This is a genomic window from Salinibacillus aidingensis (genome assembly GCF_039522525.1).
Lineage (GTDB): Bacteria > Bacillota > Bacilli > Bacillales > Alkalibacillaceae > Salinibacillus > Salinibacillus aidingensis.
The window spans coordinates 1-42,076 of record NZ_BAAADO010000012.1; the positions used below are offsets into that span (position 1 = coordinate 1).

The window sequence follows — 42,076 nt, forward strand, 5'->3', positions numbered from 1 at the left end:
GGACTTGTCAAGAAAAGTGTGTAAGTTCAGATATATTTAAGAACCCGATCCTTTAATCGGTCATCAACTAATAACTGATTCATTGCTAAAGACCAATTCTGGATATGGCCACCTTCCCATTTGGCCTCTAATTCTTTCACACGTAAAAATAGAACTTTTAAGAGAGCGTTCTCGTTTGGGAATGCTCCTTTTTTTGTGACTTTGCGGAAACTGGAGTGTATACTTTCTACCGCATTGGTGGTGTACATAATTTTGCGTACTGCACTTCCGTAATCAAAGAGCTGCTCAACATGATTAAAGTTTCGAATCCATACATCAACAGCACCAGGATAGGCAGACCATTGCTGTTTAAATGATTCAAAGGCACTTTGACAAGCTTTAAGACTCTGCGCTCCATACACTTTCCTAAGCGATTTTGTAAATGCTTTATAGTCCTTACTTGGTACATATTTTACAGAATTCCGTATTAAATGAACGATGCATCGCTGAACAATAATATCCGGGAAGATTGCTCGTGCTCCTTCTTCCAGGCCGGATACTCCATCTATAGACAGAAAGAAAATATCTTCAACACCTCTTGCCTTGATTTCGTCAAAAATTTGCATCCATTTATGCTTACTTTCCGTCTCATTCAGCCATAGACCTAGGATTTCTTTATTTCCTTCCATGGTGTAGCCTAAGATCGTATAGACAGCATACTTTTTCGTTTCATATTGATTTCTTATGGTTGTAAACATACAGTCTACAAATACAAAGGCATAACAACTTTTTAATGGGCGGCTTTGCCAGTCTTCTAATTCTGGTAATGCATGATCCGTAATATCAGATATCATGTCATGAGATACAGAGAACCCATAAATATCCTCAATGGTTGATGAAATATCCCGTTGAGACATCCCTTTCGCATACATAGAGATCACTTTATCCTCAATCGCTGAAACGTCTTTTTGACGTTTAGGAATGAGTTGAGGTTCGAATGATCCGTCACGATCACGCGGAACTTCTATATCAACCTCTCCAGTGCTTGTTTTGACGGTTTTTCCTCCGTACCCATTTCTTCTATTAACTGTTTCTTTTTCTCCTTTATCATTGGATTCATAACCCAAATGGTGATTCATTTCTCCTTTTAACATCGCTTCAAACATAGGACCAAATATATCCTTTAATGCATTTTGCATATCCTCAACGGATTGAGGCTGATACTGTTCAATAATCTTGTTAGCTAATTCTACGGAGTTAGGATCTCTTTTTGATTTCCCCATTAAAACCACTCCTTTAGCTTTAACTTTATTCTACCAAATAAAAAAACTGTGTGAGTAAGAAACCGTACGCATTTCTTACTTACACAGTTTATATTACACTCCCGATATGGTTCTGCGATATTCCGCTCCAACTTCTGAAGATAAATTAAAAGCAGTAGATAAACTCTAATATAAACCCCACAATGATAATCATTGTGGGGGCAGCCTATTTAATCCCAAGATCATCAAAAACAATATCTAAATATGATCTACCATCAAATAACATACTTCTATTTCCGTTCTCATCATATTTATGCCAATTTAACCTTAAGATATTTTTAGTGACCAAGTTATTGTAGACCCATTGAGAATCTTCATTTCTTGTACTTCTTGACTTCTCTTTCCCAAAGTCTGAACTATCTCTTAATATTATATATGAGTGAACTTCAATCTCTTTTTTGTATTTATTTTGTAGTAATTCTTCCAATTTTACTAATTGGTTTTCTGGTAATGATTTAATTCCTAAATTAACCTTATCGTTTTCTGATAAAGTATCTTCATTAATTATTCCCTTTTGGCCTTTTGGGTCAAAAAATACTATCTGTATTTTATCTTCTTCTTTATCTTCTACCCATAAAACAAAGTCTGGATAATATACTCCTTCATCATTTTCCAAATATATGCCTATTGATTTCAATGATTGTACATTTCTTAATAAATAGAAATCATAATTATCTTTTCCATCAAAATTTGTACTAATATATTGATTAATGTCTCTAAAAAATTTGACCTCTCCTTGATTCAAGAAATCTGGTGATATAGTTAGGCCATGATCATCTTTAAACAATGGTTCATAAATATGGTAACTTGAGTTTATTTCTAGATTATTCTTTATTTGCTTTTTTTGATTATCTAGATCATTTATAAATTCTAATTTTTGCTCATAACTATCAAATGTTTTTGTCACTCTGTATTCATAAATAATATCACCATCTGATTGTTTATCACTAGATTGTTGTTCAATGGATGATTTTAGAGTATAGTTTCTTGAATTAATATTATAATTAATTTTATTCTTTAATTTATTTATTACATCAGTTATCACTGAAAAGGCGATTTTTTCAATTGCTTCGATTGTAAATTTTATATCCTTTTTATTAAACCTTAATTCAGCAACTAATCCTAAAATATCATTTAAGTTACACTTTCTAAACTTATTGTCATTTGGCGAATATAGTTGCAATTCATTATCTTTAGAGGTTTCATCTATTAAATTTTGTATTTCACTTTTATTTATAAAGTCATTATAATTAAGCAAATATTCACGAAAATCGATAACGACATCTTGTTCTTCTCTATCTTTATTATTTCTATAGTCCAATGAAAATTTAACTCTGTTTAATTCATGTATATATTCTATGAATTCGTCATAATAACTATAAGTAATTTTACCGTTATCGATAATCACTTTTTTTGTATCTATGTCCTTCTTGGATAGGTTAAATATAGGAAGTCTATTAGCGTATTTACTAAATTCGACTTTGGTTCCACTTCCTAACTTTACTACTTTTGGATCCACTTCGATAGATATTGTATGAGTATGTTCGATTTCCTTAGAAACATCCTCAATAAAAGTCTCTAAGTAATTTTTTTTAAGAGAAAATACATTAAGAGTCTCTAATTTTCTAACTACATATCTGTCATCGGAATTATCCAATTCTTCTTGATCATGGAATGCTCTTTTCCCGTCATTGTAAATTCCTTTAAGCCGTACTCCTCTACCAAATATTTGTATAATTTTGTTACCCTTTGATGACCCTAGGTTAATTAACCCTATTACCGATACTCTAAAACTGTTCCAACCCTCTGCAAATTTCCTACTACCTATTAATACGGTAATAGGACTTTCTACAAAATCGATATTTTGAAATAAATACTTACTATCAATAATTTGAATGTTTCTTTTTTCAACTTTGGGATGTTCAATGTCATTAAAAAATTGATCTCCATTTCCTACATTTATTATCCCCCAAAATTCACCATCACCATAAGATAGAAGAATTTCATCATCAACACTATTACATCTTGTAAGTCGCAAATTACCTTGAATATCATTATTAAAAACATTTAAATATTTTTTGCGCTCATCATTAGATAAATTAGCAAGATAACTAATAACTTTAGAGATATCAGAAACTTCATCGTTTTTACCTTCATCGCTGACATTATTTACAGTATTACCCATAAAGGCTAATAAAGGTTTGTCAGGGAATTTACTTCCAAATAGGGTTGAAGAATATTGATCAAAATTATTAAAAAGACCTAATTTTTCTTCAAAGACATTAAAAGTTGCGTCAAGGTTATCCTTTTCACCTACTACAACATCAGGATTTATCTCCTGAAATGAGTATGCTTTGCCATATCCATCCTTATAAAACAATTTGTAGTTATAATCATATACTATAGTATTTTCATAGTCTTTCTGAATATCATTATTAAGATTATGATATGTGGCTGAATACTCAAAAAGGAAACTTTCATTTGAGTTCATTTCATTTCTCAATTGTTTAAATTTACCTTCTTTACTAGCACTTAAACCTATATGCCCTTCATCAACTAAAATTAACCTTTTAGTCGTACTATTTTCGGATAAATAAAAGTAGTTTTTGGGTTTCTGTAATAGTGCACCGGTAGTTTCAATTACCAGATCAATTTTATTATTATATTCTTTATTTAATTCATTTATAAAAGGAATTAATTCTCTCTTATGCTGCTCAATTAAATTAACACCGGGCGTTGTCAATATAATCTGAACCTTATCAAACCTCTTTAACTTTGTAAGGTATTGAAGTATATTAATGTGCATTAATATTGTTTTTCCACTTCCAGTTGCCATCCAATATGCAAGCATTTTTTCAAAATGCTTTTTATTATAGTATTCTCTAAAATACTTTTCGGTAAAATACAACGCCATAATTTGATAATACCTTAAAGAAATATCATTTTTAGTTAGACGATTATAATGTTTTACAAGTTGTTTAATTTCTTTGAATATTTTATTACTTAAGCCCAAATCCTTACTATATTCCTCAATTAACCTTTGATTGTCCGGTTGCCTTGTATCTATTCCTACTTCTCCGAAAATATCTTCTTTAATTTGATTATATAACCTTAATTCCATAATAATCCCTCATCAAAATCAGAATTAGTAATTACTTTTGTTTCAATATCCAATTTTCTTTGATCAATATCATAGTTAACTTCGATTTGATCAATATTATCATAATCCGAGATTATCTTTTTTATGTTATTCGTATCATCTTCTCCTAACGCTATTTCCCTAAAAATGATTAATTTATTACTAGTCTTTAATATCGCATATAATTTACCAGATATATTTTTATAACTTAGACTTTCAATTATATAGCCTTTTAAATAACAATAAGTTTCAACAAAATCAATCTTTTTGTCATTGTTACCTTTTCCATGAGTATAAACATTACTAAATGGCTTGGATATATCGAAATTACTTCTTACATAATTTTCTTCAGGACGGAATAAATACTTTTTAGGTATACTTGCTGGCACTTCCACTTCCTTATACAACCGTAGGTTATCTAATATATCTTCATATTGTTCTAATTCATGGTATTTTACAATACCACTCCCGTTCCAACCAACTTTTGAGGAAATCCCCGTACTGTCCCCTGATAAAACACTTTTCATTCTTTTTAATGTTTTATCTTCAAAATATTCACCCATCTCAATTGCAATTGACTTTCGTTTCATTTTAACAGCAGTTGCTGCAGTTGTTGCTGAGCCTGCGAAGAAATCTAGAACAGTATCACCTTCATTGGTTGCTAACTTTATTAATCTATACAAGAGATGTTCAGGCTTTTTACCTCTCGGTAAAGTAACATTGCCTTCGTTAAATAAATCGGCTTTAGGTATATCTGAATGTGCCCATAAATCGGTAATCTTATTAGTTTTTATTACCTTGCCTCCATCAACAAATGCTGATTCTTTTAGCCAAGCAAATAGTTCATTGTTAAAATAATAATTTTGTACTTCTTTTCCAGCATATTTCCCCCTACTAGGGATATACTCAACAGAATACAAATGATCTTTATCCATGTTTGATATCAGGTAATGTTGAAATTCATTTTCCTTCTGCACAAGGAATGTTCTGAATACATTTTCAAAGTTATCAACATATTCTTTTTCTATCTCATCTTTTCGATTTTTAAAGTCTCTTAAAGAAATTGTTTCAAACTTATGGTTTGTATGTTTATATATTTTAACTGGAAGATTATTAGACTTTGCATTGAATTCCTTTACTAACTCTTTTTGACCTTCATCGATAAGAATCTTATTATACCTTTTCATTGTGTCTTTTTCTAATGGTCTGTCGTGACCAACAAAGTTTAAATTTGATTTATTTAAAGAGTAGAACAATACATATTCTTTTGTATTTACAATAGAGCCACCCTGACCTAGCCCTGCACTTCCTGACCTTTCATATGCAATAGAACCTACAAATGCTTCTTCACCAAACATCTCATCCATTAGTAACTTTAGATTAAATGCTTCTTCATCATCGATACTTACAAAGATAGAACCATCTTTGTGCAAGAGGTCTTTTGCTATTGCAAGTCGTGATTCCATAAAGGTTAACCAAGTTGAATGTTTGAAGTCATCTTTGTATAAAAAGTCTCCACCAGTGTTATAAGGAGGATCAATATTTATATATAGTTAAGTAAAATAAATCAATATAAAATAATAACTTTATCTTTGAACACAGTGTTTAAAGTGTAAGAAATAACCACCTTCATTTGTTTTAAAGGCGGTTAAAATAATCAATATTTATATGCTTGTTGAAGCTGAATTTTAAGTTGCTTATTTTCTTCATCCAGCTTTTCAAATTTGTCTTTCCACAATTCATCCTTCTGATATTGCTTGATCTCTTTTTCTAATTCTTTGATTTTACGTTTTTGCGATTCAATTATTACGTCTTTCGCATCCTTTGTTTGTGTCTTTTTAATTGATGATTTTCGATGCTGTTCGATTACTTCTCTGATTTCCTCGTTATTATAAACAAAAGATTTAGATACGCCTGCTTTTTGATAGACACTATAAAAAGTAATTTTTTCATCACATTCAATCATTTTATTAATTGTTTCAATCACCATTTGCTTTTTTTCTTCTGTCTTTTCCTTTGCCATAGAAACAATCTTACTTGTGTTTTTCACTTTTAAGCACCTCGCTTTTCAATTGAGGTAATAATCTTTTCTAATGCTTCAACTAAGTCCTCATTCACTTGGAGAACACGTTCGAAACCATTTATTTTAGCCATTTCAACATTGCTTTTTGCTTCTGAAAGTTGGTACTTAAATAGGTCAATGTTCTTCGGATCAGGTTTAAACATCGCACACGTATAACAGGCGTTTGCGTGGGTACATTTCCCTGATGATATAGGCTTTGCACATCGACCATTTGGAAGTGGGATTTCAGCTTTATCCTCCTCATTCACCTGTATAACAGCTTCTTTTTTGCCTATGTTTTGAATCATTTGATCTTGGTAGTTTAGGAGGTCTTGCATGGCATCTGTCATTGTTTCTTCAAGAATTTCGATATAGTGACGGATAGCTCCCAAAGATTTTTGTCCCAAAAGAATCCTTATAACATTTGGTGACATTCCCAGATTAGCGTATTTAGTTGCTAAAGTACCTCGGAAGTGGTGAGATTTTATTCTTACTAAGTTGCCATTGCTATCACATATATCATGTTTTTTAACCAATTGATTCAAATGATAAGAAAAAGTATCTTTGCTAATTGGTCTAATGGCATCTTGCATGAAAACATACTTTACCTTATCTCCATATTGCTCTTGACTATATTTAATCGCTTTCTGAATTGCCATTGCTATGTCTTTCTTTATTGGGACTCGATTCCAGTCCTGTGTTTTCTCTTGAAGATATTCAAGTAGAAAATCTTTATCCGTATCCTGTTTCAAACAGTCCTTTTTAAGATTACAAAGCTCGCTAATCCGCATTCCAACGTTTTGTAAAACGAAAACCATTCTGGCAATCTGAACGGGTAGATGCTCTAAGTTTTTATTTATTTGAGTAAGTACATTATCATCATAAAACCTCGGTAATACTTTATATTTCTTTTTAACATCATCGGAAAGAAGTAAGGTCTGTTTAGGTGCTTCATCCCAACCAAAAAGAGTACACGTTTCAAAGAATGTCTTTACAGCTCCGATTCTTGACGATTGCGTTCTTGGCTTTAAGTTGCTATTCAAATTAATAAATGCAAGATAGTCTTCAATTACAGCTCGATTTAATTGTGCAACCGATTGGATGTCAGGATGAAACTCATTAAGGTGTTCGCAAAGTAGATTGATGCCTTTCAAATCATCCACGCAGGTAGAATACCTCTTAGTCTTTAACCTCTCTAACGTGTATTTCTTTGCTATTTCTCTTATTTTTTCTTGAACAATTTTTTCAAAGGAAAGGCTATATCTTGGTCTTGAAGGATCAAACCCTTGAATTTTAAATGGTAGTTCACGTATATCCCATTTGTCTTTAACGAAAAAATCCTTTGATTGACTGGATTCTTTATATTGTTCGTGTATGAATTGATGCAAGTTCTTAAAGAAACGTAAATATGTTGTGGGAGTTTTATAATTCCTGTATTCCATGTCCTCTGTCAAAGCATTGTTCGTTTCTGTATGTGTTTTATATCCGTTGCTGATTAGGAATTGAGAGAAAGACTTTAATGTTTCCTCTTTTTCTAACTCAATAAAACTACCTACCTCTTTCAATTGCTCATTTATATACTTAATGGTTAAATTAACCCCACCCACATCTGTCACAAAGGAAGTTATTAACCTTTTCATGTTTTCAATGTAGTGTTGACAATAATATTTTATTTCATTTGCAAATACGTCTTTTTTCATAGCCGTAAAATCAATTATATGCTTTCTATTTGCTATGAATTTCTTTTGATTTTCATTTAATTGATTAAATTGTGGATGCTCTGTTAAGTCCCATAGATCTTGCTTGTAAAAGTCAAACAGGGGATACCTTTTAATATTCGCTTTTTGGTCAAGTGAATTATTTATAATCATGATGTAAGCACCTCATTATCGTCTTGCAGTTTTTCAATAATTGTTTCAAGATTATCTTTTACCTCTTCATTCGTTTCTACTTGCCTTTGCCAACCTTGTTGTTTCGCATAGTCAATAAGGCTACAAACACTTTCGTAATGCTTTTTATGAATAGGGAGAAATTCCTTGCTCGTTCTAAATTCCCCACAAGTTAAGCATGAATTGGCATGAGGACATTTGCCCATTGCAACAGGTAATGAACACATACCGTTAGGGAGCATTTGAGCATTTATGGACTTTTTTAGCCACTCAATTCTTGCAAGATCATCAATATCTATAGATGTATCAATATGAATTGGCATTGATTCACCTTTAATGTTAATGAAATCTTTATGCTTCTTGATTTTTTGCTGATCCAGTATATCAATATAGGAAGCCGACATTTCAATACTATCATGATGCAAAACCTTCTGAACAACGGATGAAGGTATGTCATTTAATATCATTGTCGTTGCTAATGTATGGCGATAATCATGCGGTTTGAACAGATATAACGATCCATTTGGCTTTCTAATTTCTAATTCTTTAAACCACCCTTGCATTCTTTCTCGAAATGTACCTGAAACATATGATTCGAGGTTCGAATTTGGAAAAAGGTATTTTATTTTTGCACCATGCTTTTTTCTTACTGTTTGCTGTTGTTTGGATAACAGTTCATAGAGTGACTTGGGGATAGGATTAACTGCTTCCTTTCTCATTTTTTGGGAATAAAAACGAACAAAAAATCCTTCTTCATTCTTGAATAAAGAACTGACTTTTATGGAACACACCTCACTCACTCGCAATCCTGTTGAATACAGAAGTAGATACATACATGATTCCTGAAAAGGTATCTGGTCTAAAACGCTAAATATTTGTTTGATTACACTATCATCTACTGCCTTATAATTGTGATCTCTACTTGCACTTTTTATATCCTTTGAATAAAATGGGTTACTTGATAAATAACCATTCACAATTAAATACTCAACGAATTTAGTATTTAAAAAGATAAATTGATTAAATGTTTCATTCTTCAATTCCCTTTTATTTAGATTTTCTATAAACCCCTCAACATGGTTGCGTTTTATTTCCGTAAGTTCTTTATCATCCAAGAAGATTAGGAACGCTTTAATGTTATTGTATTTGGTATAAACGGTAGAGATGGCTTTATCTGTTGTTGAGATTAAATATTTCAAATACTTTTTCGCAACTTTTCTATTAAAAGCATTAGGGATTGTATGGAAAGTAATAGTTTGCCTTTTGTTACTCTCAACATTCCTTGAAGCATCAATTCCCATTTCATCAAGTTTCCAAATGTCCTTATCAAATGGATTGTCTCCATTGTATAAATCATTTACATACAAATATGCTCTTTCATAGATTTTCAAATGCACCGATTTGCCATGTATTGAGTGTTCTACCGAAACACCTTTTTTCAGCAAATAATTTCTATATTCATTTTCTACCTCGACAGAAAAGGAGTGAAGGGAGCTTCCTTTTGAAATCTGACTAAAAAAATCAATTAAATGGAATAAGGGTGTTAAATAAGTACCAGATAAGGCTGTTCTTGAAATTTGTTTTAATAAAACTTCTTGAAGGTAATATTTTAGCTCTAATTTTAATGGTTCATTGAGCTTGCTCAAATCAATTAATGACTGTTTTCTCTTTTGGACTTTCTCCCTTACCGCACTGCTTGGATGTTCCTTTAAATCAAATATATCCTTATTATAAAATGGATCTAAGTTTGGCTTATTCATTATTATTACTGTCATTTGCTATCCCCTTTTTCTCGTATAATTCTTGAATTTTCTTTTTCTTATGCTTGTCTGATAAATGAGTATATACGGTTGTGGATTGCACGTTTGTATGTCGTAATCTATCTTTTATTTCAACAACATCCCAACCAGATTCTATTAATTCAGTTCCATGCCCATGCCTACACATATGAGGATGAACGTTAAAGCCAACTTTTTTACTTAACCGATTAAAGAGCTTTTGTATCGTAATTGATTTCATTGGATGACCTTTGTTTTTACCTCGCAAGTTTACAAATAAAAAATTCGTGTCCACGTCAACAAGCTCTTCCACAATGTAATCCGTAATATATTTCATAACATAAGGCGGTACATATAATTCACCTTTAGCTTTATTTTTTACCGTAGCTCCGTTTTCAAGGTTCTCTCTTGGCTGTATTTTGATTTTATTGTTAAATGGCTCTATGTCCTCAATGAATAGCCCAAGTGCTTCACTTAATCGTAGTCCACCTTCAAACAAAACAGCCAGTAAAGCCTTGTCCCTTATCGTGTTGCAGTGTTCTAAAAGTTGATTATATTGTTCTCTTGTGATCGCTTCTACTTCCTTTTGCTCGGTTTTACGGTGAAGTATATTTTTCCTTATCATGTTGGAATTAGGAATTAGTTCATGTAAGAAACTTTTAAACTGCGGGTTCATTCTTTGTTCTTTGTAAACGTCTAATTCAGGAAGTTCATTTCCTTTCGACAAAAACTCATAAAAGCCGAGTACAGCAATAATTATAAGATTGATAGTTTGATTGCTTCGCTTTGCTTCTGGCGGTGACAAATATGATAATTTGTCATTTATTATGGTTGGGTTTTCTAACCAACTTGCAAAGTTTCCCAATATTTCTATTGGATTATTTCCTTCGGAACTGATTTCGTTATAAGAAAGTCCAATCTCATATAGATATTCAAAGTATGCTTTAAGATGATAAGCATAGTTTTTTAACGTGTTTTCTGCCTTATCCGTATTGTCAAGGAATTTTAAGTACCGCTTGATTGGCTCAATCACATTAAATTCATTGTCTAAAAGAAGGTAGCGATATTGATTATTTCCTATGTCGATTTTTTGAACTTTCATGTATTCACCCTCTTAGAATATGTAGTTTAGGTATTTTAAGTATCTAACAATATTCTAACACATATAAAACAAAAAAGGACAGGCATTTTCGCCTATCCTTTAAAAGATTTATGTTTCTATTTATTTATCTTTAACAATATTATTTTCGACCTCGTTTATTGTTTTCCAAACGGTGTTCACTTTCTCTACAGTACGGTGCTGCTCGGCAATAAGAGGGAGTCCAATTACACGACCAGCAGTAAATGTGTATTTTTCTCTTATTTATCTATAAAAAACCACTTGTTGGATTGTTGCTTTAAAATAGAGTTTGATTATAAATACCCCCCAAACCCACATTTTACAATAAATTAAAAGAATCCATTTTGAAAAAAGATTGATTATTTCAGAAAACGGATCTTCCACTAAAGCACTCCTTATTTTAATAACCAATTATTTTCTTTTAATCCGTTCGCATAATTTACTTATCCCAAAAGCAAGTCCGAATAACCCCAAACCAAATAAAAGTCCACCAACTAGAAAAGGAGCGAACATTAAAATTACAAAAGCTGAATTACCAGGCATTATATAAGGTAATAAAAAATAAGATAATACCCCAAAAATAATAAATATCATAGTAAATACCAATGACTTCAGGACAATATTTATTTTATTAAAACATCTACAGGTCGGACATATAAAGATCAACTGAATCTCCTCCCCGATATCAACTGTTTTTATTAACTTCTTTATTAATAGCTTAGCATCTTTACTAAGAAAAACCAAGCAAAATTCTAATCTCCTATTTAGAATAAAATATGTTCCACTTGGAACTACATAACATCGAAAAAAAAACTACGCAACACATTAGATAATTAATTTTTTTATTAGAAAGTTGATTTTTTACATTATTAAAACACTTTTTATAGTAAGAACAGCTAATAAGGCAAACTGGTTAGAGGTGGACCTTTTGCCTTTCATCTCCTGTTCAAATAATATAATGGAGGTTGGTTAGTATGTCAGTACGTTTAAGGTTTCAAACATTTATTCCAGATGATTGGGTAAAATCACCATTCCAGCCATTCCCATATGATTATGTAACTTATGGTGAAGGAGACAATAGAACTTACTTCGATCCATACGGTAGTTACAGAACAAGGTTTAATCTCTATCTTTATTTTGATTCTCACACAATTAATTCGTATAAATACGCAAGCCCGACTAGATTAAAACACGTTCCACTAGATCCCTCAGTGAATGACACATGGTATGAAGAGGGGGAAGCTGATTTAAGCCAATTGGGAATATATAATGTAACATGGAATGGATACGACAGTGTTTCATTCAAGGTTGAACACGATGTTAGTAACGGAATTTTCAATATGTGGTATATGCCAAGTATCAATTATTATGCCGATGTTACTGTCTATAGCGATGGTCGAGTTGTGATGGATAATGGAAGACATGATGGTTTCCCTAGTTACGAATTTTATAAAGACATTGGCAATGGATGGGAAAGAATATTTGAACACGTAGCAAGTGGAGATATTAGTGATTTATATCCACCGGCAGGCCAACCTATTAACGTTGATGATTAATTTATATTCCCACCTCTTTAGAGGTGGGAATATTTATTTAATGCGCTCGACATGGATGTAGACTTTAGGGTGAAAGTCCCGAACAGTGAAGGTAATTGAAGTAGGTAACTTAAGACAAGGCTTTGAAGGGTCACTTCTATAAGATATGGAATAGGTGGGGTTCTGGTGAAGTGTATTGGACCTCCCCCTAGATATGGATACCATGTCGTTACAACTATTAATGGTTTCTGAGCTTGAAGGTTGATTACAGCCACAAAAATGTACCATCTCTGCCAAGTTTTTTACCAGCAGTTTCCACGAAATTTACCATTTACTGTCAATGCATTTACCAATAGTAAAATGTCAAGGATTTTGAAGTGAAAAAGCCTAATCCTCCTTTACCGAGGAATTAGGCTTATGGTCTTCCGCAATCTGCGCCCGATTGTGAAAGACCATTTTCTGTTGAATAGTATATTTTTACTGCGCAGCATATGACTTTGGTTTTTTATATAAAAAGTCTAACGCACCTATTAATGAGTAATAAGTTTATGTAATCGTTTCTCCAAAAACTCTTGCCATTCCTGAGCCAGTTCCGGGACATCTAACACTCTTTGTATTCCTTCAATGTCTTTTGTTTTATGAAAATAGACCTCATTGGCGTATAGAATAGATACTTGTTTTGTACTAGGCTCTAATAATGTAAATTTAGAATCTTTTCTGACCACACCTTCTTCTAAAACACGGAATAAATAGCCTGTGAAACCCGTTTTTATCATCATTTTTAGGAGTAAAGGGTGACCAGTTCTCTTTGTAATTGTACTGCATGGAACCCTACCTTGAGAAACTTGTACAACTGCTTCTCCCAAAAGATAAACGTCTCCTAGGTTAACACTTCCTTCCAACATATTGGTTACTGTTAGATTTTCTCCGAAAGTAGAGGGTGATAAGGTTCTATTAAACTCTTTTTCCCAGAATAGATAATGCTCATATGGATATAGACATACAGCACGGTCAGAACCTCCATGGTTTCTTAAATCGGCGACGCCATCACCCCGAAATCCATCTTTAGTTAAGAAAGCCTCCTCAACAGTTTGCTTGCAAATTCCGGTAGTAATTTCTTTATTAGTCGCATATTTCATTTGCTTGGGTAATCCGATAGAAAAATTTTTAAGTTCTATAACATTATTTCTCATTAATTTTTCACTCACTTTCTGACTTGACTATATTATTATATTACTATATAGTCCTTGGTTAAGGAAATCGGCTTGTCTTTACGTAAGGTTTTGAAAGGTTTGCTGAAATAGTCATCAAGTTAATTTTATTGATAGCACAAACCATCAACTTTAATAATTTTTAAAAAGGCGAACCATCTCAGATGATTCGCCTAGATTGTTCAAGACATTTCTTTAACTAATTTACCTATATTTTTAATCGCCCCAAAATGCATACCTTCATGATACAAACAAAAACTAACAAACTCTTTCACAATTCTTAATTCAAATCCCGTTGATGTAGTGTAGGCCTCCTTAACTTTCTCATCCATCCTTCCTGACAAAGCCAAATTCATCCTGTTTATTTGTTCGCTCAAAACATCAATTAACTCCTTCAGAGACGGTGGCTTCATTTCCCAGTCAGCTGGACTAGTTCCAGTATTAAAAAATGTGGGATAGTTAGATGGAATTTTTGTTTCCTCTCCAGTGAAATGAAACAAGAATTTTTCACCAACTACATATATATGTCCCAAATTCCACTTAATATTATTATTCAATTTATCAGGTACAAGCTCACTCGTAGCTTCTCCCATATCTTTTACAAAATTAATCGTACTTTCTCTTACAAACAATAACTGTTTCAATAGATAGTTTTCCACCACAATCACCCCTCTTTTATTGTGCTTGAACCGTTTTGGTTTGTAAGGTTACTTCTTCCCTCTTCATAAAAAGTGTAATAACAGTACCCAGCGCTAATATTGCTGCTCCCATCCAAAACGCGTTATTATAACTTCCAGAAATAGAACGAAGATACCCACCTAGAAACACACCTAATGCCGCAAAAACTTGATGTAATAACCAACTAAAACCTAGGATACTTCCCATCGCATTTTTACCAAATCGATCACCAATAATACCAGTCACAAGTGGGATAATTGGCATAGAAGCCGTACCGTAAACAATGGCAAATAGATACAATTGCCAGATACCCGGTGCAATTGCTAACCAAATAAATGCAGCTAATCGAATAACATATAGTGCTACTAATAAATTCTTCTTTCCAAATTTATTACTTAATTGTCCCGTCAGCCACATTGAGATGGCGCTTGCTAAAGCTGCGATGCCCAGTAACTGACCTCCTAGTGATGTAGATCCACCTAAGTCAACAGCAAACTTTGGAAGATGCATCGTTACAAAGTATAAAGTGAAACCACATGATGCAAAACCTAAACTTGCAATCCAGAAATGACTGCTTCGTAATGCCTCAGATAACAATGCGCTTTTTGTTGATGAAACAGAAGACGTCTCATCTCCATCAGGAAACTGACCGACATCTTGTGGATTATTTTTAACCAAAGACAATACTAAAGGTACCACCACTACAAGAATTATTAATCCTAGTACTACAAATGCAGTACGAAAGCCAGTATTAGCAATTAAGAAACCAGTCAGCGGTAATAGAACAAGTTGACCAATATTCATTCCCATCGAACTTCTGGAGAGCATTTTTGCTCTTTTTTTCATATACCAACGCGATACTAATACTGAATTAGCCATCGACCCACACCCAGCAAAACCAATAGCCGTCAACACACCGTAATAGACAAAAAATTGCCACACTTGTGTGATCGTTGCAGACAGTAAAAATGCTATACCCATCAACGCTACACTACTAGAAATAACAGACTTAGGTCCAAACCGATCAATTAACCTCCCCGCAATCGGTTGAAAAACTCCCCAAGTAATCATATTTAGAGACACCGCCAAACTTAGGATCGTTAAATCCCAACCAAAGGCAGTATGTAAAGGCTCAAAAAATTGGCCAGCTGTTAAATTTAAACCAAAAGCCCCCATCAGTGTAATGAATGCAACCAGAACAACACGGTTACCTAAAAAAGATTGTTGCATTAGAATCCCTCCCGTTTTTCATTAACCATTAATTAATGGTTTTAATGGTTAATAATATACCCATTTAAACTTAACCTGTCAAGTGTGTTATAATAGGTTAACTATAATTTTTATTAAGGGAGTCGTTTTGATGGGAAGTAATACAAAATTTCCACTTTTCTCTGGTCATCTATCATTAGATCTAGTAAATACTGAAGTAGTACGGAATGGGACCCGTATTGACTTACTTACTTCGCCCGAAGATTTGATTACGTGGATCCACACCATGGACAAGAAAGGTATTTTATCGCACAAACAAATTTCAGGAAACATGGAAGAATGGGCTATTGATGCTTTACCGTTGATTAAAAACATTCGCTTGTCCTTACGAAAGGTATATGAAGGTTTCGCGGATGGAAAAAAACCTAAAGAAAATTGGATTAATAATCTAGAATCCCTAATTGAAAAAGCTCCATTTACTTACCAATTAGAAGAAAATGTTTTGATAGCAAAACCGATTGGTAAGCCAGAAGATGCTCTGATTGCACTATTAGCTTATGATGCTATAAAGCTTTTTGCTGAAAATAAATTATCCAACATGCATCGTTGTGCAAATCCGGATTGTGTTCTATTATTTATGGATACAAGAGGAAGGCGAAAATGGTGTTCAATGAAAATATGTGGTAATCGAAAAAAAGTTACCCGCCATCAAAAACGTAAAAACTTACAAGAGTAACCTCATTTAAAGTCAAATGGTATTTTCAAATAGAAATGGTATGAGTAAAAGAAAGGATTGTCGATAAGGACAATCTTTTCTTGCCAACGTATAGAATTTCTTTCAAATCTGTATATCTTAATATCTATATAACCTACTTCGCATATATTAAAAACGTCAGCTACATAAGAATGTAGAACTTACTGTAAAATACTCAAAGTTAAATAAGTAGTTTTACTCAACAATCTGCCCCCAAGTAGAAATCGATCACTTATAAATAAAAAACTATTCCCTTTAAGTACATTCTGTCACAAAAGAAGTTTTTTATTAGTCTACTACGTAATACAAGAGTTAGTTTGTCCCGTTTGCGAGACTGACCTTATTGAAAATCAATCAAATTTTTAAAACATTTTTGATTCTCAAAAATACGTTTTATATCTTTTATACCAGAAGGATTGAAGTGGTAAACAGTCTGTCATTCTTTGGTACATTTTTTTTATCATTTGCTGGTAAATGCCATGTCAGAGGTGGTACATTTCAATGGCTGTAATCAAAGGTCGTCCTTAAAATTCACTTTAGTACTAGTACTTTATCAAACTAATAAGTTATACACACACCAAACCATAATGGGTTTGGTGTGTGATAATATTAAAAATAAAATAAAAATAAATAACGCCCAAAGATACTTGGTAAAGTGACTTAGGGTATACATAATACTCCACAGAGACTTTGAAGTTAAATAACTGAATTCTAATGTTATTTTTGCCAAGTGTTAACCAGCCACTCGTCTCATTTTAAATATCTAAAATGAATGACTTATTTTGGTTATCGGCAAAAATCGTAAAAAAACAGCGTGAAAGAAGTTGTAATATCTCTCACACTGTTTCTATCCTTCATTTATTTTTCTATAATAAAGCATCAAATTTTCCCTCAAACAATCTGTTTCAAATTTCTCGGATTAAATTGCCTGGACAAAATCCCAAAAACCTGGGCTGTCTTTTCGTTCAAACAACCGAATTTTTTCAATGATTTTTATTATTATCTCCTGTTCCAGATCTTCGCGTTCTTGATATGCCGTGTTCCTAATGCTACTTTTTATTCTCGGGGTTAATTCCTCAATTACTTGCTTAACTTCCTCATTTTTCAAGTAATCCCCAGAGTTTTGCATCCGGCATTCGGAAGACATTCTATCACCCTTTCTATTATTTCATGTTTCTCTTTTTCCACTATTTTTCGACTCTAAACCTAAATGTTTGCGAAGTTTTTTAAGTGCTTGTTGATGGAGTTTCGATATGTTCTGAGGTGATTCATTATATAAATGGGCAATTTCCTTATTAGAAAGGTTGTCTACATAAAAGTGTTTGAGTACTGATCTTTGTTTTTCTGTTAGTGTATCGATTGCATTGTATAGCGCTGAGGATGTAACGAAATCTTTTAAATCCTGCGCATTATGCTTTACAAATAATTCCTCAAAATCAGGATGTTCCATCGTTAATAGGCTTCCAACTGTCTCACCATCTTCTTCATCGCATAATGGCTTGTCAACAATCAAAGGAAACCGTTCACTTAGCTTTCGGCGCTTTTTATCATAGTCAATAGATTGGTAACGAATTAAGGTGATTAAATATTTCATCATCCTGGCTTTCTGATAATATTGCTAAAATACCTCGTCAAGTTTATTACAATTTAGATCTGTTGGAAATTCGATAGCATTATTAAGAAGTTCTATATTGGTTGGTTCATCTAAAAAAGCCTTCATTACTGGTTCATCTAAGACTTTGTGGATCTGCCGACTAATATCACTATTTACATGGTCATAGGAGTTCCTTACTGTTCTACTAGCTTCTTTTTTAGTTTTCAAAACAATCCCTCCTATATTTTAAAGTGAAATGAATATCGCTTTTATCAACTATATTAAGATTTTTTGAAATTTTTGTCAGAATGTCGTGAAGTGGTTGATAAAAGTAGTATCTATTTCACTGTTATTAGTAACACGATCCATAAGGAGGTGTCTTCAAATGAAAAAAATTTATCCAAGTGGTTGACAAGCAGGAAAACGAATTCACTTTACAATATAAGAAAGCAGAAAGGAGGTAGAAATAAAGTACAATTGATTACGGTTGATTTTTCATCAAGGCTGAGTTTTTCAAGTTGTCAAGGAAGTCGATTCAAACGTTTAACTTTAATAAATTAAAGCTTATAAGGAGGAACATTAATGGATAAGTCTAAAAGCAGATTCATGACTCTGCAACAAGCAAAGAATATTGCAGGTGATCTGAAGCAAAGTGATCTAGTGAAGGACAGGATTGGTGAAAGCAGTTCGGTATCACCAACGGTTGCTGTTACCGAACTGGTTGTAGATGGAGAGTTATACTTCAAGTTAGTAACAGCGTATTACTATGTTAATGAAGAATTACAGTTGCTAGTAGCAGAAGCAAAGGACCATAATAACAATACTGTTGAATTTACAGAAAAGATTTGGGAATATGATCGTAAAAGTGATTTGTATAATCATAAAAAATATGTCAACAATGAGCTAACTGTTCGAGACCTTCTAGAAGGAGGTTATGGGAAACCAAACGAGATTGCAGAATTTGAAGACGCAAAACGTTTTGAGGGAAATATAGAACCACTAGATAACGATACCGCTGCGGGGGCTTGCGTTTTTGAGGACCCTCCATTTGGTGTAGAGCCTTGTTGCTTATTCGGAGGAGTTCAATACAACTATTGTGGTAAGTATTGTGGTGTTGGTCATGATGCCGGCGGTGGTGGTGCTGTAAACGCATGCGATGTTTGTTGCTACTTCCATGATACTTGTCTAATTGAAAATTCGGATCCTTGTCCTTGCCATGCAAACCTGCTCGATTGCTATGGACGTAACTCTTGCCCAGGTGATACAACAATGGGTCTCGGAATCAGAGTTCAGGCCACACTTGATGGATGTTATTTTTAATAAAAACAGTTTAGTTTAGATTTGATATAATTACTTAGGTCAGAAAGCTCTCTTCGCTTTCTGGCCTTTCAAAGATTAGTTAATACAGGTTAAATTAAGCCATTTGAGACATCATTAAGAGAAAACCTATTACCAATCCGCTACCAATAGATAGTATTGTTCTATTTTCCTTCCGAAACGAAAAACAATTGTAAAATTAAAGTCCTATGATGGTGATTATATTTTATTCTGTGTTTTTACATATAGCAACCAAACCAAATACGATAGATAATGCCAAAAAGAAGTATACCAATGAAACTATAATCGCAAAGTTAATTCTAATGGAACCGGATATAGCTCCGAAGATTTCAGCGTTAGCATTAGCAGTAGGTTCATGTCCTTACATCATATAAGTTCAGACCTATGAACATCTAGTAGTAGTAGTGGGGAGTTCTTATATCTCCTCATAATCCTTTTATGTAGGCGTTAAAAAGACACACTATTTTGGAGTAAAAAATTCACCGAATATTTTTTATTGTGGTGGTGTAGCCAAGTGGTTAAGGCAGAGGTCTGCAAAACCTTTATCCTCGGTTCGAATCCGAGTACCACCTTAAAAACTAATATTGACATGCTATTTAATATATGGCGTTAATATCGATATGAAAAGGCTGAACGTAACCACGGTTCGGCCTTTTATAGTGAATCAAAATTATATATGTATAAGTTATTCCAGATATTACAAATGTACATAAGAGAACAACTATCCCTATTTAATCTTACTAGCAAACTTCTGAATACTTAAACAACTTCTTTCGTCAATATCAAAATATTTTTTATATTTTCAGCATTGGAAAATAATATTCATCTACATGTATTCTTTTTGTTTAATACTAATAAAAAATAAAGAAGATAGAGGTTAGTTATCAAATTTTTAATAAAAATAAGTATTAGAACAGCTGTGATAATACATTGAATGAAAGAAAAAAATAATGATATTTAGAAACACCGGGTACCCAAAAATTATCAACAAAACTGGAATTCTACATTTGTGATAAAGACTGCAACTTTTAATGACCTAAAACCGTTGTATATATGAAAGGGGGAGAATGATTGGATATCCAACAACTGTATAAACTTTATATCCATGATGTGTATAGATATACTCTCTCTCTTTGCAAGGATAGAAGTTTAGCAGAAGATTTAACCCAAGATACGTTTATGAAAGCCTATCAAGCGTTAGATAAAAGCCCACCAAAAGCGTTAAAGTCTTGGCTCATTAAAATCGCTTACCATACCTTTATTGACTATACGAGGCGAAGTAAAAAGGTAAGTTACGAAGAACCAGAATACTTTACTGGATATTCATCTGGTGATTCAGTCGAAGAGGTATTTCAAAAAAATGTTGAGAAGGAAGAGTTATATAACAAATTAGATCAATTAAAGCCAATGCAGAAAAAGGCAATTGTCATGTGTGATTTAGAAGGGTTTTCCTATAAAGAAGCAGCTTCAATCCTTTCTATAAAAGAAAACACATTAAAAACCCATATTTTCCGTGGGAGAGGTAAACTTAGGCAGCTCTACAAGAAAGGGAGTGTTGAGGAATGAGCGAGGAATGGAAACAAAAGTTACAAAAGTATTATGGTGGGCACCTCTCGGATGAAGAAGCAGAAGAAATTGAAAGGGATTTGGAAAAGTTAGATGCCTATCAAGAATTAATATCAGAAGAGCTTGGCTCTGAAAAAGACGTTCAAGATGAAGATCTTCCACCTGAGAAAGTAAATAAAATTTTAAAAAACAGTATTCGCAATGCTAGGTTTTCATCCGTAGCGTATGTAATCATGATTATTTTACTGATTTATCCTATTATGACGATGGCTAGTTATATATACTATGGCTGGGGTGGCAAGGCAGAAGACCTCATTTATGTGGCGATTGAAACGGTCTATGTCACAGAACCAAATGTAAGCTTAGAAGAAATGCAAATTAAGGAGAATGTTGGGTTATTTACGTTAGATGTCAATATGGATTTATACAAAAGAGTAGGTAAAGAGGACATCAAACTAGGCGACTGGAAAGTTACTTACGAAATGGATAAAGCAGAATTAATAAAAAGAAACTACATTTCTGAAAATGCACCAATGGAAATCCCTTATTACGATACAAAAAAGCTTTATCACCCAAAAGCTGAAATAACTAACAAAGATCCTGATGCGTGGGATTCCCTAGAGAAGCTTCCTGAAGGTACAGTTGCTGAAGTATATGTATCATTAAACGAGTTAAAAAAGCCAGAGGATATGATTGGGGTTACGGAAGGTCTTGATGTGGAATGGCGTTGGTATGCTATTGATACAGGTCTGGAAGCATCAGGTAAAAGTTTAGAAGGTGGATATTTAACACCTATCGGGTATCCTGCTCAACCTGATCCAGATGGATGGTCACCATACCACAATAGAAAGCCAAATGATCAACAGTTTATGGAAAGTCTCCGCTTTCTCGAAAAATATGAACAACAAGCTGTGGATATTGCACATGCCAAATGGTTAGACCTTGACCATCGTATAGAATACATTGAAGATCATGGGCTTAAGTCTTATGGTGGTGTAATCACTGGTCCTACAAAAGAGATTTTAAAATTAAGGAATAGTGAATCGATTCGGACCATTCATATTGGGGAGGTGCGCTTATGGAATTGGTAAAACGATTAGAAGAAAAAAGAAAAAAACCTAAGCTAAGAGAAACAAGGTTAGGGATATTTTCCTTTATATGTGCACTATTGTCATTAGCCTACATGAATGTCTATTTGATTACGCTCGGCGGTTTAGATGGGCTTTCAAATTTCTTTTTCCAATTTACACCAACAATTGGTGTTGTTTTAGCTTTAGTGAGTTTTACAAGGTTTAACTACAAAAAAACATTTACTTGGTGGGCTTTAGGTTTGTTTCTATTTATGTTAGTTTGTGTTTTTGTAATTGGCTTTTTTGAATTTACCATTTATCCAAAACCTTAACCAAAATAGGGTAAACATTCACTACTTTACTAAAGTGGTAGCAGCTATGTTTAAGACGCAAATTTGTGGAAAATTGAAAAAAAGATGATGTCATTCTATGTTAGAGTAACGATGTAATTAGATTTTTCCACAACTAGAGGGCAAGAATTTCGAAGGAACTTCAAGAATTATGGATAAATATGAACTGTTGAATTTAGGAGGATGTTAAATGACTAAGAAATTATGGAAAAGCTATACTTTCTTGATATTAAGTATGCTGGTAACACTAACACTTATCGAATTTTTCTTTATTGGGTTTGGTTCTGATAATCAATCATTGTTAAAGTTTATGTATTATCAAATCTTTGTATTAGGGATAGCTTCTTTAATAATGGGGTTTTGGAGTTTCATATCTAAATTAGCATTGCAAGTATCAACTGTTATTGCTTCAGTCTTAACAGTAGCAAATATTTCACTATTTTTATTCTTTTTTTAACTTTTGCGCTGTTGAAAGTGATTGTGCGTATTTTATAAAATAAAAAGTTTAACAATATAGTCTTGGATATGGCTAATGAAAGAGTTGTAGCAAATTTCATTGGCTACTTTTAAACAATACGGTCCGATAATAAAAATATTTCAGGGGTGACTAAAATGAGAGAATTCTCTTGGTTAAGTTACTGGTCTTTATTATTAAGTATATTTCCAATACCATTTTTATTTGCAATGATGTATGCCCTAATAAGAATTCATCCTTATCTCGGTTTTTTTCTTATTTCGTTGTCCATAATTCTATCTTTGGTTTTTGGGTTTATAGCTATTTTTAAAGATACGGAAAAAAATGCACTTGCAGTTATGGCAATTATCATCTCATTTGGGAGTGGGGTATTTTTCGCATTTCTCTTAATGATGGCCCAAATGGGTACAACTGGGTAATTGCCCAGATTGTTCAGGATAAACTATTCAACTAAAGGGCAGTTACTTTAATAAGCTCCATGATTAAAAGATCTTCAATATACACCATTTATATAATGGCAGTATGTTGAAGGTCTTTTGATATAACGGAAAAAAATCTTTAACAATTAACCAATTAACTCCATGTGAAGAAGAGGTTTTTCCTTTCTCATTATTAACTTATACCCATCTACGATTGGTTCGTTTGCGACACCAAGTTATAATGTTGCAATCGCATTAGATAGAAGTCATGTAAATATGTATTACCCTGTTGGTAAAGGATAAGGCTTATAACCAATAAACAAAAAAAACCGAGTGAAGTTTATTTTCCTCACACGGTTTTTTTATCCTGTACCTATTTTATTGTTATTGTAAAAGACTCTATTTCTCACTAAACAACTGCTCCTACTTTCCCGTATTAAATTGCTTGGACAAACTCCCAAAAACCGGGGCTATCATTACGTTCAAATAGCCTAATTTTTTCAATAATTTTTATTATAATCTCCTGTTCTAAATCTTCGCGTTCTTGAAATGCCGTGTTTCTAATGCTACTTTTTATTCTTGGGGTTAATTCCTCAATTACTTGTTCAACTTTTTCATTTTCCAGCCGATCCCCAGAAGATTGCACTCGGCACGCGGAAGACATTCTATCACCCTTTCTATTATTTTATGTTTCTCTTTTCCCACTATTTTCAGCTTCTAAACCTAGATTCCCACGAAGTTTATTTAATGCTTGTTGGTGAACTTTCGATATGTTTTGAGGGGATTCATCAAAGAGGTCAGCAATTTCCTTGTTAGAAAGGTGTAACCGTCAAGTAGAAATAAACAATTTTTCACAAATAACTTTAAACAGGTTTTCACAATTAAGACTCAACAGGTGATGCATCAAAAATAGCCTTGCGATACTTCATCCGTATGCTATCTGCCTCCTCATCAAACGTTAGGACCTCACTACGGTGCAATAATCTGTCGAGAATGGCGGTGGTGAGAGTGGGATCACCAAGAAATTTTCCCCACTCACCAGGTCCTTTGTTAGAAGTTAGAATAAAAGCTGCTTTATCATATAAATCATATACAAACTGGAAAAATAAATGAGCTTCTTCGGCATCATAGGTCATATACATCACATCATCAATAATGACGAGATCAGAAGAGACAATGCGTTTATATTTTGTCTTGGATTTACTGATATAGTCTTTTGTCTTCAGTATGTACATTAACTGGCTCATTGAGGTAAAGGATACCTGGTATCCACGTTCTACGGCATGTATACCTAGAGCTACGGACAAGTGTGTCTTGCCCGCGCCAGTTGGCCCCATCATGATTAAAGTGAAATGCTCATCTATCCAATGAAGTTCCTGTAAAACGTGAAGTTGCTTTTCTCCAATCGCATTTTGCTCCTTTAAATCATACATTTCAAAGGTAAGATGCTCCGGGAAATCTGCCCATTTCATCATCTTTTCCATGTTCTTTTGCTCTCTGCACCTGATTTCATAACTTAATACTTCATGAATCAACTCGTGGTACGTCCAATTTTTAGCCTCGGCGTTTCTCAATATTTCCGGCAGTTTCTTTGCCGTCTCGGCGAGACGGAGGGTTCGGCACTTTTCCTGTAAGTGGTCATAAACCTGTTCCATTTTCACTTCCCTCCTGATAAAACTTCAAGATAAACATCTGTTGATCGTTCCGGTGCAACTATGGATTTGTATTTTTCATTTGGTTGCACGTTTTGCGGAGAAGACCGCAGCCGTTTTTCTTTCTCAATGGCTAAGGACTTGATCACATCTCGATAGTCATTCGCGCTTGTCATATTCATTTGCTTAATCTTCTCAATTGCTTCCTCGGCCTCTTTTGGATAGCTTTTTATGGAATGCTGAATTACTTTAAGCTGATCTACTAAGTGCCGCGGATAACGATCCTTTAACACACCAATAAACCATTTAATAGATGTCTTGTCAGGAAAATAATCTTCAATCTCATGAATTAATAAGTCTCTTTTTCCCGTATTCTTATTACGGTGTTCTGGATCCGTTATTATTTTTCCTTTCTTAGGGGATATTTCATGTTGAGCTATAATTTTCCCAGCTTCTTTAAATCGTATATACAGGCACCCCTCTTTTTCTATGACGTATACTTTATTCTCAGAACCGGACCGGTAGGTACCTTTCGGGACACTATAGCGGTTGCCACCATATCGAATGATATTGTTCTTATCAACAGTTCTTGTTATACTTGGCTTATGAATATTATCGAAAAGATAATAGGTATTTGAGATCTGACGTAAGTGCGGCTTTTCCAGGGCGTGCACCTCGACGGGTCTCTTTTTTATATTGTGATGGACTTTATAGTTCCCTGTGCGTGTTAGCCAGGCGAGACAGGAAGCATTCCAGTCATCAATATTATGAAAGGTACGATGGTTGCTGAAGTTGTTTTTGACGAATTTGACAACTTGTTCGACTTTTCCTTTCGATTCCGGATCACTTTTCTTACATAAGTAAATGCGGAATTGCCTGGCCTGGTGGTATTTCGTGAATTCTGCCGTCATAATTAGATCACCGGCATTTTCGTTTACTGCCAAAAGGGCATCTTGGTCGTAGACCATTTCTTGTGGTATTCCCCCAAAATATTGGAATGCATTTTCATGCATATGAATGACATCGGTTGTTCGAAATGGTCGGTCCAGCCATTCTACATATTTGTATCTCGAATGCGATAATATGAAAGCGATGAAATATAAGCGATGCTTAACCTTCTGGCTGCCTTCCACAACCGTCTGGCCGAAATCAACCTGGGCTTGAAGTCCCATCGGTAATTCCGGGACTGCACTGTAAATTCGCTGAGTCTTCACTTTGGGAATGTAATACTTATCACGTAATTCATTCACATAATTCCTTACTGTATTCTCACTCACACCTTTCACTTCTAATTTCTCTTCTAGCCAGTCATGAATTTGAGCTGCTGTTAAATCAGGGTGTTCTTGCAGCCATGCTATTATATGTGCTTGGTAAGGATCTAACTTTTTCCCTCTAACCCTTAGCGAATTTACAAATTCCTCAAATTCATCAGGATTCATTCTCAAATAATCTATCACCCTATTTCTGGATATCCCTAACTTCTTCGCAATCTTACTCTTTGAAAAGCCCTCCGAGTATAAACGATGAATTTCAACATAAGACATGTATTTCTCCACTCCTGGATCCCCACTTTCAATAAACTAACTCTAGTATATTGAAAGAAGGGGGAAATTTGGAATAACTGTTTAATCTGACTTGTGAAATTCTGTTGATTCTTATTTGTGGAAAACTGTTGAGTCTAGTTTATCGTTTACAAAAGGTTATCCACATAAAATAATTTAATCACTGATCTTTGTTTTTCCGTTAATACGTCTATCGCATAGTATAGCATTGTTGATGTAACGTAATCTCCTAAATCATGTGCATTGTGATTTACGTACATTTCCTCGAAATTGGGATGTTCCACAGCTAATAGGCTTCCGAGAGTCTCGCCTTCTTCTTCATCACCCAATGGCTTGTCAACAATCAATGGAAAGCGTTCGCTTAATTTTCGGTGCTTTTTATCATAGTCAATAGAGTAGATACGAATTAAAGTGATTAAATATTTCATCATCCTTGCTTTTTGGTAATAGTACCTAAACGCCTCATCAAGTTCATTACAATTTAACTCTGTCGGAAATTCGATAACGTTGTTAAGAAGCTTTACATTGTCTGGTTCCTCTAAAAACGCTTTCATTATTGGTTCTTCTAAAACCTTTTGGATTTGCTCACCGAGTTCACTATATACCTCGTCATAGGAGTTCCTTACCGTTCTACTAGAACTATTCTCAGTTTTCACAAACTATCCCTCCTATATTCTAAAGTGAAATAAATAGGGTTTTTATCAACTATAACAACATTTTTTCGAAATTTTTGTCAGAATGCCGCGAAGTGGTTGATAAAAATAGTTTCTATTTCACTTTGTTTAGTAACGGTAATTCATAAGGAGGTATTTCAAATGAAAAAAATATTTTTATTACCCACGGAGTTTGATGAGATTGTAAAAGAACCCGAAAAAATCCCATATGGAGTGAAAACGATCGACGCACCACAAGTATGGGGAGAAACAAACGGAGGGGCTGGAAATGTTGTTGCTGTTATTGATTCAGGCTGCCAAGTAGACCATCCAGATTTAAGAGGCAATATAATTGGTGGCTACAATTTCACGAATGACGATCAGGGAGACACTAGTAACTATTATGACTATGCAGGTCATGGGACACATGTTGCTGGTACTATTGGGGCTATTGATAATGAAACAGGAGTTGTTGGAGTTGCTCCAAACGTGAATCTCTTAATATTAAAGGTTGTTGATAAAAATGGTGTTGGTTCTTATGAGAACTTAATTAACGCAATAGAGTATGCTACTAACTGGCGTGGTCCCATGGGTGAGAAAGTATCAGCTATGAATATTTCTCTTGGAGGTCCGGAAGATGATCCAAATTTATATTCTGCTATTTTAAAAGCATTAAGGAAAGGAATCATTACGGTTGCTGCGGCAGGTAACTATGGTGATAACAGAGCGACAACTGATGAAATTTTATATCCTGCGGCATATAAAGAAGTCATTCAAGTTGGAGCTGTTGATCCAAATTTAGCTATTGGCCCTTTCTCTAATTCAAATATAGAGGTTGACTTCGTAGCACCAGGTAGCAATATTTTATCAACATTCCCAATTAGTACTTATGCTAGATTAACGGGAACCTCAATGGCGGCACCACATGTTACTGGGGCTGTAGCGCTATTATATAACGCTTTTAATGCCTGTGATCAATCTAAAATACCTGGTAAAGTTTTTGACTATTTATCAAGGCATGCTAGGCCGTTGGGATTCCGTAGTACGTTAGAAGGCAACGGATTAGTTCAATTGAGTTAAATAGTTTTCCTATTATTTATTAAATTACTTATTACAAAAGGAAGGTGGGAATATGGAAACCCAGGAAAAGTTGTATAAATGTTTTATAGAAGCTCGTTGTTGCCAACTCTTTTATGCAAGTTGTATAGATGAAACTTGTACAGAGGAAGAACGATCCTTTTTTCAAGAACTAGCTATACAATCTACGTGTCAGGTAAATGCAATAAATGATTTCATAAGTGAAAAATATAACCATTCATTTTTACCTAAGTATAAAAGTTGGAAATTTATATTAAATGGTTGATAGACATCGTTAAAGAATCACTTTATATAACAAGATAGCAGATAGGAGGTGTTCAAAATCAGCGGAGATGTGACTGTCTATACTAATCCGAATTGTGGTTTTTGTCACAAGCAAATTAACTGGATGAAAAACAATGGTATAGAGTTCAACGAAAAAAACATTAAAGAGAATGAACAATACCGTTCTGAATTTTTTAATCTAGGTGGTCGGGGAACGCCTTTTTCAATCATTAAAACTGATTCTGGATATGAACATATCCGAGGATTTAATATTCAAATGTTAACTGATTTGCTTCTTTAGAAATTATTTAAAAAAAGAAAGGAGATGTCTTATGTTTACAGCAGGTAAAAGGTTGAATAGTGCAGAAGCTCAAGAACTGAATTTTGAACTGAAGAACAAAATGGGAGAAACATTGGATAATATTCTAGAAGCATCTAAAAATTATGTCGAATTTGATGCAAACAAATCTTTAGAAGAAAGGGGTGTTAAGGTATTTAACATCTCTGAAAAAGATATGAATAAAGATGTAATCAATTTTCAACAATTGGATGCTAAAGGCAAAGGTCTCCTTATAAAGTACAATGAGCGATTCCAAGTAGAACTCGCCGAGATTATAAATTCTAACACTCAAGACTCCAACTTAATTATCTTTGTCAACCTTGTAAAGAACAAAAATGGAAGAATGTGAAGAAAGACAGAGGTTAGATCCACCTTTGCCATCTTTTTGACCCACTTCGGACAAGAAATTGATCCACTCGTGCCATAAGTGAGCCACTATCAAATCTGATAGTGGCGTGAGTAAATGAATTATTGATGTAATCCGTTGCGCTGTCTCATGGACATCTTCCCATCAATAAATATATTATAAGAGTCATGTACAATCCGGTCGAGAATGGCATCTGCGAGTGTATCTTCGCCAATCTTCTCATGCCATCCCCGTGGGTCGAACTGCGAACAGAAAATGGTGGAGGCTTCTTGATGGCGTGCTTCTACTATTTCAAGAAGATCTCGGGACTCCGTTTCATTTAACGGAGTTAATAGCCATTCATCTAAAATAAGTAAATTAACTTTCTTGTATTTTTTCATTACCTTTCTGTAAGTACCTTCACCTCTAGCGATCGTCAATTCATCTAATAAATCCGGTAATCTAATATACTTCACTTTATAGAATTGCCGGCATGCAGCTATCCCGAAAGCGCATGCTAAATATGTTTTTCCATTACCTGAAGCTCCCATTAAAATAATGTTGTGATGCTCTTCAATGTAATTTCCCGTTGCCAGTCTTAGAATCTGAGTTTTATCCAGTTTTCGGTCAGGATGATATTCTATATTCTCAATGCAAGCCTGTGTATCACGTAATTCAGCCGACTTAATTAGACGGTCAAGCTTGCTATTTTGTCTTCGGGACCATTCAATATCCACGAGTAAACCAAACCTATCTTCAAAAGATAATTCCTGATATTCAGGGTTCCTTAGTTGCTCTCTGAATGTTTCCGCCATCGCATTCATTCTCATCTCATTTAACTTCGTTAATGTATTATCTGTTGTCATTATTATTTCCTCCATAGTATTCCGCACCACGGGTGAATCCATAATTGTTGCTGCTGTTTTGTGTGCTGGTTCGTTTGGTTTTATTTTCTACTGGCAATTTGTCTTGTCCTGTTTTTAAGATTGTTTGTATGCTCTTCAGCTTAGGCCTTGGTGTATAAGACATAACTCTTTCACAAGCTGTTTCGATTCGCTCAATGGAGTATTTGTCGGCAAGTTTCATCAGGCCGTATGTGGATTTTAAGCCTTGCTTTTCATTTGAGTAAGATTCCAGAATCCTTTCAACTGTCAATAAAGTGGCTGGACCAGCGGTCTCTCCCCACTTAAGAATGGACTCTCTATCAAACTCTACGTACTTTCTATGATCTCTGGGCATATGGTCAGGCAAGGAACTATTCTCTCCTTTTTGACCAATAATCCTCTTATGCGATGCTATCCTTATATTTTTATAAAATATCTCGATTATATTTCTAGTCACTCGAATGTCTACGGTACATTTGATATAATCATAGGGAACAGAATAATAATTGTTATCTATATCAATGTGATAGTTGTATGGAACAATCGTTGTTGTCCAACCTGCTATCTCATATGGCGAATTAGGCAGGGGTAATAAGGCAAACTTTTCTTCTTCTAAGAATGCTTCCTGCCTACTTCCACTTTTTTTCTGGAATGGCTTAGTGTTCACTTCTTTCAGCTTGTCTTTAATTGCGTTGTTTAGCTCGGAAAGAGAAAAGAACTTTTCATTCCGGAGAGAGGCGATAATCCATGTTGATATATGCCCAACATTCCCTTCTACACTTGCCTTGTCTTTGGGGTGCCGCACCCGTGCCGGAATAATCGTTGTGTGATAATGTTCCGCCATTTCCTGATAACTAAGATTGATAACTGGGTCAGTTTTAGACGACTTGGTTACCCCAGTCTTTAAATTATCTGGTGTAACGATTCTCGTTACTCCCCCATAAAATTCAAAAGCATGAATATGGGCTGTAATCCAACTCTCCACATTCATGGACAAAAAACCTTCCACGTACGCATACTGACTACATGGCAACGCAGAGACAAAGATATAAACAGGGATTTCTTCTCCTGTTAAATTATTTGTAAGGTGCATTGTTTGTCCTGCCCAGTCTACTTCCATTTGTTCTCCAGGTTTTCTCTTAATCCGCATTGTTGCCTTAGTCTTCCTTGCATAATCATTGTAAAATCTACAGAACTGGCGATAGCTGTACGGAACTTCGTTACTCGCCCTGCATTTTAAAGAATACTCGTCCCATAATAGAGAGAGTGTTACCCCTGACTTAGCCAGCTCTTTGTGAATATAATCTCCATCAGGCCTCCTGCGATGGTCGGAAGGGGATTGTTTCTCAGGAAATAAAAGCATTTGAAGATCTACATCGGTCAAGTCCTTCTCAAAGGGCCACTCGACACCTTTCTCCCCCGCCCTCCGAATCACTTCCCTAACGGTGTTCCGGGAGTGTCCACAGCTTGCTGCTATCCCCCTTTGTGTGACTTCCTGCGCGTGAAGTCTTAGAATTTCTCGATACTTTACCACACAAAAACCTCCTATATAATAAGATTGCACCAATGTGCCTCTTTATTATATAGGAGGGTGGGTCAGTTATGTCCTTAATGGATCAGTTTTATGGCAGAGGTGGATCAAAAAGATGGCATAACTGGGTCAATTCAATGGCTGTAATCAAATGTTCAAACAAAAAATGAAATATGTTAATGGTAAATTGATTTATTCTAATGACTTCCCGTATCAAGGTGAAGAGCTGCCTTTCTTACATGAAATGTATGAATCAAATATTTCCGATGATGTTATCTCCACACAAGCAATAGATGTTCCTTGTTTGGAAGATGGCGGTGGAGAATGTTGTGCTTTTGAAAAATATGCATTAAATATTATGCCTACAGTATATTATGAACACTGTGGAGAAAATTGCGGTGTTCGTGGAGATGATGGTGGTGGACCACCCGTTAATGAACTAGATGAATGTTGTGCCCAACATGATGCATGTTACTACACTTTTGGAGCAGATGACTGCGAATGTGACCAACAGTTAATTGATTGTGCACAAACAACAGATGATGCAGGTGCTGATCGCCTTGCTTTAGCAATAGATTATAAAATGGCACAAAACGATTGTCCGCAAGCAACTTATTAATAAAGGAGTTGAGCTAAAATGAGTAAAAAGTTTAATGAATCGGAACAAAATATAACAATTCAAAGTCTTTTGTGTGTACAGGCAAGAGATTGCTGCGGTTATTACAATCAAGAATGTTGGGGACAAGAAGACCCCTTCACAGGTGAAATCACATGTGTAGATCCTTACTTTTGCCAAATTCCAAACGCTTAAAAACCAAAAAAGTCACAGCATAAATTGTGTATAAAACGCTCAGATATCATTCATATCTGAGCGTTTTTCAATGTATTATTTTTTTAGCTATTTGCATAACTTAATTCAACAAAAGCAATTTTTTCTAATAAACCTAACCAAATAAAAGCCCAAGAAATACCATAGGAGCTTTGCAAATTGGTTATGGATTAAATATACACTTACTTTAATGTGTTAGAAAAAGGTAGAATAATATTAATTCAATAAACAATAAAATAACAAAACTTTTTACAGTTTTAAGTTTTATTTGTAAGAGATAGGTTATTAACCAAACCACCATTACAGAAATCGGGAACACATAAACACCTTCAAGTTCTCCAGATGAAAAAGCTAATATTCCCCACGTGAAAAACAGACTAAAGCCAATACTGATAATTCCCAACAAAATATTTATAATGTGTATTGTTTTTGTACTCATTAAAACACCACCTAAAATAATTATAACATCGATAATTCAACATTTCTTCCAATTACTTTTTAAAAGGGTAATCTTAATTGGCTTATTCAAGAATCGCACCCTTTAGTCGTATCCATTTGTCTTATAGTATATTATAGTATTTGAGTTTTATAATTTTCCGCCTCATTTCAGGTACTTGTTTTATAATGTGCATTGCTTTTGTACTCATTAAAAATAGCCCAATAAAAAAATCATTAACTATTCATCTCAACTCGTTAGTGCTATTACGTTTTTTACCAAAGATAAGTGAAACATGGTAGAAAATTAAAGATGCTAATAGTCCCAAAGTCATAAAATTGAGCAAGCTATTGGTTATTAAATATGCTTCACCTTCTGAAATAGTAAGAACCATTAAAAAGATAAAGGCTACTACAACTCCAAAGATTCCATATATAATAAATTCTGTTAAATATCGTTTCCATTTAGAATCAAAAGTTTTTTGCCCTACTAGTTTATCGATTAAATATGAACTTGAAATCCCACCTATCAAATAAACAGGAAGAGAATACATGGCAAAAATCATCGCTGTTGACCATAAAGGACTGTAATAGACATTTGGTTCTCGCTCAGAAACGGGAACATGGTTCAAATAAGCCATTAAGAAACTAAATAAAATCGTTGATAATAAGGCAATTATAATTTTTTTAATCATCTATAAAACCTCCTTTATGTACTTTTTAATATAAGAATTAAGCAATAGCCAAACAATAATGAGTACTCCAAACACAATGAATAAAGCAAAAGGAATTAAGTATATCCAAAAGCTTTTCTGTTCATTTTGCTGCATTTGGACGAACCATTTATCGTTCAGTTTATAACCTCTAGTAATTACATCTTCAGAATTTGCAGGTTCCATTCCTAAATAAGTATATTCAGCGTCTTGTACGTTCACTGGAAAAACTTCTTCCATTCCTTCTTCAGAATAATAAACTGAAAGGTGTATGATCTCTGATTCACCATTAAATGAGCTAATTTGATTTTGTATCTGAACTTTTTCTTTTGCCGATAATTCGGAATCCTCATTGATGTGTTTGGCAACACTTTCCGAAAGTTCTTTACGTTCCTTACTTGCATCGGGCGTTGTTATTGCAGCCCATGAAAGAGCAATAATCCCGATAATAAATACACCGATAGAAAAACGCAATAATTTCTTCGCAAAAAGCCTTTGACTTTTAAAGAACTCCATTAATCCATTGGAGAGTTGCGTTTGATCCCCAAATCTATCGATTGCCATTTTAACAGCTTCTTTTTCCGATTTACCTTCTACTTTTAGTTCTTCAACAATTTCTAACAAGTGAGACCGCATTTCTTCTTTTAAATCTTTTATTTCTCCCTCACTTCCATCAAAGTCACGATAAACACTATCTATATATTGGTTAATTTTCTTCATGATTTTCTCCCCCTTCCAAAAATGAATCGATAATTTTTTTAACAAATTGCCATTCCGAACGCTTTATTTCAAAACCTTCCTCACCTAGTTTAGTAAGTTTATAATATTTTCTTCTTCCTCCTGGTCCTTGTTCATCACCCCAATACGATTCAATCCATTTATTCTTTTCTAATCTCTTTAAGGATAGATAAAGCGTGCCTTCCTTTATCTCAAATTGATTATCACTTTTATCGCGAACGTATTTTGCTAACTCATAGCCATACATGTCTCTGCTATGCAAAAGAGATAGGATTAACGTATCAATATGACCTTTTAACACTTCTTTGTTTATTTCCAATGTTTATCACCACCTACTATATTATCTATTATATCTACATTACTATATAATACAAGGTATTCATTTAAAAAAATATTGGAAATAATAAAAGTTTCAAACTTGGCAGATTTCCTTTCTTCAATTATTCTGCCCGTTAGTTTTAATGAATTACTTCACAATCCAAATGTATGATTTCAAATATTTCTATAAATTCGGTTTACACTAAACTGTTTATTTAAGAAACTCCTTTCAATCATTTACTTAATGCTCGTTTTTATCAAACTTTATTCCAAAGCTACATGAATGGCATGCGTAATAAATTCAGTACATATATCACGTTCACTTAATTTCTCCTTGTTTACAAGAATCACTCTCTCATTTATGTCTATTATAATTTTATTTATGGAATAAACATTATGATATTGTCGTTATATTCGAATTCTTTTTATGTATAATTTCACTAAATACTTATAGAGCAATAGTGATAAATGCAAAAGCACTCTGTTATCCTCCTCCAACATCTTAAAAGACCTAAAATACTCTCCTATAAATATTCCCCTTAACCAATCAATATCATTCTATGAATACTCAAAGGACAGCGTTTTAATAGACTATGTATAACAATATATATACATTTAATTTGCTGATAAAATTTATCCTTTAAAACATTTAGACCTTGGAAATTTTCACTATTTATTAGTAAAGCGTTAGTATTTTCGTCAATTTTATTAATGCTAGATATAACTTTTCTTCTTAAATTTTCATTTTCTATCAGTTTAGTGTCAAGGACTAATTGATTGTTTGATTCTAAATCACTTATGTTTTTAATAGGTGTGTTATATTCTTGTTTAAATTCTTTAATTATACTTTCTTCTTTAAGAATTTCTCCATAAATTTCATTAGGAACCTTGTCTAATGAAATTAAGAAGTTTGTACTTAATATTTTTTTCTTCATCTTAAAAAGATTTTTTTGAAAAGATTCAATGGCATCAAGGAAATCGATAATTTGATCAACTACATTATTAAATGCCTTGCCAATTATTACAGTTGTATTATCTTGATTAGCGTGAAATATATGGTCTAAATCAGAGAATATGATGTTTTTAATATACTTCTCTTTTTCTTTAGTTAAAAACCCTTTTAAATCCTGATGTATAAAATAATCTGAGTCATTGCCAACATAGAATTTATTAAGGTTTTCATCCAATTTGTATACTAAATTCATCAACTGGTCATCTTTAAGTGCCTCTTTTCTTTTTTCATTATTACTTCCCAAAGTTTTAAATTTATCATGTTTAACTAATTCACTAAGGTACTTGTCCTTTTTTATATATAACTTAGATATACCCTTTAATTGACCATTTTGAATTTTATTATAATTACCCTCAAGGTTATTAAATATTAATGACTTCTTTTTATCATTTTTATATAAATAGACATCACAGTCTTCCTCGTAATTAAATACTTCATTTAAAATTGCCTTATATATATTATCTTTTGGCGTGGATTTTTTGGATAAATTAAAAATTACTCTATATACATCATCTATTTTCTCAATGCGTTGAAACTCATAATGTTTTACTTGACCTGACTTATTATTGTTATGAGTAAATTCTTCTCCTTCTGAACTTGACTCAAATCGATATTCTATTACTTTATTATCAATATTAAATTTTACATTGTTAAACCCTTCTGCTGTCTTAATATAAATATTTCCTTTGTTTTTCCAATGAAATAACTTATCCGAACCATCATAATCTGAATCATATTGTATTTTATAATCTGAAACAATTTTGCTATTATAACCAAAATCCCCATTATTATAGTAGTTCTCAAAAAAGTTAAGTATGTAATTATAAATTTTATCTTCTAACTCACTTTCGATTCTAGAACTATTGCTGTTTTTTAATGTTTCAAGTGCTTCCAAAATCTCTTTTTTATTTTCGGGGTTTTTATAATTAACAAATTGTACAATCCTTTGATAATTTGAAGGAACATCTTTTATTAAATCCTGTTCGTCAGGCCCACCTTTTTCATTTACAAAATTCTCCACAATAAACTGTTGAGAAGCCATTTGATCATTAGTGATTTCACTTAAAGTTTTTTCTATAGTTTTCCTTAAACTATCTTCTTCATCACTTTCTATAAATCTATCTATCTCTTTTTGTTTTAATTTCAACAATTTAAATACACCAAAATCTAAATCATTTTCATTATAGTGAAACATTTCTTTCAGATGAAATTTTAATTTTTCAAAGGAATTTGTAGCCATCTTATAATCCTCCTGATCTTACTTATTATTTGCTTATAATTTTAACATATAAAAACCTAAACACCTTTTATTGTTTATTTATCAGTTACAAATTTGAATATAGAACTAATTTTAGTAGTTTTAAATATTTCTCTGTCCTTTAAAAATATACATCGTTACATATCTTTGTTTTCCTATTTTTTTGTTTTATTTCTATGCAATCTTTTTACTTCCCTATTAGACCAAAAAATAAGAGTGCTGGGGAAAGGAGAAAGTCCAACACTCTTCGTATAAATTATAATTATAAAGATAGAAAATTGGTTCATAAACTTTGTACTTTGAAATTTGGCTTCCTAAGCACGTCAAATACACGCTGGTAATTTATCTTATCTTTTATATCATTTAGGTATTCTCCTACTCGAATAACTTAAAGTATTCCTCACACTTACAAATCAATTTATCACCTTTTATAGGTTGAAACTTAACGCTGAAGCAATAAAATTACTTCAACCTGTCTCTTCTCTTAGTTTTTCTTTCAAATCAGAAATAAATTCGTTTGAATGTTTTTGAAAGTACTTTCTTCGGAGATTATAAAATTTATTTGGAATGGGTGCAAACTTGCACCTTCGTTCATAAATACATGATTGAATTTCTTTTGCCTTATTAATAATATTATCGTTATTATACAAATGTATGTTTTCGTATATTTCAATTAAACTTTTATTAATATCTTCGCCTTCTTTAATATTTTTATAATTTTTATAAATGTAACCAAGTCTATCGATTAGTAAAGTTAAAAGAGGGTAAAGACTACTTATAAGAACAACTATGCTCGTAGTTCTATATATAATCAAATATATTATTATTAATAAAGCAAACAACAGTATATTAATTCGTTGAAATTCTCTTCGTAGATTTAATTCCCATTCACAGTTTTCAATCTGACACAATATAATTGCTCTATTACGGGGAACACCTTCAACATTTGAATACCAGTCTTTCACCCCCCCATCCTCTCCATTATGTGTTACTTCAAATTCATATTCATTGGTGTACTTATTTTTTAATTGAATGGCTAATTTATGTAATTCTGTCGTTTTTATTTTAGGTGAAAATAAATCGAAACCAAATAATGTTCTATCAACTATTTCTTGAATATTGGCAGCATTATTTAATTTATTACTTTCTCTTATAGATAAAATAATAAATGACATTAGCCATAACACGTAGAATAACTTAAAATAAATATTGTTTTGAATAAAACTGATTGCACCTAAAATGTAGAAGAATAAACTAACACAAAAGAATATCGACAATATGCCTTTTGATCTAGAATACAGTTTTCTTTGTGCAAATAGGTATAAAAGTAATTCACTAGTATTTTGTTTTTTATTAATATTATTCATAATCTGTTTAGTAATTTTCTTCTACTCCTTTCTGTATCTACTTAGTTTATTTTCACGAACTGTTCTACTAAATGAAACCAGCCTGTTTATCTCTAGCCATATATAATTCAATTAACCATATTTAGGGAACTCACTTCCTAAGATTTCACCCCATTTTTTTATTGATTTCTCATGATCTTTGTTTTCAGTTTCTTCTTTCACTGCTTCACATGCCTTATCATAATCATTGTTGGCTCTATTAGATATTTTTAATTTTTCATCATAAGTAAGCGTATTTAAATCTCCCTGTATTTCCTTAGGATCATATATCGGGTTCCAAATATTATTGCTAATAAACAATAATAGATCCTTAAATCTTAGATCAATATAATCGCTAGTTTCATCACGGATATCATAATATTCTAATAATAAACATTCTAACGCATATGAAGGAACCGATGGCATCGTAGGTCTCACATTCCAATATTTAACTAGCCTTATGGTATCTAGTAATTTTCCACTGTGTTTTTGATTTAACGAGGTTACTCGTACTCTGTCTTTTCGTGGATCAGTCTTCTGCCAATTGCCTTTACCATCTGGGATTAAATAGTAACTTCTATCGTACGAATCAGTTTTGGTCATAAAGCAAGGGACTATATCAAAATTCCATTCATATGATTTTAGTTGTAAAGTTGCAGCGGCTTCATTTTTATGAGTTTCAGCATGCTTATAATCATTAATATTTTTAAGTCCAGTAATAAACTTATTTATAACCTTCGTCGAATTGAGGACATTACTATTGTTATTGCAACAATTATATTGAGGAGAATTACTATCATGCACGTATATTTTAACTTCATTTAGATTTTCATAATAAGAACTACCATCAGCATTTATTCCTATCATATTATCGATATCGTTTAGAGGTCTTATCTTTGTTCTCCTAGCAAAAGAACCAAATGAAATGTCAATATCACTGTATAAGTTAAAAAAATTACTATCAGAATTTAACCCATGAATATTATCAATTAAATTATCACGACTTTTTCTTGCTCTTTTTGTCTTATTGGGATCTAAATTCACATTTTTACCCATGAACTCATTAAATGCACCATTTACTGTAGTAGCCATATATATCCCCCTTTTAGATTCGTTATCCACAAAATATAATGCTGTTTGGGTTGGTGACATGATTGAAATGTGTTTCACGTTAACGGTTGTGGTTTGAACTGATTGGGGTTAGTCTAATCTCTATCCAAAGACAGAGTAACGTGCTTGGTATTCATGGTGGGACTATTCCGTTGTTGTTGAAGGGTTACCCTTCCTTAATATGGAATATCCACGAATCTATTGTATCACAACAACCTTTTTATACGTAACAAACTACGAACAAACTTTCTTGTCCAACAGTTAAATTATCAAAATAATGAAGAGAGGATCTATCCTCCCTTATTTGAATCAGTTATGTCCTTACGCTTAAAGAAATACTTTTACAAATACTAAAAACATAATCCCAAGGATTAAAGTAAGTAATACAACATGAGCAGCCCTAAGAACACATAGCAATAACCTTTGTCTTTTTGTCATTAGTAAATTCTCCCTTCTATAAGAATAGATTGTATGCCCTGACCTTCTTGGGAACATTACTTCTCCAAAAAAGAAATGCACACAGAGGCAGAGATTATCTGTCTGTGTGCTATTTGTATTTGGCAAGTAAAAAATGTATGAAATGGCATTTAAAAATGTATGCCACTTGCCATCCCTGATTATTGCTGAAGTAAAGACTCTTTGTAACGAAAGCTTTCACCATTAAATACAAGTAAATGTGAGTGATGAATGAGGCGATCTATGACTGCCTCCGTTAATATTGGATCTCCAAAAACATGGTTCCATTGACCAAATTGAAGGTTTGTCGTTATAACTAAGCTTTTGGTTTCGTAACACATGGAGATCACTTGAAATACCAATTCTGCACCCTCTTTATGAAGAGGAATATAACCTAATTCATCCAAGACAAGTAGGTCCAATTTTTCTATTTGTTTCATTAGTTTAGGGAGGGAACCTTTTTGGTTCGCCTCAATTAACTTATTCGCTAGAGATGCCACCGTAAAGAACTTCACTTTACTGCCAAAGCTATGTATGGCATTCAAGCTAAGTAATGTTGCCAAATAGGTCTTTCCTGTTCCAACACCACCATATAGAATGAGATTTTCCTTTTGATGGATAAAATGCCCTTCAAGTATCTCTTCCCGACTAATCCCTTGAGGGATTTGGATATGTTCCCATTGAAATGGCTGATTTCCGGTCTTTGGCAGTTGTGCCTGATTTAATAATAAATTGATTTTTCTCTCTTCTCTATTCTGCACTTCTTGTTCGAATAACTTTAAGAGATACTCCTGGTGATTTTCTGCTTCTACTTCATGAAAATGTTCTCGTATCCAACTTAACTTTAAGCGTTTCGCATAGGCTTCGATCTTGTCCTTCATTATGATTCACCCCTTTCTTGAAGAAGAGAATCATAATGGGATAACCCTCTTGTTGCTGCTGGCATTTGCGGTACTGAAATATTAGGCTCGATCGTATCATAAGTATTGTCTTGATGAAGAAGAGAATAAAAACAATGCTTAATTTGATCAGCACTTGGATGTCCATGTGAAGAGGCCATCGTTAAAGCTTCATTCAACAATGAAAAGTCATTATTCTTCAGAAGACTTCCTAGTAAGCGTAAGGTACTCTTCTGTTCTTCCTCCGTACAATTCCTTAAATAATCAGACCATACAAATGGAAATTGGTTATAAAGACTCGAATATTTGATAGCTCTCGGTCGTTTAGATAATAAATCTAAATATGGTTGCCAGATCATTGATTTCCGTTTCACACCATATAGTCGATCGTGTTTGACAATGACATCGTTATCTTCATTCAAAATAGTAACTTCATTATAAGTAATGGATACTCTTACTTTTTGCTTTGCAAATCTAGGAGTAGTAGAATATTGTTTTTTGTCTATAGTTACGATGCCATACTTGTCTGCTTTTACTTCTTGATAACGAGCACATTCAAATTTCTTTTCAGGCAACATTAGCCAGTTGGCTTGATCTTCTTCATATAATTTAGATTGAAAAACCTGTTTATCATAATGTAGACGCTCACGGTCTTCTTCGGCTAAGGCCCATAATGTTTCGTTAAAATGGTCGAGATCTACAATCGTATTCTCTGGTAAGAGAAAGTTATTTCTCACATATTTAATCATGGCTTCGACATGCCCTTTTTCATTGCCCTTTCCAGGGTTACAAAATTCATATTGAAAGCCATAATGTAAAACAAATCTCTCAAACGTATCGGTTAGTTCACGTTCTCCTTTAGAAAAGATTTTCTTCACGGCTGGTGAAAAATTATCAAAACGAATAGTTTGGGGGACCCCACCCATATGATGAAACATCCGTTGTAACCCCTCTAGTAAACACTCTGTATTTTCCGAAGGAAATATTTGAAAATAAAAACCATTACAATTCGGAAAAGACATAACTAGATATGGAAGGTCAATCACCTCGGACATATACTTAAAAGGTGCTGTTCCAAAGTCAACCTGAGCCGTACCAGGAATCG

Annotated in this window: 41 protein-coding genes and 1 tRNA gene; 14 read left to right on the top strand and 28 right to left on the bottom strand. The window is 33.4% G+C overall.

The features are described from left to right. Positions 1 to 26 precede the first annotated feature (26 nt). The 7 genes from ABD006_RS17600 to ABD006_RS17630 all read right to left on the bottom strand — a co-directional run bounded on the left by ABD006_RS17600 (position 27) and on the right by ABD006_RS17630 (position 11,271). Positions 27 to 1,271 carry an IS256 family transposase gene (locus ABD006_RS17600; RefSeq protein WP_343844000.1) on the bottom strand — a complete coding sequence of 415 codons (1,245 nt, stop codon included), beginning with the start codon at positions 1,269 to 1,271 and terminating at the stop codon, positions 27 to 29. A gap of 196 nt (positions 1,272 to 1,467) precedes the next feature. After that, positions 1,468 to 4,422, bottom strand: a complete 2,955-nt coding sequence (locus ABD006_RS17605; RefSeq protein WP_343844002.1) for a DEAD/DEAH box helicase family protein — start codon at positions 4,420 to 4,422, stop codon at positions 1,468 to 1,470. Further along, on the bottom strand, positions 4,413 to 5,987 hold the full coding sequence (locus tag ABD006_RS17610) for a DNA methyltransferase (RefSeq protein WP_343844093.1): 1,575 nt from the start codon (positions 5,985 to 5,987) through the stop codon (positions 4,413 to 4,415). Before ABD006_RS17610 ends, ABD006_RS17605 begins: the two co-directional genes overlap by 10 nt. Before the next feature lie 110 nt (positions 5,988 to 6,097). Further along, positions 6,098 to 6,490 (bottom strand): DUF6262 family protein, encoded by a 393-nt coding sequence (locus ABD006_RS17615; protein WP_343844005.1) that lies wholly within the window; start codon positions 6,488 to 6,490, stop codon positions 6,098 to 6,100. 2 nt (positions 6,491 to 6,492) lie between these two features. Continuing rightward, positions 6,493 to 8,373 (bottom strand): tyrosine-type recombinase/integrase, encoded by a 1,881-nt coding sequence (locus ABD006_RS17620; RefSeq protein WP_343844007.1) that lies wholly within the window; start codon positions 8,371 to 8,373, stop codon positions 6,493 to 6,495. Further along, a complete protein-coding gene (locus ABD006_RS17625) occupies positions 8,370 to 10,166 on the bottom strand; it encodes a tyrosine-type recombinase/integrase (RefSeq protein WP_343844009.1) in 1,797 nt (598 codons plus the stop codon). The genes ABD006_RS17620 and ABD006_RS17625 overlap by 4 nt, the downstream gene beginning before the upstream one ends. After that, the gene (locus ABD006_RS17630; protein ID WP_343844011.1) at positions 10,144 to 11,271 is read right to left on the bottom strand and encodes a tyrosine-type recombinase/integrase; all 1,128 of its coding nucleotides are present in this window, start codon (positions 11,269 to 11,271) and stop codon (positions 10,144 to 10,146) included. Before ABD006_RS17630 ends, ABD006_RS17625 begins: the two co-directional genes overlap by 23 nt. 992 nt (positions 11,272 to 12,263) lie before the next feature. Here ABD006_RS17630 and ABD006_RS17635 point away from each other — a divergent pair. Continuing rightward, a complete protein-coding gene (locus ABD006_RS17635) occupies positions 12,264 to 12,845 on the top strand; it encodes a DUF3238 domain-containing protein (RefSeq protein ID WP_343844013.1) in 582 nt (193 codons plus the stop codon). 509 nt (positions 12,846 to 13,354) lie between these two features. On the opposite strand, the gene ABD006_RS17640 is transcribed toward ABD006_RS17635, so the two are convergent. From ABD006_RS17640 to ABD006_RS17650, 3 genes are all read right to left on the bottom strand, one after another. Continuing rightward, a complete protein-coding gene (locus ABD006_RS17640; RefSeq protein WP_343844096.1) occupies positions 13,355 to 14,017 on the bottom strand; it encodes an MOSC domain-containing protein in 663 nt (220 codons plus the stop codon). 200 nt (positions 14,018 to 14,217) lie between these two features. Beyond that, the gene (locus ABD006_RS17645) at positions 14,218 to 14,694 is read right to left on the bottom strand and encodes a DinB family protein (RefSeq protein WP_343844016.1); all 477 of its coding nucleotides are present in this window, start codon (positions 14,692 to 14,694) and stop codon (positions 14,218 to 14,220) included. A 16-nt stretch (positions 14,695 to 14,710) separates the two neighbouring features. Then, on the bottom strand, positions 14,711 to 15,943 hold the full coding sequence (locus ABD006_RS17650) for an MFS transporter (RefSeq protein ID WP_343844018.1): 1,233 nt from the start codon (positions 15,941 to 15,943) through the stop codon (positions 14,711 to 14,713). A 130-nt stretch (positions 15,944 to 16,073) separates the two neighbouring features. Between ABD006_RS17650 and ABD006_RS17655 the strand changes: the two genes are divergently transcribed. Beyond that, positions 16,074 to 16,658, top strand: coding sequence for a CGNR zinc finger domain-containing protein (locus ABD006_RS17655; protein ID WP_343844021.1), 585 nt, complete (start codon positions 16,074 to 16,076; stop codon positions 16,656 to 16,658). Positions 16,659 to 17,595: 937 nt separating this feature from the next. Here the strand turns inward: ABD006_RS17655 and ABD006_RS17660 are convergent. Genes ABD006_RS17660 through ABD006_RS17670 form a run of 3 tightly spaced genes read right to left on the bottom strand, consistent with a single transcriptional unit; the run spans position 17,596 to position 18,498 of the window. Then, positions 17,596 to 17,823, bottom strand: coding sequence for a hypothetical protein (locus ABD006_RS17660; RefSeq protein ID WP_343844023.1), 228 nt, complete (start codon positions 17,821 to 17,823; stop codon positions 17,596 to 17,598). Between the two features lie 21 nt (positions 17,824 to 17,844). Next, positions 17,845 to 18,270: a sigma-70 family RNA polymerase sigma factor gene (locus tag ABD006_RS17665; protein ID WP_343844024.1), complete on the bottom strand. Its 426-nt coding sequence runs from the start codon at positions 18,268 to 18,270 to the stop codon at positions 17,845 to 17,847. 24 nt (positions 18,271 to 18,294) lie between these two features. Further along, positions 18,295 to 18,498 (bottom strand): hypothetical protein, encoded by a 204-nt coding sequence (locus tag ABD006_RS17670; RefSeq protein ID WP_343844027.1) that lies wholly within the window; start codon positions 18,496 to 18,498, stop codon positions 18,295 to 18,297. Between the two features lie 354 nt (positions 18,499 to 18,852). Here ABD006_RS17670 and ABD006_RS17675 point away from each other — a divergent pair, with 354 nt between their 5' ends. From ABD006_RS17675 to ABD006_RS17705, 7 genes are all read left to right on the top strand, one after another. Continuing rightward, positions 18,853 to 19,590, top strand: coding sequence for a hypothetical protein (locus ABD006_RS17675; RefSeq protein WP_343844030.1), 738 nt, complete (start codon positions 18,853 to 18,855; stop codon positions 19,588 to 19,590). A 518-nt stretch (positions 19,591 to 20,108) separates the two neighbouring features. Next, positions 20,109 to 20,180: transfer RNA gene (locus ABD006_RS17680), tRNA-Cys, on the top strand. A 499-nt stretch (positions 20,181 to 20,679) separates the two neighbouring features. Continuing rightward, the gene (locus tag ABD006_RS17685) at positions 20,680 to 21,174 is read left to right on the top strand and encodes a sigma-70 family RNA polymerase sigma factor (RefSeq protein ID WP_343844033.1); all 495 of its coding nucleotides are present in this window, start codon (positions 20,680 to 20,682) and stop codon (positions 21,172 to 21,174) included. Continuing rightward, positions 21,171 to 22,265, top strand: coding sequence for an anti-sigma factor (locus ABD006_RS17690; RefSeq protein WP_343844035.1), 1,095 nt, complete (start codon positions 21,171 to 21,173; stop codon positions 22,263 to 22,265). Before ABD006_RS17685 ends, ABD006_RS17690 begins: the two co-directional genes overlap by 4 nt. Beyond that, positions 22,253 to 22,576 carry a hypothetical protein gene (locus ABD006_RS17695; protein WP_343844036.1) on the top strand — a complete coding sequence of 108 codons (324 nt, stop codon included), beginning with the start codon at positions 22,253 to 22,255 and terminating at the stop codon, positions 22,574 to 22,576. The genes ABD006_RS17690 and ABD006_RS17695 overlap by 13 nt, the downstream gene beginning before the upstream one ends. A gap of 208 nt (positions 22,577 to 22,784) precedes the next feature. Then, positions 22,785 to 23,051 (top strand): hypothetical protein, encoded by a 267-nt coding sequence (locus ABD006_RS17700; protein WP_343844039.1) that lies wholly within the window; start codon positions 22,785 to 22,787, stop codon positions 23,049 to 23,051. A gap of 155 nt (positions 23,052 to 23,206) precedes the next feature. Next, positions 23,207 to 23,488: a hypothetical protein gene (locus ABD006_RS17705; protein ID WP_343844042.1), complete on the top strand. Its 282-nt coding sequence runs from the start codon at positions 23,207 to 23,209 to the stop codon at positions 23,486 to 23,488. A gap of 436 nt (positions 23,489 to 23,924) precedes the next feature. On the opposite strand, the gene ABD006_RS17710 is transcribed toward ABD006_RS17705, so the two are convergent. From ABD006_RS17710 to ABD006_RS17725, 4 genes are all read right to left on the bottom strand, one after another. Further along, the gene (locus ABD006_RS17710) at positions 23,925 to 24,134 is read right to left on the bottom strand and encodes a hypothetical protein (RefSeq protein WP_343844045.1); all 210 of its coding nucleotides are present in this window, start codon (positions 24,132 to 24,134) and stop codon (positions 23,925 to 23,927) included. Positions 24,135 to 24,369: 235 nt separating this feature from the next. Next, the gene (gene istB, locus ABD006_RS17715) at positions 24,370 to 25,143 is read right to left on the bottom strand and encodes an IS21-like element helper ATPase IstB (RefSeq protein ID WP_343844048.1); all 774 of its coding nucleotides are present in this window, start codon (positions 25,141 to 25,143) and stop codon (positions 24,370 to 24,372) included. A gap of 2 nt (positions 25,144 to 25,145) precedes the next feature. After that, positions 25,146 to 26,684 (bottom strand): IS21 family transposase, encoded by a 1,539-nt coding sequence (gene istA / locus ABD006_RS17720; RefSeq protein ID WP_343844050.1) that lies wholly within the window; start codon positions 26,682 to 26,684, stop codon positions 25,146 to 25,148. Positions 26,685 to 26,830: 146 nt separating this feature from the next. Then, positions 26,831 to 27,358: a sigma-70 RNA polymerase sigma factor region 4 domain-containing protein gene (locus ABD006_RS17725; protein ID WP_343844053.1), complete on the bottom strand. Its 528-nt coding sequence runs from the start codon at positions 27,356 to 27,358 to the stop codon at positions 26,831 to 26,833. A gap of 159 nt (positions 27,359 to 27,517) precedes the next feature. Between ABD006_RS17725 and ABD006_RS17730 the strand changes: the two genes are divergently transcribed. The 3 genes from ABD006_RS17730 (at position 27,518) to ABD006_RS17740 (ending at position 29,406) form a co-directional block, all read left to right on the top strand. Continuing rightward, the gene (locus ABD006_RS17730; protein ID WP_343844056.1) at positions 27,518 to 28,435 is read left to right on the top strand and encodes a S8 family peptidase; all 918 of its coding nucleotides are present in this window, start codon (positions 27,518 to 27,520) and stop codon (positions 28,433 to 28,435) included. 331 nt (positions 28,436 to 28,766) lie between these two features. Beyond that, positions 28,767 to 29,018: a glutaredoxin family protein gene (locus ABD006_RS17735; RefSeq protein ID WP_343844060.1), complete on the top strand. Its 252-nt coding sequence runs from the start codon at positions 28,767 to 28,769 to the stop codon at positions 29,016 to 29,018. Positions 29,019 to 29,049: 31 nt separating this feature from the next. Further along, positions 29,050 to 29,406, top strand: a complete 357-nt coding sequence (locus ABD006_RS17740; protein WP_343844063.1) for a hypothetical protein — start codon at positions 29,050 to 29,052, stop codon at positions 29,404 to 29,406. Between the two features lie 119 nt (positions 29,407 to 29,525). On the opposite strand, the gene istB (ABD006_RS17745) is transcribed toward ABD006_RS17740, so the two are convergent. Together istB (ABD006_RS17745) and istA (ABD006_RS17750) are read right to left on the bottom strand one after the other, a co-directional pair. Then, positions 29,526 to 30,269: an IS21-like element helper ATPase IstB gene (gene istB / locus ABD006_RS17745; protein ID WP_343844066.1), complete on the bottom strand. Its 744-nt coding sequence runs from the start codon at positions 30,267 to 30,269 to the stop codon at positions 29,526 to 29,528. Further along, positions 30,256 to 31,821 (bottom strand): IS21 family transposase, encoded by a 1,566-nt coding sequence (gene istA, locus ABD006_RS17750; RefSeq protein ID WP_343844068.1) that lies wholly within the window; start codon positions 31,819 to 31,821, stop codon positions 30,256 to 30,258. The genes istB (ABD006_RS17745) and istA (ABD006_RS17750) overlap by 14 nt, the downstream gene beginning before the upstream one ends. A 148-nt stretch (positions 31,822 to 31,969) precedes the next feature. Between istA (ABD006_RS17750) and ABD006_RS17755 the strand changes: the two genes are divergently transcribed. Both ABD006_RS17755 and ABD006_RS17760 read left to right on the top strand, forming a co-directional pair. Further along, positions 31,970 to 32,437 carry a phospholipase A2 family protein gene (locus ABD006_RS17755; RefSeq protein WP_343844070.1) on the top strand — a complete coding sequence of 156 codons (468 nt, stop codon included), beginning with the start codon at positions 31,970 to 31,972 and terminating at the stop codon, positions 32,435 to 32,437. An 18-nt stretch (positions 32,438 to 32,455) separates the two neighbouring features. Continuing rightward, on the top strand, positions 32,456 to 32,629 hold the full coding sequence (locus ABD006_RS17760; protein ID WP_343844072.1) for a hypothetical protein: 174 nt from the start codon (positions 32,456 to 32,458) through the stop codon (positions 32,627 to 32,629). 205 nt (positions 32,630 to 32,834) lie between these two features. Here ABD006_RS17760 and ABD006_RS17765 read toward each other — a convergent pair whose 3' ends face one another. From ABD006_RS17765 to ABD006_RS17805, 9 genes are all read right to left on the bottom strand, one after another. Continuing rightward, positions 32,835 to 33,086 (bottom strand): hypothetical protein, encoded by a 252-nt coding sequence (locus ABD006_RS17765; protein WP_343844074.1) that lies wholly within the window; start codon positions 33,084 to 33,086, stop codon positions 32,835 to 32,837. Between the two features lie 241 nt (positions 33,087 to 33,327). Continuing rightward, a complete protein-coding gene (locus ABD006_RS17770; protein ID WP_343844076.1) occupies positions 33,328 to 33,777 on the bottom strand; it encodes a hypothetical protein in 450 nt (149 codons plus the stop codon). Then, a complete protein-coding gene (locus ABD006_RS17775) occupies positions 33,778 to 34,515 on the bottom strand; it encodes a permease prefix domain 1-containing protein (protein WP_343844078.1) in 738 nt (245 codons plus the stop codon). It abuts the gene before it with no gap. Further along, entirely contained in the window at positions 34,502 to 34,852 is a 351-nt protein-coding gene (locus ABD006_RS17780; protein WP_343844080.1) for a PadR family transcriptional regulator, read from the bottom strand. Before ABD006_RS17780 ends, ABD006_RS17775 begins: the two co-directional genes overlap by 14 nt. A 538-nt stretch (positions 34,853 to 35,390) precedes the next feature. Beyond that, on the bottom strand, positions 35,391 to 37,103 hold the full coding sequence (locus ABD006_RS17785) for a hypothetical protein (protein ID WP_343844082.1): 1,713 nt from the start codon (positions 37,101 to 37,103) through the stop codon (positions 35,391 to 35,393). A 485-nt stretch (positions 37,104 to 37,588) separates the two neighbouring features. Further along, on the bottom strand, positions 37,589 to 38,488 hold the full coding sequence (locus ABD006_RS17790; RefSeq protein WP_343844084.1) for an S-4TM family putative pore-forming effector: 900 nt from the start codon (positions 38,486 to 38,488) through the stop codon (positions 37,589 to 37,591). Between the two features lie 111 nt (positions 38,489 to 38,599). Then, positions 38,600 to 39,598, bottom strand: coding sequence for an SMODS domain-containing nucleotidyltransferase (locus ABD006_RS17795; RefSeq protein ID WP_343844086.1), 999 nt, complete (start codon positions 39,596 to 39,598; stop codon positions 38,600 to 38,602). A 635-nt stretch (positions 39,599 to 40,233) separates the two neighbouring features. Beyond that, positions 40,234 to 40,953 (bottom strand): IS21-like element helper ATPase IstB, encoded by a 720-nt coding sequence (gene istB, locus ABD006_RS17800; RefSeq protein WP_343844088.1) that lies wholly within the window; start codon positions 40,951 to 40,953, stop codon positions 40,234 to 40,236. Next, positions 40,953 to 42,076, bottom strand: a 1,124-nt coding sequence (locus ABD006_RS17805; RefSeq protein ID WP_343844090.1) for a Mu transposase domain-containing protein, incomplete at its 5' end; no start/stop codon positions are given. The genes istB (ABD006_RS17800) and ABD006_RS17805, both read right to left, overlap by 1 nt.

Bases quoted from the DNA above. Each gene is read 5' to 3' on its own strand.
- ABD006_RS17730 (WP_343844056.1), top strand. From the start codon at position 27,518: ATGAAAAAAATATTTTTATTACCCACGGAGTTTGATGAGATTGTAAAA.
- ABD006_RS17690 (WP_343844035.1), top strand. From the start codon at position 21,171: ATGAGCGAGGAATGGAAACAAAAGTTACAAAAGTATTATGGTGGGCAC.
- istB (WP_343844088.1), bottom strand. From the start codon at position 40,953: ATGAAGGACAAGATCGAAGCCTATGCGAAACGCTTAAAGTTAAGTTGG.
- ABD006_RS17790 (WP_343844084.1), bottom strand. From the start codon at position 38,488: ATGAATAATATTAATAAAAAACAAAATACTAGTGAATTACTTTTATAC.
- ABD006_RS17675 (WP_343844030.1), top strand. From the start codon at position 18,853: ATGGATAAGTCTAAAAGCAGATTCATGACTCTGCAACAAGCAAAGAAT.
- ABD006_RS17700 (WP_343844039.1), top strand. From the start codon at position 22,785: ATGACTAAGAAATTATGGAAAAGCTATACTTTCTTGATATTAAGTATG.
- ABD006_RS17660 (WP_343844023.1), bottom strand. From the start codon at position 17,823: ATGTCTTCCGAATGCCGGATGCAAAACTCTGGGGATTACTTGAAAAAT.
- ABD006_RS17770 (WP_343844076.1), bottom strand. From the start codon at position 33,777: ATGATTAAAAAAATTATAATTGCCTTATTATCAACGATTTTATTTAGT.
- ABD006_RS17620 (WP_343844007.1), bottom strand. From the start codon at position 8,373: ATGATTATAAATAATTCACTTGACCAAAAAGCGAATATTAAAAGGTAT.
- ABD006_RS17665 (WP_343844024.1), bottom strand. From the start codon at position 18,270: ATGAAATATTTAATCACCTTAATTCGTTACCAATCTATTGACTATGAT.
- ABD006_RS17605 (WP_343844002.1), bottom strand. From the start codon at position 4,422: ATGGAATTAAGGTTATATAATCAAATTAAAGAAGATATTTTCGGAGAA.
- ABD006_RS17785 (WP_343844082.1), bottom strand. From the start codon at position 37,103: ATGGCTACAAATTCCTTTGAAAAATTAAAATTTCATCTGAAAGAAATG.
- ABD006_RS17640 (WP_343844096.1), bottom strand. From the start codon at position 14,017: ATGAGAAATAATGTTATAGAACTTAAAAATTTTTCTATCGGATTACCC.
- ABD006_RS17625 (WP_343844009.1), bottom strand. From the start codon at position 10,166: ATGACAGTAATAATAATGAATAAGCCAAACTTAGATCCATTTTATAAT.
- ABD006_RS17655 (WP_343844021.1), top strand. From the start codon at position 16,074: ATGGGAAGTAATACAAAATTTCCACTTTTCTCTGGTCATCTATCATTA.
- ABD006_RS17760 (WP_343844072.1), top strand. From the start codon at position 32,456: ATGAGTAAAAAGTTTAATGAATCGGAACAAAATATAACAATTCAAAGT.
- ABD006_RS17695 (WP_343844036.1), top strand. From the start codon at position 22,253: ATGGAATTGGTAAAACGATTAGAAGAAAAAAGAAAAAAACCTAAGCTA.
- istA (WP_343844050.1), bottom strand. From the start codon at position 26,684: ATGTCTTATGTTGAAATTCATCGTTTATACTCGGAGGGCTTTTCAAAG.
- ABD006_RS17755 (WP_343844070.1), top strand. From the start codon at position 31,970: ATGTTCAAACAAAAAATGAAATATGTTAATGGTAAATTGATTTATTCT.
- ABD006_RS17705 (WP_343844042.1), top strand. From the start codon at position 23,207: ATGAGAGAATTCTCTTGGTTAAGTTACTGGTCTTTATTATTAAGTATA.
- istB (WP_343844048.1), bottom strand. From the start codon at position 25,143: ATGGAACAGGTTTATGACCACTTACAGGAAAAGTGCCGAACCCTCCGT.
- ABD006_RS17635 (WP_343844013.1), top strand. From the start codon at position 12,264: ATGTCAGTACGTTTAAGGTTTCAAACATTTATTCCAGATGATTGGGTA.
- ABD006_RS17650 (WP_343844018.1), bottom strand. From the start codon at position 15,943: ATGCAACAATCTTTTTTAGGTAACCGTGTTGTTCTGGTTGCATTCATT.
- ABD006_RS17765 (WP_343844074.1), bottom strand. From the start codon at position 33,086: ATGAGTACAAAAACAATACACATTATAAATATTTTGTTGGGAATTATC.
- ABD006_RS17775 (WP_343844078.1), bottom strand. From the start codon at position 34,515: ATGAAGAAAATTAACCAATATATAGATAGTGTTTATCGTGACTTTGAT.
- istB (WP_343844066.1), bottom strand. From the start codon at position 30,269: ATGACAACAGATAATACATTAACGAAGTTAAATGAGATGAGAATGAAT.
- ABD006_RS17740 (WP_343844063.1), top strand. From the start codon at position 29,050: ATGTTTACAGCAGGTAAAAGGTTGAATAGTGCAGAAGCTCAAGAACTG.
- ABD006_RS17630 (WP_343844011.1), bottom strand. From the start codon at position 11,271: ATGAAAGTTCAAAAAATCGACATAGGAAATAATCAATATCGCTACCTT.
- ABD006_RS17795 (WP_343844086.1), bottom strand. From the start codon at position 39,598: ATGGCTACTACAGTAAATGGTGCATTTAATGAGTTCATGGGTAAAAAT.